The following is a 56,998-nucleotide window of genomic DNA, read 5'->3' as shown; positions in this document are numbered from 1 at the left end:
GGGAGACCTGGCCGGGGAACTGATTGTAAAAGCGGAGGAGCTGGGGCTGGCGGGCAATCTCCTCAATAGCTATATAATTCATCTTGTCAGCTTCGATAATAATGTTTTCAGCAGGACGGCGGAGAAAACCGGAGGCAAAGTCGGAGCAAGCCTGCTGAAGGCTGCTGCTTACGATATAACGATCCTTAAAAAAGTGTTTAGGCAGAGTCAGCAGTGCGGTTTTGACAGCATTGTGCTGAGTTATAACCCTACTTATCAAAAACGGGACAATAATATTGCTGAGGTGCAGGACTGGCTGCTGGACAGTACCGACCGGTATTCGGCTGAGCAGGTCGCCGCGCTGCTCTGTGAGCATTATGCCCGGTATGGTTACAGCGAAATGGCCGGCTGCCGAGCGTTTAGGTGGGATAAGCAAAAAGGTCTGGTGGGGGTCAGGCACATCGACCCGATACGACTGGAAGATATTGTGGGCTATGAGCGCCAGAAAAAGACCTTGCTCCGTAACACCGAGGCTTTTCTTGCCGGTAAACCTGCCCACAACGTGCTACTGGTCGGCGCCAGGGGAACGGGGAAGTCCTCGTCGGTGAAGGCGCTGGCCAATCGCTACTATGAAGATGGGCTCAGGCTTATCGAGGTAACGAAAAATGACCTTCAGGACTTGCCGGCGGTTATGAACGCTGCCCGCCAGTGGGGCAAAAAGTTTATTTTGTTTATTGACGATTTGTCGTTTGAGGAGTCGGAATTAGGCTATAAACAGCTAAAATCGGTGATGGACGGCGGGCTGGAAACACGGCCGGATAACGTTTTGATTTATGCTACGTCAAACCGCAGACGCTTAATCCGGGAGTCGTGGCAGGACCGCGCCGGGGATGAGGTCCACCATCAAGATACCATTCACGAAAAAATTTCCCTCGCGGATCGGTTTGGCATTACGCTGACCTATCCCTCGCCGAACCAGGACGAGTATCTTAAGATAGTAGAAGACATCGCCCGCAAAAACAACATTGACTTACCGTCCGTTGAGCTCCGGGCGCAGGCGCTGCGCTGGGAAATGGCCCATTCGGGCCGTTCCGGCCGGATTGCCAGGCAGTTCGTTGATGATCTTATCAGTAAAATATCCTGTGGTTGATAGCGCTGTAGCACGGCGAAGGGCTTAACCCAAGCGGGGAGAAAAAACTGCGGATAATGCAGCTGGCAAAGGAAATAGTAAAAGGGCGGGATTGTCCCGCCCTTTTGCGTTATAGGGTTTGCTTGAACATTCGTAAGCATTGATAAGCATAGTATACTTTGCCAAGACAGGCGCGGCCGGGAGAATTAGGATTTGAAGCGGTAAATAATGTAAATTGGGCAGGATTTTCGGCCAAGAAAAGGAAGAGATATTTAATGGCAGTAAACAGCGGCTAACGGAGGGATGTTGTGATAACGACGGCAATTATGCAGGAATATCATCGGCGGAGATGGCTGATTTGGCTGCCGCTCGCCCTGGCTTTTCTTACCCCTTACTTTCACCGAACGGTGATGGGCGTGGTGACGGACAACCTGATGCGCGATTTTGCAATCGAACGGGCGTCAGAGATGGGCAATTTAGCCTCCATTTACTTTTATACATATGCCGTCATGCAGCTGCCGGCAGGAATATTAACCGATCGTTTCGGGCCAAGACTCATCGTAACGGCCGCCTTAGTCACTGCTTCCTTGGGAGCGTTTTTTTTCAGCTGGTCCGGCAGTATTGCCGGGTTATACGCCGGACGCTTTTTCGCTAGTTTAGGCGTAAGTCTGATCTATGTCAGCATCGTGAAAATTCATGCTGAATGGTTCCGACTGCGGGAATTCGGCACAATGACCGGACTAATTGTCGTCGCCGGCAGCGCCGGGTTTTTGTTATCCGCTACACCGCTGGCGTATGTGGTCGATGCTTTCGGCTGGCGGACAGCCTTCGTTTTAATTGGATGTTATTCCATGCTAATGGCGGGATTTTGCTGGCTCATGGTGAGGGATCGCCCGGTTGATGTCGGTTTGCCTTCGCTTGCCGAGATTGAGGGCATTGAGCGTGATGCCGGCAGTCAACAGGTCAATGGGAGAAGCGGCATTGGAAGGGCTTTGAAAACTGTGCTTGGCAATCCGCATACGTGGTGGCCGGTTTTGGCGGCCGTGGCAATCTACGGCGTGTATATGGCCTTTATGGGCATATGGGCCGTTCCTTACTTCATGCAAGTTTACGGTATGCCGCGTACGGAAGCTGCTAATTACATCATGGCGATGGCGTTAGGCACTATGGTGGGCGGGCCATTGTTGGGAGTTATTTCCGACCGGTTAGGACTGCGGCGGGGGCCGTATATTTGGAATACCGTGTTTTTCTTGGCGGTATGGCTGGTGTTGACGGTCTGGAATGGCGGGAAACCCCCGGTATGGGCGCTCTATCCGCTTTGTTTCGGTATCGGACTCGGGGTATCCGGAGTCAACATGGCGGTGGCCTGCACCAAAGAAGTCAATCCGCCGGAACTGACGGGCATCGCGGCCGGGGTAGGCAACTCCGGCGGTTTCGTAGGCGCCGCGCTCATGCAGCCCGCTTTTGGCTGGGTTCTGGATCGGCAATGGCAGGGCGCTATGGAGCACGGGGTTAGGATCTATTCGCAGCAAGCCTTTCAGGTAGCGTTTGGTGGCTGTGCATTGGTGCTTGTGCTTGGCTTGTTATGTACGCTGATGATTAAAGAAACGGGCTGCCGCAATATTTCCCGGGAGCTTGCGCGGACGGTGGTAGGGTAAAAAAATATTATGCGGTAATGCCAGACGGTAGCGCTGGGCGTGATTTACTGGCGCCAAGAATTTTCCGAAAAGATGGCCAATTTCCTGCAGGTGTATTTTGCCCCATAAAGTAATATATCTAAATAACCGGTATTTCTATATCAAATATTTTTGCCGTAAAATTACCCACCATTACGAAGTGGTGGTGCTGGGTGAGGAGATGGTTGAGTAATGAAAGTCGCACTGCTGCAAATGGATATCGTCCTGGGCGATGTCCAGGCTAACCGCCAAAAGGCGCTGGCCATGCTGGAGCAAGGCGCCAAGGCTGGCGCCAAGTTGTTCGTGCTGCCCGAGCTATGGACAACGGGCTATGTGCTTGACCAATTACTGGAGATTGGCGAGCCTGATGGCGGGCCTACCGTCACAATGCTGCAGAAGTTTGCCAAAGACAACGGCGTCGAAATTGTCGGCGGTTCAATCGCCGAAATCCGCGACGGCAAGGTGTATAACACCATCTATGTTATTGACAGCGCCGGTGAAGTGATCGGCAAATACAGTAAAATTCACCTGGTGCCGATGATGAATGAGGAAAAATATTTGGCTCCTGGCGATAAACAAGGCTTATTTGACCTCAGCTTTGGCAAGGCCGGCGGCATCGTTTGCTATGACCTCCGGTTCACCGAACTGACGCGCGCGCTCGCGCTAAAAGGGGCGCAGGTGCTGTTCGTACCGGCCGAATGGCCGGCGGTCCGCGGCCGGCACTGGCTTATCCTGAGCCAGGCCCGGGCCATTGAAAACCAGATGTTTGTCGTTGCCGTCAACCGGGTGGGCCAAGACCATAGCAACACCTTCTTCGGCCATTCCCTGGTTGTGAGTCCCTGGGGCGAAGTTCTGGCCGAGGGGTCCGAAACCGAAGAACAGGTTATTATTGCCGATATTGATCTTGGGATCGTGCCGGAAATTCGCCGGAAAGTACCGGTATTCGCCGACCGGCGCCCGCAGTATTATTAACCAAATCAGTGCTAGATTAAATTTCTTAATAAGGGTTCTGCAAAAGTTTGGAACTATGGTAATTTGGTATAAGCCATTTTAAAATCTCCGCTTTAACTGCGGATTTTGAAAATGGCTCTTTTTTTGAAACGCAATCCCTTTTTACACAATTGATACATTTTCATATTTCCGACCCCAGATAAATCAAGGATAAGACTATTAGTCAGCTGCTCGCGGTGCTGATTCGGATAGCCTGCAGGATGTTTAGCCATTAGGAGGGGAAGGACATGGCTTATCGCTATGACATACTCTTAAAAAACGGCACGGTTGTTGACTATGCCACCGACCGCGAAGAGGTCGCGGACGTTGCCATTAAGGACGGTAAAATCGCGGAGATTGCGCCGGATATTGCTCCCACTCTGGCCCAGGAAGTAATCGAACTACGCGGCTACCATGTCGTACCCGGCATTGTCGACCTGCATACGCACATATCGGCTTGGATTGGCGGCAAATTTGGCCACAAGATGCTGGCCAAGGCGGGGGTTACGACCACCTTGGACATGGCCGGACCGGTCGACAGTGTCCTCGATTTGGCCCGCGACTACGGGGTGGGCCTGAATGTCGCCACGATTGAGTATGTGCGGCCTGAGTACACCGTAAAGGACACCAATCCCGGCACGGCTGAACTGCAGGACTTGCTGGACAGGTCACTAAAAAAGGGGGCTATTGGCCTTAAACTGCTCGGCGGTCACTACCCACTAACGCCTGACGCTACGGCCCGGGCCATCGAAGTAGCCAATCAAAATAAGGCTTACATTGCCTTCCACTGCGGCACCTTAAATAAAGGTTCTAACATTGAAGGCTTTCTCGAAGCGATCGAACTGGCGCAAGGCCAGGCGCTGCATATTGCTCATATTAACAGCTACACGCGGGGGGTGATCCGCCCCTGGATGCAGGAAGCAGAAGAAGCCATTGCCGCCCTGATTGCTAACCCCAACATCCGCTGTGAGTCGTACCTTTCGCCCCTTAACGGTACCAGCGCCAGGTGCGCGCAAGGAGCGCCGGAAAGCCTGCAAACCCGGAAATGTCTTGAAGCCGGCGGGTTTGCGCCGACCGAACAAGGCTTGGAGGAGGCCATTTTGGCCGGCTGGGCCCAAATCAACATGGAAGCGGGTGGCGAAGTGGTGCTCGCTACCGGCCCGGAAGCGGCAGCGTACTGGCGACAAAAAGAAACCGATACCACTGTCAGCTTCAATGTCAACCCGCCTGAGCCGCGGCTGCGGCTGGCCACGGCTAAGCGCCCTGACGGCCGTTTTGTCGTCGACGCCATCAGCACCGATGGCGGCGGCATCCCCCGCAATGTTATTGTCGAAATGGGGCTGTCCCTTGTCAAACTACAGGCGTTGACGCTGAAAGAGTTTGTCCAGAAAACCAGCTATAACCCGGCCCGTATTCTTGGCCTCATGAACAAAGGACATTTCCGGCCTGGCGCCGACGCCGACATTACCGTGCTTGACCTGACTAGACAGCAGGCCTTTATGACAATAGTAAACGGTAAGGTTATTATGGTGAACGGCTATGTCTGCGGGCAAGGCAGCACGGTTATCACCACTGCCGCCGGCGCGGACTATGTACAAGCAAAAGGGCTGCAGCCTCGGGTAGTAGACTTGGCGCAAAGCGCTTTTTACCAAATTTGAAACAATGACATCCAGTTTTTACAGCTGCCCTCTACCCCGGGCAGCTTTTTATTGCCGCTAACCGGCCGCAAATTTTGGCGGCAATGGTAGGCGGTTTTGGCAAGGCGTTTAACTTTTGCCGCTTTTGTCAAAAGATTAGAAAGGAGTGCCTTTTAAATATGTCGAATGATTTAAATAAAATGGCAACTACAAGGTGACGGCCCTGAACCGCCAGAAGCGGAGGCTGCTTTTTGCATTTCACACGGAGGTGCTGCAATGATAGCCAATGAAATTAAAGAAAAACTGCGCGCCATTGTTGGCGCCGAAAACGTGCTCGATTCCAACATCGACCGTTTTGGCTACTCTTATGATTCGTCTTTTGTTCCGCTCGTGCCCGCCAATAACCCTGACGTTGTCGTCCGTCCCCTTACGACGGAGGAAGTGTCGCAAGTAATGGCGCTGGCCAACGAGCATGGCATCCCGGTAACGCCGCGGGGAGCGGCCAGTGGCCGCACCGGAGGCAGTATTCCCCTGGCCGGCGGTATTTCTTTATGCCTTGACCGGATGACCAAGATTTTGGAATTCGATGAGAAGAACATGATGATCACCGTCGAACCAGGGGTGCGGACGGTTGACCTGTACAATTTCTGTGCGGCCAAAGGCTTATTCTATCCGCCTGACCCGGCAAGCTGGAAGTTTTCCACCATCGGCGGCAATGTCGCCGAAAACGCCGGCGGCATGCGGGCCGTCAAGTATGGTGTTACCAGCAACTATGTGATGGGCCTGGAAGTGGTGCTGGCCGACGGCACGGTTATTCAAACCGGCGGCAAGGCCATTAAGAATGTAACCGGCTATAACCTTACCCAATTGTTCACCGGCTCGGAAGGCACGCTGGGCATCATCACCAAGGTGTTGCTCCGGCTTATCCCCATGCCCAAGGCGCGTAACACGCTGCAGCTTATGTTCTACTCCCTTGACGACGCCTGCGCCACTATTCATAAGATGCTGCAGTCCGGCGTTGTGCCGGCGGCGGCCGAACTGATGGACAAAATGAGTATTCAGGCGGTGGCCCGCCATCGCAAGCTCGATATCGATCAGGCCGTCGAGGCCTGCGTTATTATCGAAATCGACGGCGATAATAAGGAAGAACTTGATAAGCAAGCCGAACAGATCGCGACGATTGCCCGCGGCTTTAACGTTGCGGAAGTGCGCATCGCGCAATCGAAGCAGGAAGAGGAAGACATCTGGGCAATCCGCCGCGGCCTTAGTTCGGCGGTAGGGGCCATGGCGCCCAACCGGCTGGGTGAGGACATTTCGGTGCCGCGCAACGAATTTCCCGAAATGGTCCGTCGCATCCGCAAAATCTCCGAAAAATACAACCTGCCTATCGCCGTTTATGGCCATGCCGGCGACGGCAACCTGCACCCGTCGGTCTTGTGCGACCTGTCTAATCCCGAAGAAGCCGAACGGGTGCACAAGGCGGTTGACGAGATCTTTGCCGAGGCCCTGGCCGTTGGCGGCACGCTGTCCGGCGAACACGGCATTGGCATTACTAAACGGCCGTATACGATAAGTGCCCTGGGTGAAGGGGGTATCAGGGTGCACAAAGCGATTAAACAGGCGCTCGACCCGAAAGGCATTTTAAATCCCGGGAAAATATGGTAAATATTTGCTAGAAGGAGCTTATCATGAGCAATACCGATAAACGCGACCTTTTGCAAAAGGTGAGCAGCATCGTCAGCCAGTGCGACCGCTGCGGCACCTGCCTGACCGTATGTCCGCTGTTTGGCGTAAAAGATATTGAAGCGTCCAGCGCCCGCGGCAAAAATAACATCGCCCGCGCGCTGGTGCAGGGCGGGTTTGAGCCCACGCCTGACGTGCTGGAAGCGATGAATTTTTGCTTGCTCTGCCGGACGTGCGTCGACAACTGTCCGAGCAAGGTCAAAACCGATGAGGCGATGATGGCCGTCCGGCAGTACTTTGCCGACAAGTCCGGCGCCGGTATAAAGTATAAGGCGCTCGGCACGATGCTGAAACACCGGACGCTGGTCAAAATGTCGGCCGGGGCCCTGGGCGTGCTGCGCAAAGTGGGGTTAAACCGTTTCGTGCCTTTCGGTATGGCACCAAGTGGGTTGACCCGCGAGCAGTATCTTGCCAATTTTGCCGGCCCGGCCGCCCTCGGCGGCCCGGCGCCCCATCGGAGCGTAAGTCTCCCGGCGAATGCTAAAGTGGCCTATTTCTATGGCTGTGGCATGCGGATGATGTTTCCCGAGGCGGCCAGGGAGACGGTGGCGATTTTACGCACGCTGTCCGAGCCGAAATTGGTGGACAATGTGTGCTGCGGCTTGCCGCACCTGGCCCACGGCTTGCGCGGCGATTTTCTGGAACTGGCGAAAGAAAACATCCGCCTGTTTGAAGACGTTGATGTGGTGGTTAGCGACTGCGCCAGCTGCAGCGGCATGCTCAAACACGTTGCTTCCTATTTTGCCGACGACCCGGAGTGGAAAGACCGGGCGGCCGCGTTCAGCCGCAAGATTATGGGCCTCAGCGAATATCTGGTAAAGGTGGGCTATCAGCCCAGGCAACGCAGCATTGTGAAGATTACCTTCCACGAGCCGTGCCATCTCGGCCGCGGCCAGGGGATCAAAAAGCAGCCGCGACAGCTGCTCACTGCGGCAGCGGATTACGTCGAAATGCCTGGCGCCGATACCTGCTGTGGCGGCGCCGGTTCGTTCCATATTGATTATCCTGACATTGCGGAGGCGATTCTTGACAAGAAAAGAGCCAATATCGAGCAGACGGGCGCCCAAATCGTCGTTACCGAATGTCCTGTCTGCCTGGTGCAACTGAATAAGGCGGCCGCGAAAAGCGCGGGCAAGTTCCGGGCGATGCACATCAGCCAGGTGCTTTAACTAAAGAGGCGGCAGCTTATTGGGCTTGCCGCCTCTGTTACTCCCTGAATTTTTCCTGCCTTTGCTATTGCACTTTTGGCTGTTTATGATACAATCAGGAAAGCGAATAATCGAGAGGCAGGTGCAGACTAATGCAAAAAATATTCAAATTGTCACAACCGGCCGTGGAGGCACTGGCCGCCAAATATGGCACCCCGCTGTTGGTGTTGTCCCGCGACCAAATCCGTTATAATTACAATTTCCTGGCAGAACACCTGCCTGGCGTGCATATCTATTATGCCATGAAGGCCAATCCGGACTCGCGCATTATTGACGAGCTCGCCGGTCTCGGCGCGTGTTTTGACGTGGCTTCGGACGGCGAAATCCTGGCCCTGGCCCAGATGGGCATCGCGCCCGAGCGCATTGTCTACGCCAATCCGGTGAAAACCGCGTCCGGGTTGGCGGCGGCGCGGCAAACCGGTGTGCGCAAATTTACTTTTGACAGCGAAAGCGAGATTTATAAGATGGCCAAGGCGGTCCCGGGCGGCACGGTGCTGCTTCGGGTGCGGGTCGATAATCCCAACGCCCTGGTCGACTTGAATAAAAAATTTGGCGCCCACCCCGACGAAGCGCTCCGTCTCTTGACGATTGCCCGCGAGCAGGGGCTGGACGTGGCCGGTCTCTGTTTTCATGTGGGCAGCCAGTCGACCGACGCCGGCGCCTATGTGGACGCCCTGGCGGCCTGCCGCCGGATTTTCGACGCTGCGGCCCAAAAAGGGTTTAATCTGCGTATTCTGGATATCGGCGGCGGGTTTCCCATCCCGGCGATTGGCATGAAGGTGGATGCGGCAGCTATGATGAGCCAGATCCGCACGGCCTTGGCCCAGTACTTCCCCAATACCGAAATATGGGCCGAGCCGGGCCGTTTTATCTGCGGTACGGCTGTCAACCTTATTACCCGCGTCATCGGCGTGCAGCAGCGTAACGGCCAGCAGTGGTATTTCCTGGATGAAGGCCTGTACGGTACTTTCTCCGGCATTATCTTCGACCACTGGGACTTTGAATTGGAGACCTTTAAGTGCGGGCCGAAAATCGCGGCGACCTTCGCCGGGCCGAGCTGTGACTCGCTGGACGTCCTGTTCCGTGATAAACTGACGCCGCCGCTGGCGATGGACGACCTTATCTTAGTGCCGGCCTGCGGCTCCTACACTTCCGCTTCGGCGACGGTTTTCAACGGATTTGCTAAAGCGCCGATTATTGTGTGGGAAGAGATTAAGGCGGAAATTAGCAAACTGGCAAATGCCAGCTGAAATAAAAAGCTATAAATGACAAAGGCCGCCCGTCGGGCGGCCTTTATGCCTCATTGTCAGAAAGTATAAGCTTTTACCGCAAAGGGCACGCGCGAAGTTACGCGAAGAATTTTTCTTTTTTGGCGCGACATGCGTCGCGCCCGGTATACCCTTAGCGTCCTTAGCGTCCTTTGTGGTTTTTAATAGGCGCAGTGCGCTTTTTCATGCAAAGCCTAAACAAAACGCCAACCGCAATGGTTGGCGTTAAAATTTTGGATGGTCGGGGTGACAGGATTTGAACCTACGACCTTTCGGTCCCGAACCGAACGCTCTACCAAACTGAGCTACACCCCGAAAGTTTATGGTCGGAGCGACTGGACTTGAACCAGCGGCCTCCACCACCCCAAGATGGCGCTCTACCAAACTGAGCTACGCCCCGACGCTGGTGGGGTTAAACGGACTCGAACCGCTGACCTCTTCGATGTCAACGAAGCGCTCTAACCAACTGAGCTATAACCCCAGACAGCTTTAAATTATAGCAGACTGCGTGCTGTTTCGTCAATGGTAAATCATGTAAATTTCGCGCGCAGGGCCTGGACTTTTGCCTTGATATCCACCGCGCCGACAATTTCCGTTACTAAGGCGACGGTGCGGCCGCCATGGCGGATGACTTCGGCGAGATTATGCTCCTTAATCCCGCCGATGGCCACAAAGGGCAGGGAAATGTTTTGGGCGACATAAGAAAGGTATTCCAGCCCAACCGGAGCACTGACATCCTTTTTGGTTTGAGTCGCATAGATGGGGCCGACCCCGATATAATCAACAACACCCGCTTTTTCGGCGGCCTGGGCCTCGGCCGGGTTGTGGGTTGACAGGCCGATAAGCATCTCTTTGCCCACCAGCTCGCGAACCTTGGCCGGCGGCAGGTCGTCTTGACCGATATGCACGCCGTCAGCCTCGACCAACATAGCCAAATCAATGTGATCGTTAACAATAAACAGTACGCCGGCGGCGCGGGTGAGCTCGCGAATTTTACAGCACTCCTCATACATAAGGCGCGCCTTCTTGTCTTTTTCCCGGTACTGAATTACCTTAATGCCGGCCGCGATCATGAGCTGGGCTACCTCGACATTGCTGCGTCCCAGCGAGTGCTCTTCCGAAGTTATGCCGTAGATGTCGGCGCGGTGCAAAATGGCTAAGGCCGTTTGTCTATCCACACTAGTTGCCCCCTTTTTTTATTGGTCCTAAAACCCAGTTAAGAATTACGTCGGCTTGTTTGGCCGCGGCAATATTTACACAAGGTGCCACCGGCGGGCAGTCAGGCCCGCTCGCGGTTGTCAGATCGCCTACTAAGTAAAAATTATCTTTAATTTTGTGGACGCGAATGCGGTCGCTATCGCCCCAGCCGGCCAGCCCGGATGCGGCGACCAAGAGTTTCCCGGACGCGATATAATGCTCGACAATCATTTTCTTGAATTCCGCCCGGTCGACGGCCTCGACGACAACGTCGCAGTCCCCGAACAGTCCGTTAATATTATTTTCATCTATTTTTGTCTGGACGATATCTATTTCGACATCAGGGTTAATCTGGCGCAAGTTTTCCCGTAGCATTGGCGCCTTCGGCTTGGCAACCTGGTGGAGAAAATAAAACTGCCGGTTGAGGTTGCTGTAGTCAATACAGTCAAAATCGACAATTTTGAACTTCTTAAAACCAGACCGCACCAGCAGTTGAGCGCAGTTTGACCCCAGGCCGCCGGCGCCGGCAATACCGATTTTGACAGACTGGATTTTGGCCAGCATATTGGCCGTAAAATAACGCAGTAATCCTTGCTCAAAAGTATTCATGCCGCTCTTGCTCCTGTTCCGGCAGACGCAGCGTTACAGCGCCTGCCAATCTTTATATATTGGCTGATAACCCTGGGCATACAGCATTGCTGCCACTTCCGCCACCGTGCGTTCATCGGAAATTTGGAATTGCCCGACGGCCTCATGGTCGGAGCGGCCGCCGACCGCCGTGCAGGAGCCGGCGGACATTTTGGTCACGCCCAGCCTTACCATCGCGTCCCGCAAGCGCCCATTCTCTCTGGTTGACAGGGTAATCCCGCTGCGCGGCATAAATAACCGGAAGGCCAAAACATACTGTACCAGATTCTGGTCGCTCACCATAACCGGGGGCGCAAAGCCGCCAAAGTGCGGCCGCATCCGGGGCGGCGAAATGCTTACTTCTACGTCGGGAAACCGGCGCTGCAGGTAATCGGCATGCAGGCCGGTGAAGAATGCTTCTTGCCGCCAGTCGTTAAGGCCGAGCAAAGCGCCGATGTTTACCGTCCGCAGCCCCGCCTGGCAGGCCCGCTCCGGCGCTTCCAGCCGAAACCGGTAATTGCGTTTTGGGCCGGCGGGGTGCATTTCGGCATAAACCTCTTCGTTGTACACTTCCTGGTAAATCGTCAGGCCGTCCACACCGGCGCCGATTAATTCGGCGTATTCTTCCTGGGTCAGCGGGTAGATTTCAATGCTGATGGAAGTAAAGTATTTTTTCAGTATGTTAACACAGTCTTTAATGTAGGAAACCGGTGAATGCTGCCGGGATTCGCCTGTAAGAATGAGAATATGTTTTAAGCCGGTAGCGGCAATAAGCTGGGCTTCCCGTTCAACTTCCGTCAAAGTGAGTTTTTTCCGCTCCAGTTTATTGTTCAGCCGGAAGCCGCAATAAACGCACTGGTTAACGCAATAGTTAGCCAAATACAAAGGCGTATAAAGAAGCATTGTCCGGCCGAAATGCTGAACGGTTAAGCGGTGAGCCTTTTGGGCCATTTCTTCTAAATAGGGCTCTGCCGGCGGTGACAGCAAGGCCAAAAAATCGAACGCGTTGAGCCGGTCTTGCCTCAGGATGTGCCGCACGTCACTAGCGGTAACTTGCGAAAAATAGGCCGCAAAGTCGAAGCTTCGATAGTCTTTAATAACGTCGTAAAAAGTGCCCATTTTACCGACCTCGTTTCATAGGTTATTCGCGGAGGAAGCCGGTCAAAGGCGACGAGGCGCTGGCATACTGCTGGACAGCGCCCGGGCCGGCCAAATAGGCGGTGCGTCCGGCGGCGACAGCCAGACCAAAAGCCTTCGCCATGGCTACCGGGTCGGCCGCGGTTGCAATAGCGGTATTCACCAAGACCGCCGCCGCGCCTATCTCCATTGCCTCGGCTGCTTCCGACGGCCGGCCGATGCCGGCGTCGACAATGATCGGCAAAGGTATTTCTTCGATTAAAATCCGGATCAACTCTTTTGTCTTTAACCCACGGTTGCTGCCGATCGGCGCCCCCAGCGGCATTACGGCCGCCGCCCCGGCTGCGGCCAGCCTTTTTGCCACAATTAAGTCAGGGCTCATATAGGGCAGTACGACAAAGCCTTCGGCCGCTAAAATTTCGGTTGCCTTAATTGTCTCGTAGTTATCAGGTAGTAAATAACGGTTATCGGATATTACTTCAATCTTGACCCAGTTGCCGCAGCCGGCGGCTCTTGCCAGGCGGGCAATCCGCACGGCTTCCTCGGCGGTTCTGGCGCCGGAAGTGTTGGGCATTAAAATGCAGTTCTGCGGAATATAGTTGATAATGTTCTCGTCGCGGCTGTCTGGGTCGACGCGCCTTAGCGCCACGGTCACCACTTGCGCTCCTGAAGCCGCGACGGCTTCGGGGATCAATTTGTTGGACGCGAACTTACCGGTGCCTAAAAAGAGGCGGCTGGTAAGTTCTTTGTCGCCAATTTTCAATACATCTGCCATTGGTTTAGCCTCCCCCTACAAAGGTGACGATTTCCAAGCGGTCATTTTCTTTTAATACGGTTGCTGGCCAGCGGTCTCTGGGGATAATGGCCAAATTAAGTTCGGTAATAATAGTTGCCGGATTTAGCGCCTTGCGGGCCACCAGCCCGGCCAGCGTCATGCCTTCCGGTAATTCGACCGGGTTGCCGTTTATCAGGACTTTCAAACCGTTTCCCCCCTTATTCTAAATATAAAAAGCGCACCCGGTTAGGTTAGGTGCGCTTAAAATACCTTCCTACGCGGGCATTACCCCGATCAGGTCAAGAGGTCTGGTGCTCGCTAGCCCACTCTCAGCCCATAACATGAGCTCCCTCGTTACACTATTCATTTTATTGCAGCTGCTGCCAATTAATTCCTGCTACCATTTTATACCTAAAACGGCGAATTGTCAAAACAAATTGAAAATCGGAAAGTGGACGAGTGGAAAGTGGAGAGGGGAAAGGGGACAGGGGACAGGGGGAGAGAACCGCGAACGTCTTATTTTTCTTTTCTGCAAAAGGGAAATACTAGCCATTAAGCGAATTTGTGAGCCGTGGAGAATTTTGCGCTGGAGGGTAATTAATGGAAAAACAGTATGATATTGGCCTTATCGGCTTGGCCGTTATGGGGGAAAATCTGGTCCTTAATATGGCTGGCAAAGGCTTTGCCGTAGCTGTGTATAACCGGACGGTCAGCAAAGTGGACGATTTTGTGGCCGGTCGCGGCAAAGGCCTCGCCATTGGCGGCGCCCATTCGGTGGCCGAGCTGGTCGCCATGCTCAAGCGCCCGCGGAAAGTCATGCTCATGGTCAAAGCCGGCAAGCCGGTGGATGATATGATCGGTGAACTGCTGCCTTATCTAGAGCCGGGCGATATTATCATTGACGGCGGCAACTCCTACTTTGAAGATACGCGGCGCCGCTGGCGCGAACTAGCCGTCAAGGGCATCCGCTTTATCGGCATGGGGGTATCCGGCGGCGAAGAAGGGGCGCTGAAAGGGCCCAGCCTGATGCCGGGCGGCGACCGGGACGCGTACCAGGAAGTAGCCCCGATCTTTACCCGCATCGCGGCCCAGGTGGCCGACGGGCCATGTTGTGCGTATGTCGGCCCTGACGGCGCCGGTCACTATGTCAAGATGGTGCACAACGGCATCGAATATGGCGATATGCAGCTTATCAGCGAGGCCTATTATATTATGAAGAACGCCCTCGGCCTGTCGGCCGACGAGCTGCACCGTGTTTTTGCCAAGTGGAACGAGGGTGACCTTGATTCCTACCTGATTGAAATTACCCGTGATATTTTCACAAAATATGACGATGCTACCGGCCTGCCGCTGGTGGAAGTCATTCTCGATAAGGCCGGGCAGAAGGGAACCGGTAAATGGACGTCACAGAGCGCCCTCGATCTCGGTGTACCCACCCCGACTATCACCGAGGCCGTTTTTGCTCGCTGCATGTCAGCGTATAAAGACGAGCGGGTGGCGGCCGCCAAGGTTCTTACCGGGCCGGACGGCCGTTATACCGGCGACCGGTACGAATTTATCCAGGCCATTCATGACGCGCTGTACGCCTCCAAAATCTGTTCCTATGCCCAGGGTTTTGCCCTTCTCAAGGCGGCCAGCGCCGAATATCAGTGGGATTTGGATTTTGGCGAAGTGGCCCTGTTATGGCGGGGCGGATGCATTATCCGGGCCCGGTTCCTGGACCGGATCAAGGAGGCGTACCAGCGCGACCCGCAGCTTCCCAATCTGCTCATCGATCCCTTTTTCCGGTCGGTTCTCGACAAAGCGCAGGCCAACTGGCGGCTGGTGGTCAAAACCTGCAAGGAGCTGGGCATCCCCACGCCGGCCTTCAGCGCCTCCCTCGACTACTATGACAGCTATCGCCGCGCCGTGCTGCCGGCCAACCTCATCCAAGCCCAGCGTGACTATTTCGGCGCCCACACTTATGAGCGCACCGACAGGCCCGGCGTTTTCCACACGGAATGGCTTGAAAGCAAATAGTTGCGCAGCACGCGCGGAAAGAATAGGCATGAGACCGTAAGGTTTTATGCCTATTTTTTGTGGGAAAGTGGCGTGTTATCCTAAATAAGTCAATTTTTTAAATAAGTCAAGCCTGCCCCCCAAGTGTAAAAAGTAACATATTTGCAGCCAAATTTTACGCTGACAGGCTGAAGGAAAATAATAGAATAACGCGAATAACCCATAACGGTACTCTATATCTTAAAAATTGGAGGTGTAGGTTAACTTAATTAAGTCTTTTAAATAATTAATACTAAGGAGGGGTTAACATTGAAACGGTTCCGTAACAAATGGCTGCTGCTGGCGCTGGTTCTGGTCTTTTTGGTGACGGCGGCCGGCTGCGGTGGCGGCAACCAGCCCAAACAAGGGCAGGGCGGACAAAAGTTCGCCGGTGTGACGATCCGCTTCCTCGCGTCCAACCATCCGTATCCCGAGGCTATTAAATCGCTAATTCCCGAGTTTGAGAAGCAGACCGGCATCAAGGTCAATATGGAAAGCTACTTTGAAGACCAGCTTACCCAGAAGCTTACGGTTGAGCTGACTTCCGGCTCATCGACGGTGGACGTCTTCATGACCCGTCCGCTCCAAGAGGGCCGCCTGTTTAGCAAGAATAACTGGTATCAACCCCTTAACAGCTACATAAACGATGCCAATAAGACGCCGGCTAGCTGGAATTGGGGCGACTTCCCCAAATCCACCGTTGACGCCGTGACGTTCAACAATAATATTAATGCCATCCCGCTTGTTACCGAGTGGGAAATGCTCTTCTACCGCAAAGACCTCTTTGAGCAGGCTGGCCTGAAACCGCCGACCACTCTCGAGGAACTCGAAGCGGCCGCCAAGAAGCTGCATAACCCATCGGCCGAAATGTACGGCATCGTGTCCCGCGGTCAGCGTGGCGCCGCCGTTACCCAGTTCTCCAGCTACCTGTACGAATATGGCGGCGACTTTATCAAAAACGGCAAGGCGGTCATCGATTCGCCGGAAGCCGTTAAGGCCCTGCAGTACTATGGCCGCATTCTCCATGACTATGGCCCGCCCGGCGTGACCAATATGTCCTGGCCCCAGGCCCAAGCCCTGTTTGCCAGCGGCAAGGTGGCCATGTGGACCGATGCCAGCACGCTGCTGTCCGGCCTGTTAGACCCCAACAAGTCCAAAGTTGCCGATAAAGTTGGCCTGGCGCCCTTCCCGGCCGGCCCGGCTGGCTTTAAGCCTTACAACGTAGTACCATGGGCCGTTGCTATTTCCGCCCAGTCCAAGAACAAGGACGCGGCCTGGGAATTTGTTAAGTGGCTGTCCAGCCCTGAAGTCATGAAGAAGGCCCAACTGGCCGGCAACACAACTTCCCGTGCTTCCATCTGGAATGATCAGGAAGTACTTGCCAAGCTCCATCCCGGCCTGGCCGACATCGCCAAGAAAACCTCGCCTGTCGCCGTACCGTATGACCGCCCGCTGATGACGGCTGTCGGCGAAGCCCGCGACGCGATCGGCGACGTCATTGTCAAAGCCATCGAGACCGGCGGTGCCGGCGACATTGCCGCCGCAGCCAAGGAGGCAGCGGCGAAAGTCGATGCCCTGCTGCAAAAAGCCGGCGAAAATAAATAAGCGCGGTACCCTTTCCGTAGGTGCGGCCCGAGGGCCGCACCTACGCTGTAAAATAAATGGCTTGCCCCGTTAGGAGGACTTCGGTTTGAACGACTTTATTGAACGCAATATCCGTTGGCTTTTTCCGCTGCCAGCACTCATTTTTATTGTATTAATGATGGCCTTCCCGGTTGTTTACACCATCTGGATCAGTCTTACCGACCTCTCGATGGCGCAAGGCGGGCAAGGCAATTTCGTTGGTCTGAAAAACTATGCGGAAATGCTTAAAGACCCCCGCTTTTTTAATGCGATTAAGCTGACGGTCTACTTCACCGCTCTGGCCGTTGGCGTGGAAACCGTCCTGGGTGTAGCCATCGCGCTGATTCTTAACCGCGAGTTTGTCGGAAAAAATTTGGTCAAAACCCTACTACTTTTGCCCATGGTGGCAACGCCGGTAGCCATCGGCTTAGCCTGGACGCTCTTTTATGAGCCGACCATCGGCCTTGGCAACTATGCCCTTAAGCTGCTTGGCCTGCCGCCCTCCAAGTGGTTGGCATCGCCGACGGCGGTTATTCCGTCCCTGGCGCTCGTCGACATTTGGGAATGGACGCCGATGGTGGCGCTGATCGTCCTGGCCGGCCTGGCCGCACTGCCGAACGATCCTTATGAAGCCGCGCTCGTGGACGGAGCCACGCCGTTTCAGGTCTTCCGCTATGTGACGCTGCCGCTCCTTACCCCGACCATTCTGGTCGCGGTGGTGCTGCGGAGCATTGACGCCTTTAAAACGTTCGACATCATCTATACCATGACGGCCGGCGGTCCCGGCTTTGCTTCGGAAACGCTTAACATCTACGCTTATAACCTGGGCTTCGGCTACTTCCGGTTTGGCGCCGCCTCGTCGGTGCTGGTTGCCCTGCTCGCCCTTGTGCTCGGTTTCAGCATTCTTACCCTGTGGTTCCGCAAGTCATGGGAGCAATAGACGGCAACAGTCCTGGATACTAGGAGTGAGACAATGGGAACAAACAAATTGGTGCATAAGCTGTTATGGTATCTCCTGGTACTGCTGGTGGTGGTACCGTTCTTTTTCCCGCTCTTTTGGATCGTTTCCGCCTCGTTTAAAACGCAGGCCCAGATCGTGTCCATGCCCCCGGTATGGCTGTTTACCCCGACGCTTGAAAACTATCAACGTGTCTTTGTCGAGCAGCAGTTCGGCCGCTATCTGTTTAACAGCGCCGTCATCGCTGTGGGCTCAACGTTGTTATCGCTGATAATCGGCCTGCCTGCGGCCTACACCATTTCCCGCTATAAGCAGCGCACCCTGGGGATCGTCATCCTCGTTGCCCGCCTGATGCCCGGCATTTCCTACCTTATCCCCTGGTTCATGCTATTTTCCAAACTGCGCATGGTGGACACCTATACGGCCGTCATCGCCAGCCACATGCTGGTAGGGCTGCCGCTGATCGTCTGGATTATGGTAAACTATTTCGACGGCCTGCCGCGCGAATTGGAGGAAGCGGCCCGCGTCGACGGCTGCACGCTGCAGAACGCCTTTTTCCGCATAGTGCTGCCCCTATCGGGACCGGGCGTCCTGACGGCCAGTACGCTGTCTTTCATTTTTTCCTGGAATAATTTCATGTTTTCCCTGGTACTGAGCGCTGACCGGACCAAACCGCTGCCGATCGCGATCTACAACTTCGTCTCCTATGCCGAAGTCAGCTGGGGGCCGGTCATGGCGGCCGCCGTGGTTATTATCACCCCGGCCATCATTCTCACGATGATTTTCCAGCGCTATGTTATCAAAGGTCTGACCATGGGCGCTGTTAAAGGTTAATTGCCAAAAGAAGGAGTAAAATAATGGGAAGAGTAGTTTGTGAACATGTCGTAAAAAAGTTCGGCGAGATCTACGCCGTTCACGATTTTAACATCGATATTGCCGATAACGAATTTATCGTCATCGTCGGTCCCTCGGGCTGTGGCAAGTCAACGACGCTGCGTATGGTAGCCGGCCTTGAGCAGCAGACGTCAGGCAATATCTATATCGGTGGCGTGCTGGTCAACGACAAGGAGCCCCGTGACCGCAACATCGCCATGGTGTTCCAGAATTACGCCCTGTATCCCCACATGAACGTGTATGAGAACATGGCCTTTGCCCTCAAACTGCGCAATGTGCCGAAAGCGGAAATCGACCGGCGGGTCAAGGAGGCGGCGGAAATCCTTAGCATCGGTCAGTATTTGCACCGCAAGCCACGCGAACTGTCAGGGGGCCAGCGGCAGCGCGTTGCCCTTGGACGAGCGATTGTGCGCGAGCCCGCCGTCTTCCTCATGGACGAGCCGCTGTCCAACCTGGATGCCAAGCTGCGCGTCCAGATGCGGACCGAGATCGCCAAACTGCACAACCGGCTGAAAACTACCACCATCTATGTTACGCACGACCAGGTCGAGGCTATGACGATGGCCGACCGCATTGTGGTTATGCGGGACGGCGTAATCCAGCAGATCGCCGACCCGCAGACTATTTACGACAGTCCGGCGAACAAGTTCGTCGCCGGCTTCATCGGCACACCGCCCATGAACTTTTTGACCTGCCGGCTCGAACGCGCCGACGGCTTAAAACTGATCGCCCAGGGCCTGCAAGTAGCCTTGCCGGCGGCGATGGCCGACAAACTGGCCGGCGTTGTGGGCAGGGAAGTTACGCTTGGCGTGCGGCCGGAGCATATGCGGCCGGCGACCGGCAGCGGCCATGCCCAGGCAACGGTGGAAGTGGTTGAACCGATGGGCTCGGAGAACTACCTGAATGTGCGGGTAGGCAGTCAGGGCATGGTGGTGCGGGTCAAACCTGACTTTAAACCGGTGCCTGGTGAGGCCGTCGCGTTTGAGTTTGACCTCGGCAAAATTCATCTTTTCGACCACGACAGCGGCATTACGATTATTTAGCGACCATATAATAATGTAGAGATAACATGGCCAAACAGGACTGTCCGACAACCCTAGCCAACGGGCTTTGTCAGCAGTCCTGTTTTTGCTAATATTCGCCAGGATTAGCAATACTTCTTGATAGCGGTGAAGAGGAGGGGAGCACATGAGAAGCAAACGCAAACAGGCGGCGGCCCGGGTCGGGCTGCCGCCGGGGACGCTTATCGGCGGCGATGACCGTTCGGCCCAGGCGCGGCTGTGGATGACCGCTTATGACGAGACCGGCGTAAATGAACGGGAGCTTAGTGCCGTGGGCGACCTTTTTCCCCTACAGCCGGAGCCGGCCGTAACCTGGCTTGACGTGCGCGGCGCCGGCGCGGCGGTGGTGGAGGAAATCGGTTGCCGGTTTGCCATTCATCCGCTGGTGCTGGAGGATATCCTAAATACCGACCATCGCTCCAAACTCGAGGACTATGACCAGTATCTGTTTATCGTGCTTAAAACGGTGGTGCTAAGCGGTGCGGGCGCTGCGGCCGGCGAGACCTTTGGCGTCGGGCAGGTCAGCATCATTCTCGGCAAGGGCTATGTAATTACTTTTCAGGAAAGTGACGATGACAGCTTTCGCCCGGTGCGGGAGCGTATCAAAAACGGCAAAGGCCGCATCCGCAAGGCCGGCGCCGACTATCTTGCTTATGCTTTGATTGATACGGTAGTCGACCATTATTTTGTGCTGCTCGAAGAACTGGACGAACGCATCGAGGCGCTGGAGGCAGCGCTTGACCGTGAACCTGGCCCTAAGGTGCTTGAGGATATTCATAAGCTGAAAAATGAGCTGCTGCATTTGCGCCGCAGCCTGTGGCCGCTGCGGGAGGTAATTGGCGCCATTGATCGCGGCGATTCGGGGCTGTTTCAGGACAGTACCCTTGTCTATATGCGCGACGTGTACGACCATACGGTCCAGGTGCTGGAAACAATCGAAACCTATCGCGACATCCTGTCAGGCATGCTGGATATCTATCTTTCTATTACAAATAACCGTCTGAGCGAAATCATGAAATTCCTCACCCTCATTTCTACCGTCTTTATTCCGCTGACCTTCATCGCCGGCGTTTACGGCATGAACTTTGAATACATGCCGGAACTTAAGTGGCGGTGGGGCTATCCGGCGGTGCTCGGCCTGATGGCGCTGGTCGGGGGCTGGCTCGTCGTGTACTTCCGCCGGAAAAAGTGGCTTTGACCGTCCGGTGTTAGGTCCGCAGTCCTATAAAATAGAGACCGACGCGGCGGATAGTTTAAGGCGGCGGTCCGATGAGCGCTTTGGGAGCTTTCGGCTATAATGAAAATGAAAATAGCAAGGACGGTGGTTTTATCATGGCAGGCAAAAGGAAGACGGCCGGGAGGGGTAGGCATGAAATTGTCCGCTAAGGGAGTGCTGGTAATTGCCCTGGTGCTTAGTCTGGCAACAGCGGGCCTTATCTATAAATATCTGCAGGAAGCGACGCAGAAGGCGCCGAAGGACGGGGTAGCCGTCGTAGTGGCGAAAGTTGACATTCCGCCTAAGACCAAAATTACGGCGGAAATGGTTAGTGAGACGAAAGTTCCGGCCGAATATGTCCAGCCCGGGGCAGTCCACGAGCTGACAGCGGCTGTGGGCGCCATTGCCCGTGACCGGATCCTGGCCGGCGAGCAAATCGCCGAACGGCGGCTGGTCATTCAAGGCAAGTCGGCCGGGTTTACCGGCATCATCCCGCCGGACAAACGGGCGGTCACCATTGCCGTCACCGAAGTGACCGGGGTGGCGGGTTTTGTCAAACCCGGTGACTATGTCGATGTTGTGGCCACCTTCGACCAGAATACGGTAGGCGACAATGTTAGCCAAATCATTCTCCAGAACGTCCTGGTGCTGGCTGCCAACCGTGATGCGGAAGCAGGGGCGGCGGACGGGGCCAAAGATAAAAAGGATGCCGTCAAGACGGCGACGGTGACGCTCGCCGTTACGCCAGACGAAGTAGCCCAGTTGGCATTGGCCGAAGACAAGGGGAAGGTGCGCCTGGCCTTGCGTCCCTACATGCCCTCCGCCCAAGTTACGCTTGTTAACGCGGTAACACCGAAAGATATTGTCGGCGCCCATACCTCGCCGGTACAGAACGTACAGTCTGGTGAAACGGCGCCAACGCCGGCCCGGCCGGCGCCACCCGCCGGCCAGCAGCCGGATGATGGTGGCAAGGGGATTCAGCTTATTCGCGGTACCAAGGTGGAAACAATCCCCATCCAGTAAACTAGCGGCTAAAGCGAGGTTAAATATATGGGCAAGAGCAGGTTTTGCGCAGTATTACTAATAAGCATTTGCATAATGCTGACGGCGGCGACCGCCCTGGCTAACGCCGCCCTGACCGTAGCGGTCAACCAGTCGCGGGTTCTTGGTTTCAACGGCGTGCAGCGGGTGGCGGTGGCTAACCCGGAAATCGCCGACGTGCTGGTCGTGTCGGGGACGGAAGTGCTGGTGGTTGGCAAGGCCCCCGGTGTTACGACGCTGCATGTCTGGACCGCGTATGGTCGCACCACCTATGAGGTTGAAGTAGGCGCCGCGGACGCGAAATTAGCGGGGGAAATCAGAAGCATCCTCGGCTATGACGGCATCCGGGTCAGCAAGGTCAACCGGACCGTCATCCTCGAAGGGACTGTCGACAACCAGTATCAAAAGGCCCGGGCGGAAAAACTGGCCGCCGCTTATGGCGACAAAGTAGTGAATCTCCTTGAAGTATTGCGGCCGGTGCAGGTCAAAATCGAGGCGAAAGTTCTTGAAATTAATCGGCAGAAGCTCAAAGAGCTGGGCATCAAATGGGGAAATAGCCCGGGCACGCCCGGAACTTTTGCCTTCGGCCAGTCGGCGCTGAACTCCAAGGTCGGGGATGTCTTCGGCGATCTTGGCGGGTATGCGGACATCAATGCCCAACTGTCGGCCCTGGTAAAAAACGGGGCGGTAAAAGTCCTTTCTCAGCCAAACGTGGTTACGCTGAGCGGCGATAAGGCCAGTATTATGATCGGCGGGCAGATTCCCGTACCCGTGGCCCAGGATAATAACAAAATCACCATTGAGTGGAAAGACTATGGCATCAAGCTGGATATCGCGCCCGAGGTCAATGGCGACGGCCTCATTCAGAGCAGGGTTAAGGCGGAAGTGAGCAGCCTCGACTATAACTCGGCAAGCAGTATAAAATTAGGGGCCGGTATGGAAATTCCGCCGGTGCGGCTGCGCAAGGCCGAAACGGCTATTGCCCTGTCGTCCGGTCAGACCATGGCGATCGGCGGCCTGATCGCTACCGAGACGAGCAAGGATGTTGTTAAAGTGCCGATGCTGGGCGACCTGCCGGTACTTGGCCAGCTGTTCCGCAGCACATCGTTCCGACGGGGCGAAACCGAACTGTTGGTACTGATCACGCCTTTGCTTGTCAATCCGGCCGAGTACCTGCCGGCGACAACCCGGGAGATGGCCGAGTTTGCCCAAGAAAACCCGCGGGGAGGAAAGTGAGATGGCCGAAAAAATCCGCGTCCTTATTGCCGACGATAGCGCGGCGACGCGCGAAAATATCCGTAAACTGATGGAATTTCATCCCGAGATTACGGTAGCCGGCCTCGCCGCCGATGCCGCCGAGGCGATCGCTAAGGCCAGGGAACTGCGGCCCGACATTATTCTCATGGATATTAACATGCCGGGCATGGACGGCATTGCCGCCACCGAGATAATCACCACCGAGGCGCTGCCGGCCAGCATCATTATCATGAGCGTTCAGGGCGAGCAGGAGTATCTGCGGCGGGCGATGATCGCCGGGGCCAAAGACTACCTGATCAAGCCGTTTACCGGCGATGAGCTGGTTCAGGCCGTGAAGCGGGTCTATAACAATGAACAAAGGCGGCGCAGCGTTCTTAAGTTTGAACCCAAACCGGTAGAACCGGGCAAAATCATCACCGTTTTCAGCACCAAAGGGGGCATCGGCAAAACGACCATTGCCACCAACCTTGCCGTCGCTTTGGCCGCGCGCACAGGGGCCAAAGTGGGTATCGTCGACGCCGACCTCCAGTTTGGCGATGTGGCGTTATTTCTTAACATCTTGCCCCAGGCCACGATCGCCGACCTGGTGCGGGACGGCGATGAGCCGGACGCGAAGGTGCTTGACAGTTATCTTGCGTCCTACAGCGAGCAGGTTAAAGTGCTGGCGGCGCCGCTGCGGCCTGAGCAGGCGGAAACGGTGACCGCCGGCCATCTTGCCGCCATTTTGAAGACCATGAAAACCTGCTTCAAATACATTATTGTCGATACGGCGCCGTCGTTCAGCGACGCCATGCTGGCGGTGCTCGACGCTTCCGACTTGGTGCTCGTAGTGTCGGCCATGGATTTGCCCACCGTCAAAAACGTCAAATTGTGCCTGGAGATTATGGAGTCGCTCGGCTATACGGACGACAAATTCAAGCTGGTGCTTAACCGTGCCAACGCCGAATGCGGCATGGACGTCCGGGAAGTGGAGGAAAGCCTGCGCCATGCCTTTGTGGCCACCCTGCCAAGCGACGGCAAAACCGTGGTCGCTTCCGTCAACCGCGGCGTGCCATTTGTTGTCTCCCATCCCGAGGCGGCCGTGTCCCAGAGTATTTTTCACTTGGCCCGCACCATTGCCAGCGGTGACTGGAAGGCCGAACCAGAGCCGCGCGGCGTTGTTCACAAAATTAAGCGTCTCTTCGGCTAACGGAGGGAATTTATGCTAACGCTGATTGTCGCGGCTGCCTTTATTACGGTGTTCGTCGCGGTCGTCGGGCTGTATCATTTCGGCACGGTCGCCCGCCGCGAAGTAAAAATGCGCATTAGCCGCTATGTGGCAAAGCCGCCGGCGCCGGCGTCACTCCGGCCGGAACAAGCGGTGGCCCCGGCCATGGGGGTTTGGCGCAGCCTGGTGCGCCAGCTTAGCAGGCATTTTGAATCTTTTCAGTGGTCGCGGCGGCTGGAGCACCGGCTCATGCAGGCCGGGTTGCCGCTCCGCGGTTCCGAGTTTTTGGTCATTTGCGCCGGCTCGGCGCTCATGGGAATGCTGACGCTGGTTGCCCTTGCCCGCGGCCGGTTGATGTTTGCGGTTATTGGCGCCATTATCGGCTATTTCGTGCCGCTTCTTGTGCTGCGCGTTAAAGTGGAGCGGCGGACGAAAGCGTTTAATGACCAGCTGGGCGACGCCCTAATTCTTATCGCCAACTCGCTGCGCACCGGCTACAGCTTTCTGCAGTCGATTGAGATGGTGTCGCGGGAAATGCCGCCACCCATTGCCGCCGAATTTGCCCGGGTCCTGCGGGAAATGAACCTGGGCGTTACGACCGAGGAGGCCCTGAATAACCTGGCCAAACGGGTTGATAGCGACGACATCGACCTGGTGGTGACGGCGGTGCTTATCCAGCGGCAGGTGGGCGGCAACTTGGCGGAAGTTCTGGATAATATTGCCAATACCATTCGCAGTCGGATCAAAATCAAGGGGGAAATCAAAACTTTAACCGCGCAGGGGCGGATTTCCGGCGTCATTATCGGGCTGTTACCCTTTGCGCTTGGTCTGATCATTTACGCCCTTAATCCCGGCTATATGCAGGTATTGTTTACCCACCCGCTGGGCCGGGCCTTGGTGGCCGGCGCGGTCGTAAGCCAAATTATCGGCGTGCTGTTAATCCGTCGGATAGTCAATATTGATGTCTGAAGGGGCCGGTCGGCTCCTTTTGTACTATATCAGGAAGTATAAGTTTATAACCGCAAAGATAATCATGCCAACAGTTAGCACCACAAAGAATGAAAAGTAAGTTTATGAACTAATCTCGCGCGACAACTGTCGCGCGCGTAGCCCTTTGCGTTCTTCGCGGCCTTTGCGGTTTTACGCTTTTCAGGGTAGTTCGCAAAGAGCGCGAAGGTGCGCAAAGGATTTTTCTTTTTTGGCGCGACATGCGTCGCGCCCGGTATACCCTTTGCGGCCTTAGCGTCCTTCGCGGTTTTGTTAAAAAGGCGCGCTGGCGCTTTTGTTCTTTTGACGGCAGGGAAACGGTTGCCGTCGCCGAATTGTCATTAAAAAAATGTCTAAAGGTGGCGCGCTATGCAGCAACAACTTGATGTCAAACTGCTGGATAAAATCGTGAAACAGACTATTGCCGCCGTGGAGAAAGGCAAGGCTCAAATTTTCGATATCTATGAGGCGGCCCGAGTTGAGATGGAACATGTGAAAAAAGACATTGAGCGCGTTAAACAAGCTACGGCCGATATTATTTTTAAGGTTGACGAATTGGAGCGCCGCGAGCGGCGGGCTAGGTTGCGGCTGATGGAAGTGAGCCGCAATTTCACCATTTATTCGGAAGCCGATGTCAAGGCCGCCTATGACGAAGCCAGCCAGCTGCAGGTCGAACTGGCCGTCGCCCGGGAGCAGGAGGCAGCCTTGCGGCGGCAGCGCGACGAGCTTGAACTGCGCCTGCGCAACCTGAAAAATACCGTGGAGCGGGCCGAGAGTTTAGTGGCGCAGGTCGGAGCGGCGCTTGGTTTTCTCGGCAGCCAGATGGAAAATGTGCTGACCCACCTGGGGACGCTACAGCAGCGCCAGGCATTCGGCGTTAAGATCATCAAGGCCCAGGAAGAGGAGCGCCGCCGCGTGGCGCGGGAAATTCACGACGGGCCGGCCCAGGCCATGGCCAACGTCGTTTTTCGCGCCGAGGTGTGTGAACGGCTCATCGATACCGATATCGCGCGAGCCAAGGCCGAACTGCGGGAGCTGCGGGAACAAGTAAGGCTGTGCCTGAAGGAGACGCGCAAAATAATCTTTGACCTCCGGCCGATGACGCTGGACGACCTGGGCCTGGTTCCGACCCTGCGCCGGGTGCTGGACACGCTTAAAGAACGGACGGGACTAATTGCCGAACTTAAGGTACTGGGCGAGGAGAAGCGCCTGGACAGCCATATTGAAATCGGCGTTTTCCGCGTCATTCAGGAAGCGCTGACCAATGTGGAGAAACATGCCAAGGCCACTGCCGTATGGGTGCGGATTGATTTTCGTCCCGGGGTGGTATCGGTCGTGGTGGAAGACGACGGCCGGGGTTTTGACGGTCTGGAAAACGTGGGCAGCGAGTCGTTTGGCCTGATGGGCATGCGTGAGCGGGTCAGCATCCTGGGCGGCGAACTGAAAATTGCTTCGGAAAAAGGAAAAGGAACAAAGGTTTTCCTCAAAGTACCGCTACGATAAAAAACATATTGGCCGCTTCACCACTTTCTACTTTCCGATTGCCACTTACCGTGAGTATTTCTGGGACTTTTTGCCCTGCCGGCTAACTTATGCAAATAAGACCGGATGCCCAGCGCGAATAAGACCTGCGGTCGATGGAAAAGGCAATTCACAATGTTACAATATAGTCAAAACAGACAGCCGCAATCAAACTAGCGCATAAATTTAGGAGGTAGGGAAAATGTTAATGTGGTGGGAAATGGTAAAGACCTATTTACGGTGTCAAAGAGGCCAGGGCATGGTAGAGTACGGCCTGATCCTCGCCCTGATCGCCGTGGTGGTCATCGGCGCACTGATGACGATGGGCGGAAACCTGGACAGCATGTTAAATAATGTCGCCGGCAAGCTAAGCGGCACCACCGGCCAGTAACCGTGATTTACGCCCCCTGGGCTACCAGGGGGCTTTTATTGTGCGCTTTCGGCGTGGTTTATTTTGCCAAGGTGGGACTTAAGTCTCGGTTTGGCCGCTGGGACTGTTCGCCTGCAATAGTTAAGACCGGAGCACGATGTGCGGCCTGAGCGGGCAGTGTTACAATAAAATTGGCTTTCCGCTTATGGCGGCGCTTTTTGGCGAAGCGAGGTGACGACTATGCTTGGCATTGCCCGGATGCTGAAAAACCACCGCGGCCAGACGCTGGTCGAGCTGGCGCTGGTGCTGCCGGTAGTGGTGCTGCTGCTGGCGGGGATGATGGAGTTTGGCCGGGTCTTTCATGAATATTTAGTTGTGACGGCGGCAGCACGGGAAGGAGCCCGGATAGCGGCCGTAGGCGGCAGTGATGCGGCTGTCGCCGCCGCCGTGCGTAATGCTGCCCAGTCCGTTGACCGGGGGCAGCTTGCGATTGCCATTGAACCCAGTGAGGCCGGCCGGATACACGGCGAGCCCATTACCGTCGTGGTCAGCAATCCTGTCCAATTAGTTACGCCGCTCATCAGTGCTTTTTTCCCGCAAAACCCTTATATAGTGCAGGGAAGGGCGGTCATGCGGTATGAGTAAGTTTTGCGTCAAATTGGCCGGGAAACTGCTGCGCAGCCAGCGGGGGGCCGTGGCGGTGCTCACGGCGCTCGCGTTTACGGCCATGCTTGGTTTTGCCGCCATTGTCGTGGATGTGGGCCTCTTGTACTTTAACCGGGTCGAGCTGGCCAACCTGGCCGATGCCGCTGCCTTGGCCGGCGTGCAGGACCTGCCGGACGACGCGGCTGCCGCCCGCGCCAGCGCCCTTGATTATGCCGCGCGCAATGGGCGGAGTGGCGACGCCGTTACGGTTGAAATCATCGACAATCACAGCGTGGCGGTGCAGGCCACCCGGCCGGTGGAACTCTTTTTCGCCCGCGTGTTCGGCCTTAACAGTTCGACCGTACAAGCGGCGGCCAAGGCCGCGGTCCGTCCGCTTAGCGCCGCAACCGGGGTAGTCCCGTTTGGCGTAGTCTGGAACGATTTTGTGTTCGGCCAAACTTACGAGCTAAAAGAAGGCGGCGGCAGCGGTACGTCCGGCAACTACGGCGCCCTGGCGTTACGGGCCAGAGGCGGCAGCACTTACTGCGACAATGTTAAATATGGCTATAATTCCACGCTGCGGGTAGGCGATTGGGTGGAAACCGAGACCGGCAATATGTCCGGTCCAACCAGTGAAGGTGTCAATTACCGGATTGGTCTTGATCCCCATGCTACCTTTGCTACGGTCCAAAAAGGTTCGCCGCGCATTGTTATTCTGCCGGTGCTGGCATCGCTCGACGTAAACGGCCGCGGCGAGGTGCAAATCGTTGGCTTTGCCGCCTTTTTCCTCGAGGGAGTGCATGGTTCGGGCAAAGACAACTACGTCACCGGCAAATTTATGAAAATGTATATGCCCGGCGAGGCGGCAGATTCAGCCGGGGATTATGGGCTGCGCAATATTGCTCTGGTACAATAGAAGGTGATAATATGTCGCTCTTAAAACGGCTGGAAGCGCAAAAACAAAGTGAACAGCCAGGCAAAGGGGCGGAAAAGGCAAAGACTTTCTTGCCGGTGAAAAGCGACCCCTATCAGAATCTAAAGGTGCGGATCCATAAACGGATTATTGACGAGATGAGCCTGGAGGAAAGCAAGGCGCTTACCGACCAGGAAGTAGACCGCACGATGCTGGAGGAAGCGGTGACGCGGATCGCCACCGCCGTTATGGACGAAGAAGCGGTGCCGGTGCCGCGGAGTGACCGGGGCCGCATTATTACCGAGGTGGTCGACGAAGTATTAGGCTACGGGCCAATCGACCCGCTCCTCAAAGATGACACCATTTCCGAAATTATGGTCAACGGGCCCAACCAGGTTTATGTTGAGCGCAAGGGCAAGCTGGTGCTCACTGACGTGCGGTTTCGCGATGACGCCCATGTCATGCATGTTATCGAAAAAATCGTGGCGCCGCTGGGGCGGCGGATTGATGAAAGCTCCCCGATGGTCGACGCCCGCCTGCCCGACGGCTCGCGGGTCAATGCCATCATTCCGCCGCTGGCCCTCAAGGGCCCGTGTCTCACCATCCGCAAGTTCGCCAAAGACCCGCTCACTATCCAGGACCTAATTAACTTCGGGACCCTGACCGAAGAAATGGCCAATTTTCTCAAGGCCTGTGTCGAAGGTAAGCTCAATATTGTCGTGTCCGGCGGGACGGGATCGGGCAAAACGACAACCTTGAACTGTTTGTCTTCCTTCATCCCGGCCGATGAGCGCATCATCACCATCGAGGACGCCGCCGAGCTGCAGCTTAGGCAGGAGCATGTGGTAACTCTGGAAACGCGCCCGCCCAATATTGAGGGCAAAGGAGCCATAACCATGCGCGACCTGGTGCGCAACAGCCTGCGGATGCGGCCGGACCGCATCGTTGTCGGCGAGGTGCGCAGCGGCGAGGCCCTTGATATGCTCCAGGCCATGAATACCGGCCATGACGGTTCGCTAACGACCGGCCATGCCAACAGTCCCCGCGACATGCTCAGCCGCTTGGAGACGATGGTGCTGATGGCCGGCATGGACCTGCCGGTACGGGCCATCAGGGAGCAAATTTCTTCGGCGATTGACCTTATTGTCCAACAGGCCCGCCTGCGGGACGGCAGCCGGAAAATCACCCATCTGACCGAAGTGCAGGGAATGGAGGGGGATGTCATCACCCTGCAGGATATTTTCGTTTTTGAGCAGACCGGCAAAGACGAAAGCGGAAGGATCATCGGCCGCTACCGGCCAACGGGTATTCGTCCCAAGTTCCTGGAAAAGCTGGCGGCCAACGGCATTACGGTACCCAACGAAATATTTTGGCCCAAATGATTGGGTAGGTGAAAAGCCATGCTGATGTTAATCGCGGTTCTGTCGTTTATCACGGTGTTTCTCCTGGTCTATCTGCTGCTGGCTGTCTCTGCTTTGGCCCAGGGGAATATTGCCATGCGGCTTAAAGCGCTTGATACAATGACGGCGGGGCGCAGCGACATCGACCGGGAGCTGGCGCGGCCGTTTAAAGAGCGGGTGCTATCGCCGCTCAGGAGCGACGTTGCCGCGGCCCTGTCTAAGTTTACGCCCCGGGCGCTGCGGCAGGCAGTTGAAGAGAAAATGACGGCGGCGGGCGGTTTTGGCAGTTTAACTTCTGACGAATTTCTCCTGCTCGCCGGCTTCTTCGCTTTGGCGGCGCCGGCGGTCGCCGTCACGCTCGCCGCGCTGGCCGGCGCGGCGGCCCATAAAATCATCGGGCTGTCCCTCATCGCCTTTGCCATCGCTATGCTGCTCCCCTTTTTCCTGCTTAACCGGAAAATTGCCCTGCGCAAGCGCCGTATCCAAAAAGACCTGCCTGATGTGCTTGATCTTCTTACCGTCAGTGTGGAGGCCGGACTGGGGTTTGACGGCGCGCTGGCCAAACTGTCGGAAAAAATGAAGGGGGCCCTGGTCGATGAGTTCACCCGGGTGTTGCAGGAAATGCGAATGGGCGTGCCCCGCCGCGAAGCGCTCCATGCACTGGCCCTGCGCTGCGACGTGCCTGATTTGTCGCTGTTTACCACCTCCCTAATTCAGGCTGACCAGCTAGGCGTAAGCATAGGTCAGGTCCTGCGGGTCCAGTCGGCCAGTATGCGCGAAAAACGGCGGCAGCGCACCCGGGAGCTGGCCATGAAGGCGCCGGTCAAAATGCTGCTGCCGCTGGTATTTTTCATCTTTCCGGCGATCTTCGTCGTCGTGCTGGGGCCGGCTGTCATCCAGATTTTTCTCACCTTTTCCCAGCGGTAGGTGGAACCCATGCTTAAGAATGTTACCCGCGGAACGGTCGTCGCCACGCGTGTTCGCGTGGCTGACACCTTCTGGCGGCGGCTCAAGGGCCTTTTGGGCACAACGGCGCTGCCGATTGATGCGGCGCTTATCCTTCGTCCCTGCAATAGCGTCCATACCATTGGTATGCGCTATGCCATCGACGTTCTCTTTCTTGATAAAACATACCGCGTTGTGAAGATCGTTGGCAGGCTCGGACCAAACCGCTTGGCCGCGGCAGCCGGGGCCGTGATGGCCGTGGAACTGCCGGCCGGTACGGCAGCCAAAACGAATACGGCGGTGGGCGATTACCTGGAGCTATATTGATGCCACGCCGGCTAGCCCGTTAGTCTGACAGCACACTTTATCACCACTACCTGCGAAAGCATCGCGCGTAAGAGCGGCGATGCTTTTTAATGCTATTTATGGGTAAGTCAGGCAGTTAAAAAATAAGCCGACCATGAGGAATTTTTTATTAAATTGAATTGACAAAAAATGATAAGCGGGAATATCATTATATATTGGAATATATTATAATTTTATAAAACAATTAAACAATAAGCGGGTTGTGGCTGAGACAAGGGCGCCCACCGCAAGGCAGGGCTTGACGAAAGCCTGAGGAAAAATCGCGCCCTGATAAACAAGACCCCCATACGAGGCTAGACCGTTCGGGATAGCTGGCGTTACCTAGCGCCTTGATAAAACGGAGGTGTAACGATATGAATAAGGAAGAAAAATGCTGTTGCGGCCCAGTAGTAAGTGCCGGCTGTTGTTCGGATCCCAGTTCAAGTTGCTGTGGATCGCGTCCTGACTCCCAAAAGTCCATAGTAATCGACTTTCTCTACATTGACCTAAGCGTCTGCGAGCGGTGCCAAGGAACGGGCGCCACTTTGGATGAGGCTATTGAGGATGTAAAGAAAATCCTAGAGGCAGCAGGATATGATATCAAGGTCAACTATATTCATGTTCAAACGGAAGAACAGGCTGCGGAACTCGGTTTTATAAGTTCCCCAACGATTCGAATTAACGGCCAGGATATCCAGCTGGACGTTAAAGAAACTCTATGCGAGTCGTGCGGAGAATTGTGCGGAGAAGATGTTAATTGCCGGATCTGGATTTATGAAGGGAAGGAGTATACAGTTCCGCCGAAGCCGATGATTGTGAATGCGATACTGAGACATATATATGGAAATAATGCCGCGCAGGACAGCCAGAAGAAGGGTAAAGTGGAAGTTCCAGCAAATTTGAAAAAGTTTTTTTCTAAAGTAAAACGGTAAATATGGCGCCACTGTGAAATTACGGGGGATTACGCGAACAAGTGACCTAGAAAACCTTTTTGATTTCCGTCATTTGATTGAAGAGGGGAATTAACTCTTGTTTTGCGCGTCAGTCAACGTGACTGGCTGGGCAAAGGGGTACGGCGGTTGTCCCTGTAGGGTAGCGGCGCTGGCAAAGGATATGGCAAGGGCAAACACCAGCAGGCCAGCAAGAGTTGTGAGCAAGGCTTTTTTATAAAATGATTATATAATGAGCAAGTGTATTTCACGCACGTATATGATGTAAACTAGTTGTACAGCGGTTTAATTTGTAGTAATATATAAACGTATTTAAAAATATAAATATGTATTAGGAATGTAGTAGTGACCTGATAATAATAATTACGCAATTACAACCAGGATAAGGAGATGACTGGATGCAATCGAAAAAAGTGTTGTTCCTTTGTACCCATAACTCGGCCCGGTCCCAAATGGCAGAGGGGTTATTGCGGGCCATGTACGGTGACCGGTATGAAGCCTTTAGCGCTGGCACCGAACCGGGTAGACTGAACCCTTATGTAGTGAGGGCGATGGCGGAAATTGGGATCGATATTTCCGGCCATAGGTCGAAAAGCCTTAATGAATTTTTACAGGATGAGTTCGATTATGTGGTGACCGTCTGCGACAGCGCCAAGGAAGGGTGCCCTTATTTTCCGGGCGGAAAACGGCGACTGCATGAGAGTTTTCCCGACCCGTCGGGTTTTACCGGCACCGATGAAGAGATCATGAACGGTGTACGGACGGTCAGAGACCAAATTCAGCGGTGGATTGCCGTAACGTTTGGCGCTGATAACCAATGATCGGTTTAGCGGCAGTCTGCAAAGCCCTTGGCGATGATACACGGTTGGAGATCGTCAATATGTTGGCGAAACGATCGCTTTCATTCCCCCCGATCTTTGTTATATTGGGGTAGTGGCGAGTGGGAATAAATAGGAAACAAATAATTAATGCACAGGAGGCGGCTTTTATGTTGCAAGCATTTGCCGACTTGGTAGTCTATCGCTGGTTGGGTCTGGCACCCGGTACGATGCTTGGCGAAGCGCTCAACTTCTTCGTTTATGACAGTTTGAAGATTTTTTTCATGCTGTCGGTCATTATTTTTGGTGTGTCGGTCTTGCGTTCGTATTTTCCTCCGGAACGCACCAAGCGTATTTTAAGCCACAAGCGGGAATTTTACGGGAACATTGTGGCGGCGCTTTTGGGGATCGTCACACCGTTTTGCTCGTGTTCAGCGGTGCCGGTGTTTATTGGCTTCATCGAATCTGGCGTACCGCTCGGCATAACGTTTTCTTTCCTGATCTCATCGCCGATGGTCAATGAAGTGGCGTTGGTGATGCTCTGGGGATTGTTAGGCTGGAAAATTGCCACTATCTACATTGCCAGTGGCGTTACCATCGCCATTGTGGCTGGTTATCTGATTGGTAAAGCCAAACTGGAACATCTGGTCGAAGAATATGTCTATCAAATGAAGGTAGGCAACGTTGAAATTGTCGAGCCGTCGTTTGGCGATCGTTTACGTTACGCCCGTGATTATACGCGCGAAATATTGAAAAAAGTATGGCTGTATGTAATTATCGCCATTGGCATCGGTGGCTTTATTCATGGCTACGCGCCGGAAAATTTTTTAGTGCAGTATGCCGGCAAGAATAATATCTGGGCCGTGCCATTGGCGGTCTTAATCGGTGTGCCTTTGTATTCCAACGCGGCTGGCATTATCCCCATTGTCACCGCGCTTATTCAGAAAGGCATGAGCCTGGGAACGGCGCTGGCGTTTATGATGGCGGTGACGGCGTTGAGCTTTCCCGAGATGATTATTTTGCGCAATGTGTTGAAGCCCAAGCTGATTGCTATTTTTGTTTCTATTCTGGCGGTGTCGATTATCTTTACCGGTTATCTTTTTAATATTATAATTTAAGCATATTGTTAAATGTGGTTGCTGGGGGTGTAAGCCTTATTTTATTAAAGGGCTATTCACTCGCTGTAGGTTTAGGAGGTATGCATCATGGCAGAAGATATTGTGATTAAATTGACGGCGGAACTGTTTAAAACCTTGGGGCATCCGGTGCGGGTCAAAATTTTGCAGATGCTTGCCGCTGGGGAGCGGTGCGTGTGTGAAATGATTGACGAAATTGATATTGAGCAGTCTAACTTTTCCCAGCATCTCGGTATTCTAAAAAAACAGGGGCTACTTGATTCGCGCAAGGACGGTCAGCGCGTTATCTATTGGCTGGCCTATCCTTCGGTAATTCAATTGCTTGATGCTGCCGAACAAACATTGAGTGAGCAGATCGGCCACAGTCAGAGTCTGTTAAAGTTTTTGAAATAAAACTCGCAGGGCATAGCTAGATAAGGGAGCAAAGCCATGGGAAATTTAATATCGAATAGCTTTAGCAACGAGCAGTAAAAAAATGTAATACATTTATTGAATAAAAGCGGAGGTAATAAACATGAGAATCGAAATTTTAGGTATGGGCTGTCAGAAGTGCAACGCTTTGTACAACGTCGCTAAACAGGCGGCCGAAGAATTGGGCATTAACTTTGAACTTATTAAAGTGGAAGATTTCAAAGAAATTATGAAGTACGGTGTCATGACCACCCCGGCGCTGGTGGTCGACGGCAAAGTCAAAGTCGCCGGCAAAGTGCCTGGCAAAGATGAAATCAAAGCAATGCTACAGTAAGCAGATAGCGTGTAAAAAAGCCGGATTATCAAGCGATAGTCCGGTTTTTTGTGTGTGCCGCTTGCTTGTTGTGCCGGCCGCCAGGCTATGCTACAATTATAATTATGCAAGGCTGCCAAAATCTCCTAGGGTTTGGCCGCCTGGCAGCGAATGTGCTTTGAAAGTGCGCAATCCGGGACATACTACATTGAAGGGATTTTTACCCAGTATACCGCAACCAAGGAGGCACACGCCGTGCATTTTAAGCAGACCGATACGCCGCTGCTTCAGGCGATGCAGCATTATGTCGAAGACGGGGCTATCCCGTTTCATACACCGGGACATAAAATGGGCAAAGGCATGCACCCGCGCCTGCGTCAATTTGTGAGCGCCGAGACACTGGCGCTCGACCTCGCCCTTATGGCCGAGCTTGATGACCTGCATGAGCCCCATGGCTGCATCAAAGCGGCGCAGGACCTGGCGGCCGAGCTTTACGGCGCCGACCATAGCTTTTTTGTCGTTAATGGTACAACCGGCGGCATTTACGCCATGATCCTGACCATTGCCGGCCCCAAAGAAAAGATCATTGTGCCGCGCAATGCGCACCGCTCTATCATCGGCGGCATTATCCTCAGTGGGGCCACGCCGGTGTTTATGCAGCCCGAGGTAGACTATGAGCTGGGGCTGGCCATGGGGGTCACGCCCGAGACGGTGGAAAAGGCGGTCGAGCAGCACCCTGACGCCAAGGGGGTGCTGATTATCAACCCCACCTATTACGGGGTAGCCACTGACCTTAAACGGATTGTCGATATCGTTCACGCCCGCAATATGGCCGTCATTGTCGACGAAGCCCACGGGCCTCATCTCAAATTCAGCAGCCGGCTGCCGCTGCAGGCTTTGGACGCGGGAGCGGACATCTGCGCCCAGAGTACCCATAAGATTATCGGGGCGATGACCCAGTGCTCCATGGTTCACTGCCGCGAGGGACGCATCAGTGTGCCGCGCCTTAAGGCCATGCTGCAGCTTGTTCAGTCGACCAGCCCCAACTACATTCTGATGGCTTCGCTCGACGTGGCCCGCATGCAAATGGCTACCGAGGGCCGCCAGCTGATTGAACGGGCGATCGACCTGGCCGAATGGGTGCGGGCGGAGATTAACAAAATTCCCGGCCTGTATTGCTTTGGCGCCGAAAAAGTCGGCAACCCTGGCGTTTATGCCTTCGATCCCACCAAGGTAACGGTGACCGTCAAGGGGCTGGGCCTGAAGGGCGCCGAAGCCGAGCGCATCCTGCGCCACAAGTACAAGGTGCAGGTCGAGCTGTCCGATATGTACAATATCCTGTTCCTCATTACCCTCGGCGATTCCGAACGGGAGGCGCAGGCCCTGGTGGACGCGCTGCGCGACCTGGCCGAAAACCATGTGGGCAAACGCGATTTTACCGCCGTTGACGACGTATACAGCACCACTACCTATCCTGAGCCGCCGGTGCAGGCCCTGTCGCCGCGCCGTGCCCTTTTCGGCAATACGCGCATCGTGCCGTTTCGGGAAGCGGCCGGGCGCATTTGCGCCGAAATCGTCACCTTTTATCCGCCGGGTATTCCCTTGCTTTGCCCCGGGGAAATCATTTCCGAAGACATTATTCAGTATTGCCTGCGGCTGCAGGAAGCGGGGCTGCATATTTCCGGCCCGGAGGATTATACCCTCAATACCATAAAAGTGGTGGAATAGATGCCAGGATTGTTTATAACTTTTGAAGGCGCCGACGGGGCGGGCAAAACCACTCAGCTCGCTTTACTCGCCGACTACCTTAGGGCGCAGGGCTGGCCGGTGCGCTGCACCCGCGAACCGGGGGGCACGCCGCTCGGCGATGCCATCCGCGCCCTGCTGCTGGATCCGGCTAACGCGCGAATGGCGGCCCGGACCGAAGCGCTGCTCTATATGGCGGCCCGCGCCCAGCATGTGGCCGAGGTTATCGCTCCGGCGCTGGCGCGCGGCGAAATTGTCCTGTCCGACCGGTATGCCGATTCGACCATCGTCTATCAGGGGGTGGCCCGGCAGTTGCCAGAGCATGAGCTTGCGGCCATCAACACCTTCGCCACCGGCGGCCTTGAGCCCGACCTTACCATTCTGCTCGACTGCCGGCAGGAGGTGCTATACGGGCGGATGGCCGGCCGCGGGGCGAAAGACCGGATCGAGCTGGAAGCGGCCCGCTTTCACGAGCAGGTACGGCAAGGATTTCTCCGGCTTGCCGCCGCGTCCGACCGGTTTTGCGTTATCGAAGCCGACGGTTCGGTGCAGGCGGTGCATGCCAAGGTTATCGCCGCGGTGCAACAATTCCTGGACAGGAGGGGGAGCCGGTGAAGATTAATAAGATGGGCTCCGCTAGTCCGCCCTTAAAGCCCGAGCGCGAAGGCGGCGTCAAAGCGGAAGAAAGCGGCGGCGCCTTTGCCCTCAACTTGGCCAGAAGTCAGGATCAACACAGCCGGCAGCGCTTAAATGAGCTTCTTGACGCGATTGGCGAACAGGGCAAACGGCTGTCGGCCACGCCTACGTATGCCGAGCTAAAGACCTACCGGGAGCTGGTGCGGGAGTTTCTCAGCGAGGCCGTCGGCCGGATGTATGCCCTCCAGTCCCAGCTGGGCTGGGACCGCCAAGGGCGGCAAAAAATTTATACCACCATCCGGCAGATTGACGAACACCTTGCCGCCCTGGCCGAGGACGTGCGGGGCGGCCAGGAGCGCCAGCTGGCCATCCTGGGCCGTTTGGACGCCATCCGGGGCCTGCTGGTTGATTTGTATATGTAGGGAAAATGGAAAGTGGAAAACGGAAAGTAGAAAGTGGAAAGTGGAGGGGAAACCGCGGAGACAATCATGCCATAAATTAGCACCAAAATGGCATAAATGTCACCACAAAAACATGAAAACATTGGAGTCTAACCACGGAGGATACAGAGCGCGTGATATCCATCACGCAAAGAATATAATGTAAATCAATTCCTCCGTGTCCTCTGTGGTTAAAAACTCACTGTGGATAGAAACTCTGCGGTTAGAAATTTAACTATGTTTTGGGACGAGATTGTCGGTCATGCCGAAACGATAAAGATGCTGCAGGGTATGCTGCGCAGCGGGCGGCTACCGCATGCCCTGCTGTTTGCCGGGCCGGAAGGCGTGGGCAAGACGCTGGTGGCCAAAGCGCTGGCGGCGTCGCTGTTGTGTCAGGGCGCTGTTCGGCCCTGCGGGGGCTGTCCGGCTTGCCGGCAGACAGCGGAATTTGCCCACCCGGCGCTAAAGGTGATAGTTCCCGCCGGCAATACGATAAAAATTGACCAGATCCGGGAGCTCCAGCATGAAGCGGCACTGGCCGGAGGCGACGGGTGGCGGCTGTGCGTCATAGAGCAGGCTGAGCGTATGACCGCGCAGGCGGCCAACAGTCTGCTTAAGCTGCTCGAGGAACCGCCGCCGCGGTTAATCTTTATTTTGCTGACCGCGTCGCCCCACGCTCTCATTGACACCATCCGCTCACGCTGCCAGGTTCTCCGCTTTGCGCCGCTGCCGCCGGAGGTCCTGACGGCAGCGCTGACCCGGCGGGGCTATGGCGAAGAAGCGGCCCGTGTCGCCGCCCGGCTGAGCGGCGGCCGGATGGGGACGGCACTGGCGCTGCTCACCCCCGGCGGAATGGCCCTGCGCGACCAGGCGGCAGCCATGCTGGCGAAACTGCCGGCGGCGGACATGGAGACGGTCTGGTCGGCGGCGGCAACGCTGGACAAGCTGGCTCCGGCCGATTTTACCGCCTTCTTACACTATCTGACCTGTCTGTTGCGCGACCTTCTACTGCTGGCCGAAGGTCACCGGCCAGACCTCTTATTTAACCTCGATCTAACTCATGAGCTTGCCGGACTGGCCCGGGCATGGACACCGCCGGCGCTCTTTGCGGCGCTGGCCGCCGTCCGGGATGCGGGACGGGCGGTGCAGGGTAATGCCAATATTCGCCTAACCTGCGAGGCGTTATTTATTCATCTTGTTGATTTGGCAAAGGAGGGTAGCGATGCTATACACGGTAGTCGGCGTGCGCTTTAAAAAAGCGGGCAAGATCTATTACTTCGACCCCGGCGAACTCGAGTTGGCCCGGGGTGATCATGTTATTGTCGAAACGGCCCGGGGACTGGAATACGGCGAAGTGGTTATCGGACCGCGGCAGGTGCCGGAGGAGAAGATTGTTCTGCCGCTAAAACCCGTGCAGCGCAAAGCCACGGAGCAGGACGCCGAAAAGGTAAAAGAAAACCGGCTTAAAGAAAAAGAAGCGTTTAAGATATGCGAACAAAAAATCCAGGCCCATGGCCTGCCCATGAACCTGGTCGACGTGGAATACACCTTTGATGTTAATAAAATCATCTTTTATTTTACCGCCGACGGGCGGATCGACTTTCGCGAACTGGTAAAAGATTTGGCGGCTGTTTTCCGCACGCGCATCGAACTGCGGCAAATCGGGGTGCGTGACGAAGCCAAAATGTGCGGCGGCATCGGCTGCTGCGGCCGCCCGCTCTGCTGCGCCACCTTCCTGGGCGATTTTGAGCCTGTCTCGATCCGCATGGCCAAAGACCAGAACCTGTCGCTCAACCCCACCAAAATTTCCGGTATTTGCGGCCGGCTAATGTGCTGCCTTAAATTTGAAAACGACTGTTATGAAAACTGCAAACGGACGGCGGCGCCCACCGTCGGCCGGGAAGTGGTGACGGTAGAAGGTGAAGGCAAGGTGGTCGCAGTCAACCCCGGGAAAAAGACGGCGACCGTTCTTTTGGCTGACGATAGTGGCCGTACCCTGGAAATCCCATGGGGAGAACTGGTGGAAAAAGAGTAGATGGATAAGGTGCCGCTTTATCCGGGCGAACGGGTCGACGACCTAATTATAAATAATCTGCGGGTTATCCAGCATCCTGATGCGTTTTGCTTCTCCATAGATTCAATCGTGCTCGCCCATTTCGCAACCGTCCGGACCGGCGCGACGGCCGTCGACCTGGGTGCAGGCACAGGGGTCATCGGCCTTTTACTGGTGGCCCGGGGCGCCGGCCGGGTGGTCGGCGTGGAAATTGACAGTGCAGCCGCCGAACGGGCGCAGCGCAGCGTACAGCTAAACGGGCTGACCAAGCAGATGGCGGTAGTTGCCGCTGATCTGCGCCGCCTTAAAGGCGTGCTGCCGGCAGGGGCCTGGGACTTGGTCGTAGCCAACCCCCCCTACCGACCGGTGGGCGATGGCCGGATTAGTCCACGGGAACAGGTGGCTGCCGCCCGGCATGAGCTAACGGCCAGCCTTGCGGACGTAGTCGCCGCCGCCCGGTATCTTGTCAAATACCGGGGGCGCTTTGCCATGGTTCATCTGCCCGAGCGCTTAACCGAAATAATAAATGCCTTAAGCGGCGCCGGTCTGGAACCTAAGCGCCTGCGGTTTGTGCATCCTTTCGTGGACAAAAGCCCCGCTTTGGTGCTCGTCGAGGCGGTGCGGGGCGCCCGGCCCGGGCTGGAAGTGATGCCGCCTTTGATCGTTTACGGACCGGACGGCCGCTACAGTCCGCAAATACTGGAGTACTACGTTAGGTCAGGCGGTGAGAATCTTGACTAAGACAGGCACGCTGTATCTTTGCGCAACGCCGATCGGCAACCTGGAGGACATTACCTACCGCGTGGTGCGGCTACTGCGCGAAGTATCCCTCATTGCCGCCGAGGATACCCGCCACACGCGCAAACTGCTCGCCCATTTCGATATTCATACCCCGCTCACTGCATACCATGAGCACAACAAGCAGGCCAAGGGGCCGGAACTAATCGGGCGACTTCTGGCCGGCGAGGACATCGCCCTGGTTAGTGACGCCGGTATGCCCGGAATATCCGACCCCGGGGCCGACCTGGTGCGGCTGGCGCTGGCGGCCGGCGTGACCGTCGTGCCCGTGCCGGGGCCCAATGCCGCGCTCACGGCCCTGGTCGCTTCCGGCCTGGATACCACGACGTTTACCTTTGTCGGGTTTTTGCCGAAAACGAACAAAAAGCGGCGCGAATGGTTGGCTGCTTTGGCGTCTTTGCCGCATACCCTGATATTCTACGAAGCCCCCCATCGCTTAATCGCTACGCTGAATGAGCTGAGGGAATTTTTGGGCGACCGTCCGGCCGTGGCCGGGCGGGAGCTAACCAAGAAGTTCGAGGAATTCGTTCGCGGCACGCTCACGAGCCTCCTGGCGCATTATCAAAGCCATGAGCCACGCGGCGAATTTACCCTCATTGTCGCCGGCGCCGGGGAAAGCGCGCCGGCCGCACCGCAGGCGGCGCCGGCAGAAGTGCCGCTGGCTGACGCCGTGGCCGCTCTGGTTGCGGCCGGCAGGCCCAAAAAGGAGGCCATTCGGGCGGTCGCGGCCGAACGCGGCTTGTCCCGGCGCGAGGTCTACCAGGCGGTAGTGGCGGCTGAGGGCAAATAAAAAAAGCGCAAGCGCGCTTTTAGTTTAAATTAACCACAAAGACCGCAAAGGACACTAAGGGCATACCGGGCGCGGCGTTGTCGCGCCAGCAAAAAATCCTTTGCGTAACTTTGCGTCCTTCGTGGTTATAAAATTTATTTTAAATCTCTAAATCGCTTTTTGGACCATTGCTTCCAGGCACTCGCGGCACACGTTCTTGCCCTTGAAATTGGTTACTTCGTCAGCGTTGCCGCAGAATACGCAGGCCGGTTCATATTTCCGCAGGATGATGCGGTCATTGTCAACATATATCTCGAGAGCGTCTTTTTCTTCGATATCCAGTGTGCGGCGCAGCTCGATGGGGATAACCACGCGGCCAAGTTCATCCACTTTACGAACGATTCCTGTCGATTTCATTAGATCTATCTCCTTCCATTTCAACAATATTCGACAAAACCTGTCTGACTAAATAATACCAAATATTACAATGCTTGTCAACCTAATTTTTTCCAAATTTCATTGTTTTTTCCAAAATAGGTGACATATTACTGTAGGCAACAGGTGTTTTTGTCGAAGAAACACGTAATGTATCATAAAGACGGGTTGACTGTCGTTATCCGATATGGTTATAATTGGTAAAAACTGTCGATGAAGTCGCCCGTGGATGATAAAGCAAAGGTTTTTCAGCAAGGAGGAGGCCTAACATGTCCCGCAAGTCTTTTTACATTACCACCCCGATTTACTATCCCAGCGACCGGCTGCATATCGGTCACGCCTACTGCACCACGATTGCCGACGCCATCGCCCGCTACAAGCGGCTCGCCGGCTATGACGTGTTCTTCCTGACCGGTTCGGACGAGCACGGCCAAAAGATTGAGCGCAAAGCCAAGGAGCATGGCGTGACGCCTATTGAGTATGTGGACAAAATCGTCGCGTCGTTTAAACATCTGTGGGAGAAGCTCAATATTTCCAACGACGACTTTATCCGTACCACCGAGACGCGGCACAAGGAAGTAGTACAGAGCATTTTCCAGAAGATTTACGACCAGGGAGACATTTACAAAGCGACCTATGAAGGCCAATATTGTACGCCCTGTGAAACGTTCTGGCTGGAGCGGCAGCTGGTAGACGGCAAATGTCCCGACTGCGGCCGCCCGGTGGAACTGGTGCAGGAGGAAAGCTATTTCTTCCGCCTGTCCAAGTACCAGGACCGCCTGCTCCAATATATCGAGGAGAACCCTGATTTCATTCAGCCTGCGTCACGGCGCAACGAGATGATCAACTTTATTAAGAGCGGCCTGGAAGACCTTTGCGTTTCGCGGACCACTTTCGACTGGGGCATCCCGGTGCCGTTCGATACCAAACATGTGGTGTATGTGTGGTTTGACGCGCTGGTCAATTACATTACCGCCGCGGGCTACCTGCACGACCGCGAAAAGTTTAACAAATACTGGCCGGCCGACGTGCATCTGGTAGGTAAAGAGATCGTCCGTTTCCACACCATTATCTGGCCGATCATTCTCATGGCCCTGGGCATTGAGCTGCCGAAGATGGTGTACGGCCACGGCTGGCTGGTCGTCGAAGGCGACAAGATGTCCAAGTCCAAGGGCAACGTCATCGATCCGCTGGCCCTGATTGACGAGTTTGGCGCCGACGCCATCCGTTATTTCCTCCTCAAAGAGATTACCCTTGGCATGGATGGCAACTTTTCCCGCGAAGCGCTAATAAACCGGATTAACGCCGATTTGGCGAATGACCTCGGCAATCTGCTCCACCGCACCCTTAGCATGATTGGCCGTTTTAACGGCGGCGCTATTGAGGGTCCGGGCGCAACCGAGCCCATCGACCTGGAGCTGGTGGCGTTGGCGCAAAATACGGCCGCCGCTTACGAAAAGTACATGGAACATATGGAGATTAACGCCGCCCTCAAGGAGGTATGGGGCCTTATCGGCCGCGCCAACAAATACATTGATGAGACGGCGCCATGGGCGCTGGCCAAGGATGCGGCCAAGAAGAGCCGGTTGAACACCGTTTTGTATAATCTCGCCGAGGTGCTCAGGATCGTCAGCATCCTTATCTCGCCGTTCATGCCGGCAACGGCGCCGAAGATCTGGTCGCAGCTCGGCATCGAGGAAAACTTGGGTGACATGCGGCTGGACGATGCGCAGCGGTGGGGCCGGTTGAAAGCCGGCACGCGGGTTAATAAGCCCGAGCCGATTTTCCCGCGCATTGAAGTAAAGGCTGACGAAGAACCGGAAACGGCAGCCACCCGGCGCCCGCCCGTGGCAGCGGCCCCGATGCCGGCGCCGGCCGAGCAGGCAAACGAAATCACCATTGACGAATTTGCCAAGATGGACCTCAGGGTGGCGAAGGTGCTGGCCTGTGAGAAAGTGCCGAAAGCCGACAAACTGCTCAAGCTGACGGTTGACCTCGGCACCGAACAGCGCACCATTGTTTCCGGCATCGCCCTGCACTATAAGCCGGAAGACCTGGTAGGCAAAAATGTCGTACTGGTAGCTAACCTCAAACCGGCCAAAATCCGCGGCATCGAGTCGCGCGGCATGGTACTGGCCGCCTCAAACGGCGACAAGCTGGTCCTGGTGGACGCGCCCGACATGCCGCCCGGCAGCAAGGTGAAATAGCATGCTGTTTGACTCCCATGCCCATGTTGACGACAAACGGTTTGACGCCGACCGGGCCGAGGTAATCGCCCGGTTGGCGGCCGGCGGCGTATCCGGCTTTCTCAACGTCGGGGCCGACATGGCCTCGTCGGCACGCTCGCTTGGGTTGGCCGAGCGGTACGACAATATCTATGCCGCCGTGGGCGTCCACCCCCATGACGCCAAAGACGTGCGGGAAAGCGACTATGACCAGCTTGCCGCCTGGGCGGCTCACCCCAAGGTGGTCGCCATCGGCGAAACCGGCCTTGACTATTATTACAACCTGTCGCCGCGCCAGGTGCAGCAGGAGGTCTTTATCCGCCACCTGGACCTGGCGCGGCAGCTAGACTTGCCCTTTATTATCCACGACCGCGATGCCCACGGTGATGTGCTGGCTATCGTCAAAAAAGAAGCGAAAGGGTTGCGCGGCGTTTTTCACTGCTTCTCCGGGAGCTTGGAAATGGCCCGTGAAGTGATTAAACTGGGCTTCTATATCTCGCTGGCCGGCCCGGTGACCTATCCCAATGCCGCGAAACTTAAAGAGGTCGCCACCAGCGTACCCCTTGAGCGGCTGCTCATCGAAACCGACTCGCCCTACCTTACGCCCCAGCCGCACCGCGGCCGTCGCAACGAGCCGGCCCATGTGCGGTATGTGGCGGAAACGATTGCCGCCTTACGCGGCCTGAGTTTGGAGCAGGTGGCCGCGGCGACGGCGGCCAACGCGCGCGAACTGTTTCGCCTGCCGTAAAAAAACCCGGCGCCCAAAGTTTTGGGCCGCCGGGTTTTTTACTATATCCTTGCACCCTACCCTACCCTGAAAAGCGTAAAACCGCAAAGGCCGCGAAGAACGCAAAGGGCTACGTGCGCGACAGTTGTCGCGCGAGATTAGTTCAAAAACTTACTTTTCATCGCTTGTGGTGCCGATTTATCGGCATGAATACCTTGGCGGTTTCATTAAAAGGCGCGGCTGCGCTTTTTTATTTTACGAATTAAACCAAATAAGTTTTTTCAAGCGTCTTGACCAACAGGGTTAGCGTCTCATTGACGGGAGTGGGGATGCCCAGCCGCTGGCCGGCGGCGACGATGGCGCCGTTGATGGCGTCGATTTCCGTGCGGCGGCGGTGGGTTACGTCTTGCAGCATGGACGAGCGGTTGTCGCGCGTTGCCTGAGCGACGGCCGCCACCTGGTCGAAATAATCCGCAGCCGGGAGCGAAATGCCGGATGCCCGGGCGACCGCTTCCGCTTCGGCTACGGCCAGACGGACGAGCTCGCGCGTTTCGGCGTTGGCCATAACCTGGCCGTTGGGGATGCCGGTAAGGGCCGTAATGGCGTTGATACCAACATTGATGATCAGTTTCCCCCAGACGAGAGCGTTTGCATTATTGTCCACGACGGTGGGGATTCCGGCGCGCGTGAAAATGGTGGCAATGTCGTGCAGGCGCGGCGTAGCGCCGCCGCTAAAGCTGCCGATATGGGTCGGGCCGTGGCCGCCGCATTTTATGCGGCCGGGGCCGAGCAGGGTTGCCCCCATGGCCGTGGTGCCCACGGCCACGCGCTCGGCGCCGAGGACTTTCGCCAACGTCTCGGCATTGCCCAAACCGTTTTGCAGGGTCAGCACGGTCGTAGCCGGACCGAGCAGGCCGGCGGCGGTGCGGGCGGCGGCCTGCGTAGCATAGGCCTTGACAAAGATAATAACGAGGTCGGCCTGGCCAACAGCGTCCGCCTGGGTCGTGGCGTTAAGGCGAATGCTAGTTTCAGCGGCAGTGTCAACAAGCGTTAGCCCGTGCGCCCGGATAGCCGCCACATGCTCCTCCCAGACATCAAGCAGCCATACTTCCTCGCCGGCCTGGGCCAGACGGCCGCCGAACAGCGAGCCCATGGCGCCGGCGCCAATAATGACAATTTTCACGGTAATCCCTCCCGGAAACGGGTGCGTTCCTGATTGGTTTAACCATCTAAATTCGCGTCGGCCAGCCTGTTTTCCTACCTTAGAAATAGCAAACGGAAAAGTGGCAAGGGATAGAGCCATTAACTTTTCATGAACCGCCGTATACCAAACGGCTATACGGTGGAGGGAGAGATATAAAGATGTTGTCGGTATAAGCAAAACCTGATACTGGCGGCGTTAGCGCCCTGTGGCCATACCTTATTAACCTTACCTCCCGGAGGCGGAGAAAATGGTTATTACAGATGCGTTAAGCGGTCGAATGCCTGCAAATGCGCGAATATTCACAAATGTTATAAAGGGACTGTTATGGGGCTGGGGATAATAAGACTTTTCAATTTCATCTTCGGTCACTGGAGGCGTTACAATTAAAGGGAATTCTCCAAATTACTTTTGGCTGGCAACCGATTAGAATAAAGGCTTGGGTACATTATGTCGAAACCAGGGGAGGAATAATATGTTGACAGAGTATGGCGGTATCGGACTATTGATGATAGTGGCCCTGCTTTTTCCGTTTATTCCTTTGTTTGTTTCCTCGCTGCTGCAGACCAAGAAGCCTACGGCGGAAAAACTTAGCACTTATGAGTGCGGCATGGACACCATCGGCCGGACCTGGGTTCAATTCAAAAGTAGTTACTTTCTGTACGCGCTGGTTTTTGTCGTTTTTGACATCGAAACGGTATTTTTATATCCATGGGCGGTAAAGTACCAGCTGCTGGGCACCTATGCCTTTGTCGAAATGTTCATCTTCATTGCCATCTTGGTTATCGGCCTTTGGTATGCCTGGAAGAAAGGGGCATTGGAATGGAAGTAAAGCATGGCTTTTCCGGTGATGATCGGCAAGAATTGCTAGCGAAGAATATCATACTGACTACTGTCGAAACCGTCCTGAACTGGGCGCGGGGCAACTCCTTATGGCCGCTTACCTCCGGTCTGGCCTGCTGCGCCATCGAGATGATGTGCGCGGCTAGCGGCCGCTTTGACCTGGCTCGTTTTGGCTATGAAGTGTTCCGGCCGTCGCCGCGCCAGGCCGACCTTTTGATTGCGGCCGGGACGCTGACCTGGAAGATGGCTCCGGTGCTCAAGCGCCTGTATGAGCAAATGCCTGAACCAAAGTATGTAATTGCCATGGGCAGTTGTGCCAATACGGGTGGACCCTTTGCCGACTCGTATGCGGTCGTTCCCGGCGTTGATTACGTTATTCCCGTGGATGTCTACATTCCTGGCTGTCCGCCCCGGCCGGAGGCACTAATCCACGGTATTCTGCAGCTTAAACAGAAAATCCGGAACCCGGGCGTGGTGAGGGCGATTGCGCATGAACGTTAAAATGCCGGTATTGGAATGTTTAAATGAAATCGCTGCTAGCGGCGGTGGGGTGGAGATAGCGGCCGCCGGTGTCGAGCCTGTTCTGCTCGTGATGGCTGGTAGCCTGAAGACTATCTTAAAGCGGTTGAAAGAGGACGAGCGGTGCCGCTTTGACTTTTTAAGCAGTCTTACGGCAGTGGAGTATCCCGCTTATTTCGAGGTTGTCTACCACCTCTACTCTCTGCCGCTGGGGCACCGTGCGACCGTAAAGACGCGGGTGGCCAAGGACGACCCGCAGGTGCCGTCGGTCGCCGACTTGTGGCCGACCGCTATTTTCCAGGAGCGCGAGGCCTATGACCTGTTGGGCGTCGTTTTCACCGGGCATCCTGGTCTAACCCGCATTTTGTTGCCCGAAGGCTTTGACGGTCACCCGCTCCGCAAGGATTATAAGTTGCCGCCGCGGCTGGGAATGAGGTGATATGCCGGTGACGAGAACGGAAGTTTATACCCTGAACATGGGCCCCCAGCACCCTAGTACGCACGGCGTGCTCCGCGTCGTTCTCGAATTGGACGGCGAGACGGTAGTGAGAGCCACGCCAGAATTCGGCTACCTGCACCGGGGCATCGAAAAACTGGCGGAAAAGCTGACGTATCAGCAAATTACTCCTTACACCGACCGACTGGATTATCTATCCGCCATGGGCAATAATCTGGGCTACTGCCAGGCAGTGGAGAAACTGATGGGCTTGACCGTGCCCGAGCGGGCCGAGTATTTGCGCATCATTATGGTCGAACTCAATCGCATTGCCAGTCACCTGATTTTTCTTGGTTCCATCGCTATTGACCTGGGTGGCAGTACCGGCCTTATGTACGCTTTCCGCGACCGCGAACGCATTTTGGACCTGTTTGATTTAGCTTGCGGTGCGCGGCTGACTTACAACTATATCCGCATTGGCGGCGTCATGGCCGATGTGCCGCCTGAATTTCCTGATGCCGTCCGCTGTTTTCTCGACGATTTCCCCGCGATGCTGGAAGAATACCATGGCCTTATCACCGGCAACGAAATTTTTTATTACCGGCTCAAAGATACGGCGATCATCAGCGGCGAGCGAGCGCTGGCCCTGGGCCTGACCGGGCCGGTGCTGCGGGCGTCGGGCGTGGATTACGACCTGCGCAAGGCTGAACCGTACGGCATTTATGACCGCTTTGACTTTCGGGTGCCGCTGGGCAGCAAGGGTGACAACTGGGACCGCTACCTGGTGCGCATGGAGGAAATGGCGGAAAGCGCCCGTATTGTCCGTCAAGCCCTTGACCAGCTGCCAGCAGGCCCGGTCATGGCGCAAGTGCCCAAAGTCATCAAACCCCCTGCCGGGGAGGTTTATCATCGCATCGAAAATCCCCGGGGTGAACTGGGCTATTATATCGTGAGCGATGGCAGTACGAAACCATACCGCTTCCACGTCCGGCGGCCGTCGTTTATCAACCTTGCCGTCGTGGACGAACTGTGTCGGGGCGGTAAGGTGGCTGACGTAGTGGCCGTGCTGGCCACGCTTGACCCGGTCATGGGCGAAGTAGACTGCTAAAGGGTGGAAAAGGAGCAAGCGTATGGATGAAAAGAGCGGACTCATAATCTTGGCCGCAAGGCTACGCGATTTTTTGGGGCGGTACATGGAAGGCGGCGCGATTGATGTGGCCATGATGTTTGTCGGTATCGGCGCCATCTTAGGCGTCATTCTCACCGCGGCTATCGTTCTTGTTTATGCCGAGCGCAAGGTGAGCGCCTTTATGCAGATGCGGGTCGGACCAAACCGGGTTGGACCATGGGGGCTGCTGCAGACGGTTGCCGATATGCTTAAACTGCTGGCGAAAGAGGATATCAGGCCCCATGGCGTAGAACGGCGGATTTGGGCGCTTGCCCCGGTGCTATTGTTCGTCCCGGCAGCGGCGGCCTATGCCGTTTTACCGTTTGACGACGGCGCGATTTTTGCTGATCTCAATATCGGCATTTTCTATTTCATCGCCGTTTCGTCCCAGGCAACCATTCCCTTTCTAATGGCCGGCTGGGCTTCAAACAACAAATATGCCCTGATCGGCGGCATGCGCACCGTCGCCCAGATGATCAGCTATGAAATACCGTTGGTGTTTTCGCTGTTAGGTGTTGTCATGCTGGTAGGGTCGATGCGCATGGGCGACATTGTCGCGGCCCAGCGTGACCTTTGGTTCATTTGTCTGCAGCCGGTTGCGTTTCTTGTCTATGTTATCGCCGCTACGGCCGAAACGAACCGGACTCCCTTCGACCTGGTGGAGGCCGAGTCAGAAATCATTGCCGGCCCCTTTACCGAGTATAGCGGTATGCGCTGGTCGTTCTTCTTTCTGGCTGAATATGCCAACTTAGTGGCTGTTTCCGCGATTGCCGTCACCCTGTTTTTGGGCGGTTGGAACGGCCCCTGGCTGCCGGGGTGGCTTTGGTTCATCCTGAAAACGGCTGTTATGATTTTTATATTCATGTGGTTTCGCTGGACATTCCCGCGCATCCGCGTGGATCAGCTTATGTCGTTTGGCTGGAAAGTGCTGCTGCCGATCGCCCTCGCCAATATTGTCGTCACCGGCATCGGCATCTATGTCTACAAAATGATTGGTTAGGGGGGGAGCCATGTTTGGCAAAGGCTTACTGACCGGCATGCTCATTACCTTAAAACGGTTTTTTGGGCGCCCTAATACTGTTCAATATCCTGACGAGAGGCTGCCAATGACGGCGCGGTTTCGCGGTGGCGCTCTGACTTTAGATATTAATAGCTGCATTGCCTGCGGCCTGTGCGCCATGGCCTGCCCTAATCAGGCTATCGGCCTGGCGACGACGGTGGATGAAAGCAAGAAGAAAAGACTCACCAGCTATATTCATTACACTGGACTGTGTTTGTACTGCAATCTTTGTCTGGAGGCCTGTCCGGTCAAGGCGCTAACTTGGGATCAAAACTATGAGGCGGCTTGCTATTTACGCCAAAATCTCGATGTTGATTGTCTGGCCGTCGCCCGTCGGCGACTGGCGCTGTCGGCTGCCGCCGAATCTGCTTTGACCGAAGGGAGGATTGTCAGTGGATAAACTGGTTTATACCGCTGCCTTTTATGTGTTAACGGCCCTGACGCTTGCCGCCGCTGCCGGCGTTGTCTTTAAGCGTAACTTGGTCCACAGTGCTTTGCTGCTGGCCCTTACCTTTATCGGGGTGGCCGGTCTGTATGTTTTGCTCCAGGCCGATTTTCTCGCTGCCGTTCAGGTGCTGGTGTACAATGGGGCGGTGGCCGTCATTGTTGTTATCGGGGTCATGGTTACGCAGCGCGGCGACATGAAAAGTAGCAACCCCAGCAACAGTCTGGGATGGAAGGCGGCGGCCGTTACCGCTATTTTCACCGGGATGATCGTTGCCGCCATTGCCGCGACGCCGTGGCAGCTGGCGGCAGCGCCGCCGTCGGCCGCAACAGCCCCGGCGATTGCCGAAATCCTGCTGCGCGATTTTGCCGTGGCCTTCGAGACGGCGGCAGTGCTGCTGCTAGTGGCCATGATGGGCGCCATTATTTTGGCCAAAGGGGTGGATAAGACATGACGATAGGTCTGGCGCATTTCCTGGTTGTTGGCGCTGCCCTGTTCGGCCTGGGTCTGTATGGCCTGTTTACCAAGCGCAACACGGTGGCGATCCTTATGTGCATCGAACTGATGCTGAATGCCGTCAATCTCAATATGCTTGCTTTCTCCCGCTTCGTTACCCCTGAGACCTTTGTCGGTCAGATTTTCGCCATCTTCAACATCACCGTGGCGGCTGCTGAGGTGGCGGTGGGCTTGGCGCTCATTTTCAGCATTTATCGCGACCGCGCTTCGGTTTATGCTGACGACCTTGACTGGATGAAATGGTAAAGGTAGGTGCGACCTCCATGTTCAGCGATTTCGCCTTGCATCACGCCTGGCTTATCCCCTTGCTGCCGGCGGCCGCTTTCGTCCTCATCGCCTTTGTGCTGCGCGGGGTGCCGCTGGCGGCGGCGTTCGCGGCCATTGGCGCCAGTGCCGTTAGTTTTAGCCTCGCCGTGGGGGTGGGGGCTGCTGTCATTACCGGTCCTATTACGGTAGAAACCCCTTTTATTCAGCGTATAACCTGGTTTACCATGCCCGGTCTGCATGTGGACATGGGCGTGTATATCGACCCCACGGCAGCGATGATGCTGCTGGTGGTGACGCTGGTGTCGCTGCTGGTGCAGATTTACTCGGTAGGATACATGCATGGCGACCCCGGGTTTACCCGCTTTTTTGCGTATTTGTCGCTGTTTGCCGCCGCAATGCTCGGGTTGGTGGTTGCCGTCAACTTTGTTCAACTGTTCGTATTCTGGGAACTGGTGGGCTTGTGCTCTTATCTGCTTATTGGCTATTACTTCTATAAGCTGTCGGCCCGGGAAGCGGCAAAAAAAGCGTTTATCACTACTCGCGTTGGCGATTTTGGCCTGTTGCTCGGCATACTTTTTCTCCAGGTGCTGTTCGGTACGTTGGACTTTTATGAACTGAGCGGCAAAATTCCCGCTTATGTCGCCCAGCATGGCACTGGACTGTTGACCATGGTGGCCATCCTGGTTTTTATCGGCCCGGTCGGCAAGTCGGGCCAGTTTCCGCTCCATGTGTGGCTGCCGGATGCCATGGAAGGCCCGACGCCTGTTTCGGCCCTTATTCATGCCGCTACCATGGTGGTGGCCGGCGTGTATCTGGTGGCCCGCGCCTACGGCTTGTTCAGCGCCCTGCCGGCGGCGATGACGGTGGTGGCCTGGGTAGGGGGCTTTACCGCCTTGTTTGCCGCCGCCATTGCCGTTACGCAGCGGGAACTCAAACGGATTCTGGCTTATTCCACGGTCAGCCAGCTTGGCTATATGATGCTGGCACTCGGCGTCGGCAGCCTGACGGCATCAATGTTTCACCTCATGACCCATGCCTTCTTTAAAGCGCTCATGTTTTTGGCGGCTGGCTCGGTTTTGCACGCCTTGCATGACAAAGCCGATATTTTTCGCATGGGCGGCCTCCGGCAGAAAATGCCGGTCACTTTTGCCGCCATGGCTGTCGGCGTGCTGGCTATCGCCGGTATTCCCCCCTTCGCCGGCTTTTTTTCGAAAGACGAAATTCTCTTAGCCGCCGCCCAGGTGAGCTGGCCCCTTTATGCGGTGGCAACGGTTACGGCGTTTTTGACCGCCTTTTATATGGCCCGCATGTTTTTTGTCGTTTTCTTCGGGCAGCCTAATCCGGACGACCATCCCCATGAATGCGGCCCGGCTATGCTGATTGCGCTGGTAGTGCTCGGCATTTTTTCCGTGATTGGTGGTTGGGTGCCGTATGCTTATCACTTTGGCGAATGGGTACGCTTTGGCCCGGCTCATCATGCCGCGATTAACTGGATAATCGCCGGGGTGTCCACGGCGCTGTCGGTGGCGGCCATGGCTTTGGCCTGGCTGATTTACGGCGTTCGCGCCGTGCCGGCGACGGTTCTCAAACAGCGGTTCGCATGGCTGTATAATCTTAGTTACCGCAAATTTTACATCGATGAGCTGTATTTATGGTTGTGTCGCACTTTTGTTGACGGGGCGGGGCGACTGCTCTACTGGGTGGATGTATATGTGGTGGACGGCGTGGTTAACGGTGTCGCAGCCATGACGCGCGGTCTTGGCGGTAGACTGCGCTTCGCCCAGACTGGTCAGGTACAGCACTATGCGCTGGTCCTGTTTAGCGCCACCGTGCTGCTGGCGGCCATTTTCGTGCTAGCGGACGGTGGCTCAGCCGTCGCTACCTGGACGGGAGGTGCCCTGAAATGACCGGTTTTCCCATTCTAACTACTATTTTGCTCGCGCCCATTCTTGGTGCTTTGGCACTTGCCTTGCTACCCAAAGGCGCGGAGAAAACGATTAAAATAGTTGCGGCCTGCGCTATGGGCGTGTCCCTGAGCCTGTCAATCTATTGTTATTTTGCTTATGATCTTGCTGTTGGCGGGATGCAATTTACGGAAAATGTGCCTTGGCTCAACGATCTTGGCGTTACTTACGCCATGGGGGTGGACGGCATCTCGTTGCCGCTCATGCTCTTAACGACACTCATTGGCTTTTCCGCCGTCTTCGCTTCCTGGAGTGTGGATCACCGGCCTAAGGAGTTTTTCATTCTACTGCTGATCCTCACCGCCGGGGTCATCGGTACGTTTATCACCCGCGATCTCTTCATTTTCTTGCTTTTTTATGAACTGGTCGTCATCCCCATTTACATCATGGTAATCGTCTGGGGTTCGAGCAAGCGGGTGACGAAGGAGTATGCCGGTATGAAGCTGACGCTGTACTTGCTCATTGGGTCGGCCTTCATGCTGGTTGGTGTGGTCGCTTTGTATCTTACGGCGTACCCGGCCGGCCTGCGCACGTTCAGCATGGAGGCCTTAGCCCGGGCCCATGAACTGGGCAACTTGCCCGAAGATTTTCAGATTTTTGCCTTTTTCCTACTCCTGCTTGGCTTTGGGTCGCTCCTTTCGATGTGGCCGCTGCACAGCTGGTCGCCTGATGGTTATGCCGGCGCGCCTACCGCGGTATCGATGATCCATGCCGGCGTTCTGAAAAAAATCGGCGGTTACGGCCTCATCCGCCTGGGCCTGTTGGTACTGCCCCTGGGGGCTAAATTCTGGGCGCCGCTCATCGCGCTATTGGGAGTGGCCAACGTGGTGTATGCCGCCTTCATTGCCTTGGCCCAGAAGGATATGAAATATGTTGTCGGTTATTCGTCGGTTTCCCATATGGGGTTTGTCCTTATTGGCTTTGCCGCCCTCAATGTCATTGGTCTTAACGGGGCGGTGGCCAATATGTTCGCCCACGGCGTCATGAGCGCCTTGTTCTTTGCCATGATCGGTTATGTCTACGAAAAAACCCATACCCGCCATATTCCTGATTTGGGCGGCCTGGCTCACCAGCTGCCGCGGGTAGCCACCGGTTTTATGCTGGCAGGCATGGCTTCACTCGGCCTACCGGGACTAATCGGTTTCGTTCCCGAGTTTACCATTTTCGTTGGCGCCTTCCGCCAATATCCGCTGCCAACGCTGCTAGCTATCACCGGGATCATCCTTACCGCCCTGTACACTCTGCGCGTACTGGCCAATGTCTTGTTTGGGCCACGCCTGGTGCAGTACGACAACTGTCGCGACGTCCGCGGCCCGGCCTTGGTGCCGCTGCTGGCGCTGGGCTCGGTGCTGGTGGTTTTCGGACTATTCCCTGGTCTACTCATCAGGATGGTTAATAGCGGCGTCGAACCGCTGTTGCCACTCTTAGCCAAACTCCAGGACGCGCCGGCCTTGATTGGAGGGATTTTCCGATGAACCTCGCCATCCTCACCACCGAGATTGTTACCGTCTGCTTGGCCGCCTTTCTTGTTTTGCTGGATCTTGTCATTCCCGAGGACGAACCGCGCCGCGGATTGGGTTATCTGGCTGTTTTGGGACTGCTTGGTATTTTTGGCCATACCTTCACCCAGTACGGCGTAAACGCCAGTTTGTATAACGGCCTCTTTGTCGTCGATAACTTTGCCGTCTTTTTTAAGCAGATTTTCCTGTTGGCGGCCATTTTGACCATCCTTTTTTCCTTCGAGTATGTGGACTGTCTGCCATGCTACCGAGGCGAATTTTTCGCGCTTATCGTTTTTGCCGTCCTGGGCATGATGGTCATGGTTTCGGCCAGCGACTTGCTAACATTGTTTGTCGGTATGGAACTTATGACCATTACTTTCTTTATTTTGGTGGGATACCACTTGGGCAACGGCAAGGGCAGCGAAGCGGGGATGAAATATCTTATTCTTGGTGCGGCATCGACCGCGGTGTTGCTGTACGGCGTCAGCCTGGTCTACGGTTTCACCGGGTCGGTCGTCTTAACTGACATCGCCAGTCGTGTCGCCAGCACGCCGGCGGTCCTGTTGGGAGCCATTCTCATTTTTGCCGGCTTTGCGTTCAAAATTGCCGCCGTGCCGTTTCACGTATGGTCGCCTGATATTTATGAAGGGGCGCCGGTGCCAATTACGGCCTTACTGGCCATGGCTTCCAAGGCGGCGGGGTTTGCCGTGTTGCTGCGCGTCTTCCTGATCGCTTTTCCCGCCTTTCAGGCAAACTGGCTGACTGCCGTAGGCATACTGGCTGCTGCCAGCATGATCATCGGCAATCTTATCGCCATCCCACAGCGCAATATCAAGCGGTTGCTTGCTTACTCTTCGGTCGCCCAGGCCGGGTATATGCTGGCCGGGATGGTGGCCGCCGATACCGCCGGGGTCAAGGGAATTTTGTTCTATGCCATGCTCTATGTCTTTGCCAATGTAGGCGCTTTCGCCGTTGTGACTGCAGTTTACAACCATACTGGGTCCGATGATTTGACTGCCTATGAAGGGTTGGCGCAGAAATCGCCGCTCTTGGCGGCAATTATGACGGTGGCGCTCTTATCGATGGCCGGTATTCCGCCGCTTGCCGGGTTTGTCGGCAAGTTGTACCTCTTCGCCGCTGTCGTGGAAAAGGGTTACTTGTGGCTTGCTTTTATCGGCTTTATCATGTCGATGGTTTCCGTATACTACTACTTGCTAGTGACCAAGGCCATGTACATGAAAGCACCGGCTGACCGGGCGCCGCTAATCCTCAGCGAGCCGCTGCGCTGGGCCGCTCTGGCAAGTTTTATCGCCACGCTGTTTTTCGGAGTTTATCCCGGCCCGCTGTCGGCGATGGCCGCTGCCGCGGCGAAGTCATTGTTTTAGTAACAGTAAAAGGGGAAAGGCAATGCCCGGGGGCGTCTCTTAAGAGTGTAGACAAAACCCGCTTACAAGCCAAACGGCAAGTAAGCGGGTTTTTTTCGTACGCCCGGCATGGGTACTAACTTGAATTGGTGGTGAAAGTCCACTGCAGGCGGGGCCGCGCCAGCCTGCTAGCCAAAGGCAAGGGCGCCCACCGCGAGGTGGGGTACCAAGTGCGGCTGGTACTTCTCTTCAGTCCCCATTAAGTGGGGAATGCGGGTGCAACTACAATACTGTAATCGCTGGTGCTGGCCGGGACTGTGGAACTTTCAGTCCCCATTAAGTGGGGAAGGCGGGTGCAACCAATTATACGCCGTCTTTAGTAAAGACGAAATACTAACCCTTTCAGTCTCCATTAAGCGGGGAAGGCGGGTGTAACCCGACGGAGAAGAAGGCGATTAACATGGCCGAAC

56 protein-coding genes, 3 tRNA genes and 1 riboswitch (1 of these 60 running past the window's edge) are annotated in these 56,998 nt (G+C 55.6%); of the genes, 49 read left to right on the top strand and 10 right to left on the bottom strand.

Annotation, left to right across the window (positions count from 1 at the left end):
* The 7 genes from BLQ99_RS00945 to BLQ99_RS00915 all read left to right on the top strand — a co-directional run.
* On the top strand, positions 1-1,129 hold the 3' portion of the coding sequence (locus BLQ99_RS00945; RefSeq protein WP_093687225.1) for an ATP-binding protein. It extends 113 nt beyond the left edge of the window; only the last 1,129 of its 1,242 coding nucleotides appear in the window; its start codon lies beyond the left edge, outside the window; its stop codon occupies positions 1,127-1,129.
* A 287-nt stretch (positions 1,130-1,416) separates the two neighbouring features.
* On the top strand, positions 1,417-2,766 hold the full coding sequence (locus BLQ99_RS00940) for an MFS transporter (protein ID WP_245690200.1): 1,350 nt from the start codon (positions 1,417-1,419) through the stop codon (positions 2,764-2,766).
* 210 nt (positions 2,767-2,976) lie between these two features.
* Positions 2,977-3,756 (top strand): carbon-nitrogen family hydrolase, encoded by a 780-nt coding sequence (locus BLQ99_RS00935; protein WP_093687223.1) that lies wholly within the window; start codon positions 2,977-2,979, stop codon positions 3,754-3,756.
* A 266-nt stretch (positions 3,757-4,022) separates the two neighbouring features.
* On the top strand, positions 4,023-5,432 hold the full coding sequence (locus BLQ99_RS00930) for a dihydroorotase (RefSeq protein WP_093687221.1): 1,410 nt from the start codon (positions 4,023-4,025) through the stop codon (positions 5,430-5,432).
* 255 nt (positions 5,433-5,687) lie between these two features.
* Positions 5,688-7,076: an FAD-binding oxidoreductase gene (locus BLQ99_RS00925; protein ID WP_093687219.1), complete on the top strand. Its 1,389-nt coding sequence runs from the start codon at positions 5,688-5,690 to the stop codon at positions 7,074-7,076.
* Positions 7,077-7,099: 23 nt separating this feature from the next.
* Complete coding sequence (locus BLQ99_RS00920) at positions 7,100-8,323, top strand: (Fe-S)-binding protein (RefSeq protein ID WP_093687217.1); 1,224 nt, start codon at positions 7,100-7,102, stop codon at positions 8,321-8,323.
* Positions 8,324-8,454: 131 nt separating this feature from the next.
* On the top strand, positions 8,455-9,612 hold the full coding sequence (locus BLQ99_RS00915; protein WP_093687215.1) for a type III PLP-dependent enzyme: 1,158 nt from the start codon (positions 8,455-8,457) through the stop codon (positions 9,610-9,612).
* A gap of 256 nt (positions 9,613-9,868) precedes the next feature.
* On the opposite strand, the gene BLQ99_RS00910 is transcribed toward BLQ99_RS00915, so the two are convergent.
* The 8 genes from BLQ99_RS00910 to thiS all read right to left on the bottom strand — a co-directional run bounded on the left by BLQ99_RS00910 (position 9,869) and on the right by thiS (position 13,571).
* Positions 9,869-9,945 (bottom strand) — tRNA-Pro (locus BLQ99_RS00910).
* Between the two features lie 8 nt (positions 9,946-9,953).
* A tRNA-Pro gene (locus tag BLQ99_RS00905) sits at positions 9,954-10,030 on the bottom strand.
* A gap of 4 nt (positions 10,031-10,034) precedes the next feature.
* Positions 10,035-10,111, bottom strand: a tRNA-Val gene (locus BLQ99_RS00900).
* Positions 10,112-10,160: 49 nt separating this feature from the next.
* A complete protein-coding gene (gene thiE, locus BLQ99_RS00895; protein ID WP_093687213.1) occupies positions 10,161-10,808 on the bottom strand; it encodes a thiamine phosphate synthase in 648 nt (215 codons plus the stop codon).
* 1 nt (position 10,809) lies between these two features.
* Positions 10,810-11,436 (bottom strand): sulfur carrier protein ThiS adenylyltransferase ThiF, encoded by a 627-nt coding sequence (gene thiF, locus BLQ99_RS00890; protein ID WP_093687211.1) that lies wholly within the window; start codon positions 11,434-11,436, stop codon positions 10,810-10,812.
* Positions 11,437-11,469: 33 nt separating this feature from the next.
* The gene (gene thiH, locus BLQ99_RS00885; RefSeq protein WP_093687209.1) at positions 11,470-12,573 is read right to left on the bottom strand and encodes a 2-iminoacetate synthase ThiH; all 1,104 of its coding nucleotides are present in this window, start codon (positions 12,571-12,573) and stop codon (positions 11,470-11,472) included.
* 22 nt (positions 12,574-12,595) lie between these two features.
* The gene (locus BLQ99_RS00880) at positions 12,596-13,366 is read right to left on the bottom strand and encodes a thiazole synthase (protein WP_093687207.1); all 771 of its coding nucleotides are present in this window, start codon (positions 13,364-13,366) and stop codon (positions 12,596-12,598) included.
* Between the two features lie 4 nt (positions 13,367-13,370).
* Positions 13,371-13,571 (bottom strand): sulfur carrier protein ThiS, encoded by a 201-nt coding sequence (gene thiS / locus BLQ99_RS00875; protein WP_093687205.1) that lies wholly within the window; start codon positions 13,569-13,571, stop codon positions 13,371-13,373.
* A gap of 49 nt (positions 13,572-13,620) precedes the next feature.
* Positions 13,621-13,729: riboswitch (TPP riboswitch) on the bottom strand.
* A 237-nt stretch (positions 13,730-13,966) separates the two neighbouring features.
* On the opposite strand from thiS, the gene gnd reads away from it, so the two are divergent.
* The 29 genes from gnd to rsmI all read left to right on the top strand — a co-directional run bounded on the left by gnd (position 13,967) and on the right by rsmI (position 41,877).
* Positions 13,967-15,385: a decarboxylating NADP(+)-dependent phosphogluconate dehydrogenase gene (gene gnd, locus BLQ99_RS00870; protein ID WP_093687203.1), complete on the top strand. Its 1,419-nt coding sequence runs from the start codon at positions 13,967-13,969 to the stop codon at positions 15,383-15,385.
* 288 nt (positions 15,386-15,673) lie between these two features.
* The gene (locus BLQ99_RS00865) at positions 15,674-17,008 is read left to right on the top strand and encodes an ABC transporter substrate-binding protein (protein ID WP_216093610.1); all 1,335 of its coding nucleotides are present in this window, start codon (positions 15,674-15,676) and stop codon (positions 17,006-17,008) included.
* Positions 17,009-17,093: 85 nt separating this feature from the next.
* Positions 17,094-17,966 (top strand): carbohydrate ABC transporter permease, encoded by an 873-nt coding sequence (locus BLQ99_RS00860; protein WP_216093609.1) that lies wholly within the window; start codon positions 17,094-17,096, stop codon positions 17,964-17,966.
* Positions 17,967-17,999: 33 nt separating this feature from the next.
* Positions 18,000-18,818 (top strand): carbohydrate ABC transporter permease, encoded by an 819-nt coding sequence (locus tag BLQ99_RS00855; protein ID WP_093687201.1) that lies wholly within the window; start codon positions 18,000-18,002, stop codon positions 18,816-18,818.
* Between the two features lie 23 nt (positions 18,819-18,841).
* The gene (locus BLQ99_RS00850) at positions 18,842-19,921 is read left to right on the top strand and encodes an ABC transporter ATP-binding protein (protein WP_093687199.1); all 1,080 of its coding nucleotides are present in this window, start codon (positions 18,842-18,844) and stop codon (positions 19,919-19,921) included.
* 145 nt (positions 19,922-20,066) lie between these two features.
* Complete coding sequence (corA, locus tag BLQ99_RS00845; RefSeq protein ID WP_093687197.1) at positions 20,067-21,137, top strand: magnesium/cobalt transporter CorA; 1,071 nt, start codon at positions 20,067-20,069, stop codon at positions 21,135-21,137.
* Positions 21,138-21,308: 171 nt separating this feature from the next.
* Positions 21,309-22,178 (top strand): Flp pilus assembly protein CpaB, encoded by an 870-nt coding sequence (gene cpaB / locus BLQ99_RS00840; protein WP_171904555.1) that lies wholly within the window; start codon positions 21,309-21,311, stop codon positions 22,176-22,178.
* 27 nt (positions 22,179-22,205) lie between these two features.
* Positions 22,206-23,432 carry a type II and III secretion system protein family protein gene (locus BLQ99_RS00835; protein WP_093687193.1) on the top strand — a complete coding sequence of 409 codons (1,227 nt, stop codon included), beginning with the start codon at positions 22,206-22,208 and terminating at the stop codon, positions 23,430-23,432.
* A gap of 1 nt (position 23,433) precedes the next feature.
* Positions 23,434-24,642 (top strand): CpaE/TadZ family protein, encoded by a 1,209-nt coding sequence (locus tag BLQ99_RS00830; protein ID WP_093687191.1) that lies wholly within the window; start codon positions 23,434-23,436, stop codon positions 24,640-24,642.
* Between the two features lie 12 nt (positions 24,643-24,654).
* Complete coding sequence (locus BLQ99_RS00825; protein ID WP_093687189.1) at positions 24,655-25,629, top strand: type II secretion system F family protein; 975 nt, start codon at positions 24,655-24,657, stop codon at positions 25,627-25,629.
* 387 nt (positions 25,630-26,016) lie between these two features.
* Positions 26,017-27,150: a sensor histidine kinase gene (locus tag BLQ99_RS00820; protein WP_093687187.1), complete on the top strand. Its 1,134-nt coding sequence runs from the start codon at positions 26,017-26,019 to the stop codon at positions 27,148-27,150.
* Positions 27,151-27,370: 220 nt separating this feature from the next.
* A complete protein-coding gene (locus tag BLQ99_RS00815; RefSeq protein ID WP_093687185.1) occupies positions 27,371-27,559 on the top strand; it encodes a Flp family type IVb pilin in 189 nt (62 codons plus the stop codon).
* Between the two features lie 219 nt (positions 27,560-27,778).
* Positions 27,779-28,183: a TadE/TadG family type IV pilus assembly protein gene (locus tag BLQ99_RS00810; protein WP_093687183.1), complete on the top strand. Its 405-nt coding sequence runs from the start codon at positions 27,779-27,781 to the stop codon at positions 28,181-28,183.
* Positions 28,176-29,099 carry a pilus assembly protein TadG-related protein gene (locus BLQ99_RS00805; protein WP_093687181.1) on the top strand — a complete coding sequence of 308 codons (924 nt, stop codon included), beginning with the start codon at positions 28,176-28,178 and terminating at the stop codon, positions 29,097-29,099. Before BLQ99_RS00810 ends, BLQ99_RS00805 begins: the two co-directional genes overlap by 8 nt.
* Positions 29,100-29,110: 11 nt before the next feature.
* On the top strand, positions 29,111-30,478 hold the full coding sequence (locus BLQ99_RS00800; protein WP_093687179.1) for a TadA family conjugal transfer-associated ATPase: 1,368 nt from the start codon (positions 29,111-29,113) through the stop codon (positions 30,476-30,478).
* Positions 30,479-30,496: 18 nt separating this feature from the next.
* Entirely contained in the window at positions 30,497-31,423 is a 927-nt protein-coding gene (locus tag BLQ99_RS00795) for a type II secretion system F family protein (RefSeq protein WP_093687177.1), read from the top strand.
* A gap of 9 nt (positions 31,424-31,432) precedes the next feature.
* Positions 31,433-31,768 carry a DUF192 domain-containing protein gene (locus tag BLQ99_RS00790; protein WP_093687175.1) on the top strand — a complete coding sequence of 112 codons (336 nt, stop codon included), beginning with the start codon at positions 31,433-31,435 and terminating at the stop codon, positions 31,766-31,768.
* A 392-nt stretch (positions 31,769-32,160) separates the two neighbouring features.
* On the top strand, positions 32,161-32,718 hold the full coding sequence (locus tag BLQ99_RS00785) for a DUF2703 domain-containing protein (protein WP_093687173.1): 558 nt from the start codon (positions 32,161-32,163) through the stop codon (positions 32,716-32,718).
* Positions 32,719-33,134: 416 nt separating this feature from the next.
* The gene (locus BLQ99_RS00780; RefSeq protein ID WP_093687171.1) at positions 33,135-33,557 is read left to right on the top strand and encodes an arsenate reductase ArsC; all 423 of its coding nucleotides are present in this window, start codon (positions 33,135-33,137) and stop codon (positions 33,555-33,557) included.
* A 167-nt stretch (positions 33,558-33,724) separates the two neighbouring features.
* The gene (locus tag BLQ99_RS00775) at positions 33,725-34,672 is read left to right on the top strand and encodes a permease (RefSeq protein ID WP_093687169.1); all 948 of its coding nucleotides are present in this window, start codon (positions 33,725-33,727) and stop codon (positions 34,670-34,672) included.
* A gap of 87 nt (positions 34,673-34,759) precedes the next feature.
* Positions 34,760-35,083, top strand: a complete 324-nt coding sequence (locus tag BLQ99_RS00770) for an ArsR/SmtB family transcription factor (protein ID WP_093687167.1) — start codon at positions 34,760-34,762, stop codon at positions 35,081-35,083.
* A gap of 121 nt (positions 35,084-35,204) precedes the next feature.
* Complete coding sequence (locus BLQ99_RS00765) at positions 35,205-35,435, top strand: thioredoxin family protein (protein WP_093687165.1); 231 nt, start codon at positions 35,205-35,207, stop codon at positions 35,433-35,435.
* A gap of 234 nt (positions 35,436-35,669) precedes the next feature.
* The gene (locus BLQ99_RS00760) at positions 35,670-37,142 is read left to right on the top strand and encodes an aminotransferase class I/II-fold pyridoxal phosphate-dependent enzyme (protein ID WP_093687163.1); all 1,473 of its coding nucleotides are present in this window, start codon (positions 35,670-35,672) and stop codon (positions 37,140-37,142) included.
* Positions 37,143-37,775, top strand: a complete 633-nt coding sequence (tmk, locus tag BLQ99_RS00755; RefSeq protein WP_093687161.1) for a dTMP kinase — start codon at positions 37,143-37,145, stop codon at positions 37,773-37,775.
* Complete coding sequence (locus BLQ99_RS00750) at positions 37,772-38,218, top strand: YaaR family protein (protein ID WP_093687159.1); 447 nt, start codon at positions 37,772-37,774, stop codon at positions 38,216-38,218. Before tmk ends, BLQ99_RS00750 begins: the two co-directional genes overlap by 4 nt.
* Positions 38,219-38,473: 255 nt before the next feature.
* On the top strand, positions 38,474-39,490 hold the full coding sequence (gene holB / locus BLQ99_RS00745) for a DNA polymerase III subunit delta' (protein ID WP_093687157.1): 1,017 nt from the start codon (positions 38,474-38,476) through the stop codon (positions 39,488-39,490).
* On the top strand, positions 39,459-40,271 hold the full coding sequence (locus tag BLQ99_RS00740) for a PSP1 domain-containing protein (RefSeq protein ID WP_093687155.1): 813 nt from the start codon (positions 39,459-39,461) through the stop codon (positions 40,269-40,271). The genes holB and BLQ99_RS00740 overlap by 32 nt, the downstream gene beginning before the upstream one ends.
* Positions 40,272-41,030 carry a tRNA1(Val) (adenine(37)-N6)-methyltransferase gene (locus BLQ99_RS00735; RefSeq protein WP_093687153.1) on the top strand — a complete coding sequence of 253 codons (759 nt, stop codon included), beginning with the start codon at positions 40,272-40,274 and terminating at the stop codon, positions 41,028-41,030.
* Positions 41,023-41,877, top strand: a complete 855-nt coding sequence (rsmI, locus tag BLQ99_RS00730) for a 16S rRNA (cytidine(1402)-2'-O)-methyltransferase (RefSeq protein WP_245690199.1) — start codon at positions 41,023-41,025, stop codon at positions 41,875-41,877. Before BLQ99_RS00735 ends, rsmI begins: the two co-directional genes overlap by 8 nt.
* A gap of 147 nt (positions 41,878-42,024) precedes the next feature.
* Here the strand turns inward: rsmI and BLQ99_RS00725 are convergent, their stop codons facing one another.
* On the bottom strand, positions 42,025-42,273 hold the full coding sequence (locus BLQ99_RS00725) for an AbrB/MazE/SpoVT family DNA-binding domain-containing protein (RefSeq protein ID WP_093687149.1): 249 nt from the start codon (positions 42,271-42,273) through the stop codon (positions 42,025-42,027).
* Between the two features lie 287 nt (positions 42,274-42,560).
* On the opposite strand from BLQ99_RS00725, the gene metG reads away from it, so the two are divergent.
* On the top strand, positions 42,561-44,498 hold the full coding sequence (gene metG / locus BLQ99_RS00720; RefSeq protein WP_093687147.1) for a methionine--tRNA ligase: 1,938 nt from the start codon (positions 42,561-42,563) through the stop codon (positions 44,496-44,498).
* A gap of 1 nt (position 44,499) precedes the next feature.
* Positions 44,500-45,264 (top strand): TatD family hydrolase, encoded by a 765-nt coding sequence (locus tag BLQ99_RS00715; RefSeq protein WP_093687145.1) that lies wholly within the window; start codon positions 44,500-44,502, stop codon positions 45,262-45,264.
* A 241-nt stretch (positions 45,265-45,505) separates the two neighbouring features.
* Here BLQ99_RS00715 and BLQ99_RS00710 read toward each other — a convergent pair whose 3' ends face one another.
* Entirely contained in the window at positions 45,506-46,426 is a 921-nt protein-coding gene (locus tag BLQ99_RS00710) for a ketopantoate reductase family protein (protein ID WP_093687143.1), read from the bottom strand.
* A gap of 493 nt (positions 46,427-46,919) precedes the next feature.
* On the opposite strand from BLQ99_RS00710, the gene BLQ99_RS00705 reads away from it, so the two are divergent.
* From BLQ99_RS00705 to BLQ99_RS00655, 11 genes are read left to right on the top strand one after another with little or no spacing between them, the layout of a single operon-like run.
* Positions 46,920-47,276, top strand: a complete 357-nt coding sequence (locus BLQ99_RS00705; protein WP_093687141.1) for an NADH-quinone oxidoreductase subunit A — start codon at positions 46,920-46,922, stop codon at positions 47,274-47,276.
* Positions 47,267-47,788, top strand: a complete 522-nt coding sequence (locus BLQ99_RS00700; protein WP_093687139.1) for an NADH-quinone oxidoreductase subunit B — start codon at positions 47,267-47,269, stop codon at positions 47,786-47,788. The genes BLQ99_RS00705 and BLQ99_RS00700 overlap by 10 nt, the downstream gene beginning before the upstream one ends.
* Positions 47,778-48,245, top strand: a complete 468-nt coding sequence (locus BLQ99_RS00695; protein ID WP_093687137.1) for an NADH-quinone oxidoreductase subunit C — start codon at positions 47,778-47,780, stop codon at positions 48,243-48,245. The genes BLQ99_RS00700 and BLQ99_RS00695 overlap by 11 nt, the downstream gene beginning before the upstream one ends.
* A gap of 7 nt (positions 48,246-48,252) precedes the next feature.
* Positions 48,253-49,350 carry an NADH-quinone oxidoreductase subunit D gene (locus BLQ99_RS00690; protein ID WP_093687341.1) on the top strand — a complete coding sequence of 366 codons (1,098 nt, stop codon included), beginning with the start codon at positions 48,253-48,255 and terminating at the stop codon, positions 49,348-49,350.
* Between the two features lie 22 nt (positions 49,351-49,372).
* The gene (nuoH, locus tag BLQ99_RS00685) at positions 49,373-50,410 is read left to right on the top strand and encodes an NADH-quinone oxidoreductase subunit NuoH (protein WP_093687135.1); all 1,038 of its coding nucleotides are present in this window, start codon (positions 49,373-49,375) and stop codon (positions 50,408-50,410) included.
* Positions 50,411-50,420: 10 nt separating this feature from the next.
* Positions 50,421-50,870: a NuoI/complex I 23 kDa subunit family protein gene (locus tag BLQ99_RS00680; RefSeq protein WP_093687133.1), complete on the top strand. Its 450-nt coding sequence runs from the start codon at positions 50,421-50,423 to the stop codon at positions 50,868-50,870.
* On the top strand, positions 50,863-51,369 hold the full coding sequence (locus BLQ99_RS00675; RefSeq protein WP_093687131.1) for an NADH-quinone oxidoreductase subunit J family protein: 507 nt from the start codon (positions 50,863-50,865) through the stop codon (positions 51,367-51,369). The genes BLQ99_RS00680 and BLQ99_RS00675 overlap by 8 nt, the downstream gene beginning before the upstream one ends.
* Positions 51,366-51,677, top strand: coding sequence for an NADH-quinone oxidoreductase subunit NuoK (gene nuoK, locus BLQ99_RS00670; RefSeq protein ID WP_093687129.1), 312 nt, complete (start codon positions 51,366-51,368; stop codon positions 51,675-51,677). Before BLQ99_RS00675 ends, nuoK begins: the two co-directional genes overlap by 4 nt.
* Before the next feature lie 17 nt (positions 51,678-51,694).
* Positions 51,695-53,605, top strand: a complete 1,911-nt coding sequence (gene nuoL, locus BLQ99_RS00665) for an NADH-quinone oxidoreductase subunit L (RefSeq protein WP_093687127.1) — start codon at positions 51,695-51,697, stop codon at positions 53,603-53,605.
* Positions 53,602-55,137, top strand: a complete 1,536-nt coding sequence (locus BLQ99_RS00660; RefSeq protein WP_093687125.1) for a complex I subunit 4 family protein — start codon at positions 53,602-53,604, stop codon at positions 55,135-55,137. The genes nuoL and BLQ99_RS00660 overlap by 4 nt, the downstream gene beginning before the upstream one ends.
* Positions 55,134-56,549, top strand: a complete 1,416-nt coding sequence (locus BLQ99_RS00655; RefSeq protein WP_093687123.1) for an NADH-quinone oxidoreductase subunit N — start codon at positions 55,134-55,136, stop codon at positions 56,547-56,549. The genes BLQ99_RS00660 and BLQ99_RS00655 overlap by 4 nt, the downstream gene beginning before the upstream one ends.
* Positions 56,550-56,998: the final 449 nt, after the last annotated feature.

Origin of the sequence: Sporolituus thermophilus DSM 23256 (assembly GCF_900102435.1) — a bacterium.
GTDB lineage: Bacteria > Bacillota > Negativicutes > Sporomusales > Thermosinaceae > Thermosinus > Thermosinus thermophilus.
The sequence above is the reverse complement of the archived record's forward strand: the minus strand, read 5'-3'. Positions and strand labels throughout refer to the sequence as shown.

Excerpts from the sequence above, each read along its gene's own strand:
- BLQ99_RS00935 (WP_093687223.1), top strand. The coding sequence starts at position 2,977 with ATGAAAGTCGCACTGCTGCAAATGGATATCGTCCTGGGCGATGTCCAG.
- BLQ99_RS00930 (WP_093687221.1), top strand. The coding sequence starts at position 4,023 with ATGGCTTATCGCTATGACATACTCTTAAAAAACGGCACGGTTGTTGAC.
- BLQ99_RS00925 (WP_093687219.1), top strand. The coding sequence starts at position 5,688 with ATGATAGCCAATGAAATTAAAGAAAAACTGCGCGCCATTGTTGGCGCC.
- BLQ99_RS00920 (WP_093687217.1), top strand. The coding sequence starts at position 7,100 with ATGAGCAATACCGATAAACGCGACCTTTTGCAAAAGGTGAGCAGCATC.
- BLQ99_RS00915 (WP_093687215.1), top strand. The coding sequence starts at position 8,455 with ATGCAAAAAATATTCAAATTGTCACAACCGGCCGTGGAGGCACTGGCC.
- thiF (WP_093687211.1), bottom strand. The coding sequence starts at position 11,436 with ATGAATACTTTTGAGCAAGGATTACTGCGTTATTTTACGGCCAATATG.
- thiH (WP_093687209.1), bottom strand. The coding sequence starts at position 12,573 with ATGGGCACTTTTTACGACGTTATTAAAGACTATCGAAGCTTCGACTTT.
- BLQ99_RS00880 (WP_093687207.1), bottom strand. The coding sequence starts at position 13,366 with ATGGCAGATGTATTGAAAATTGGCGACAAAGAACTTACCAGCCGCCTC.
- gnd (WP_093687203.1), top strand. The coding sequence starts at position 13,967 with ATGGAAAAACAGTATGATATTGGCCTTATCGGCTTGGCCGTTATGGGG.
- BLQ99_RS00855 (WP_093687201.1), top strand. The coding sequence starts at position 18,000 with ATGGGAACAAACAAATTGGTGCATAAGCTGTTATGGTATCTCCTGGTA.
- BLQ99_RS00850 (WP_093687199.1), top strand. The coding sequence starts at position 18,842 with ATGGGAAGAGTAGTTTGTGAACATGTCGTAAAAAAGTTCGGCGAGATC.
- corA (WP_093687197.1), top strand. The coding sequence starts at position 20,067 with ATGAGAAGCAAACGCAAACAGGCGGCGGCCCGGGTCGGGCTGCCGCCG.
- cpaB (WP_171904555.1), top strand. The coding sequence starts at position 21,309 with ATGAAATTGTCCGCTAAGGGAGTGCTGGTAATTGCCCTGGTGCTTAGT.
- BLQ99_RS00835 (WP_093687193.1), top strand. The coding sequence starts at position 22,206 with ATGGGCAAGAGCAGGTTTTGCGCAGTATTACTAATAAGCATTTGCATA.
- BLQ99_RS00830 (WP_093687191.1), top strand. The coding sequence starts at position 23,434 with ATGGCCGAAAAAATCCGCGTCCTTATTGCCGACGATAGCGCGGCGACG.
- BLQ99_RS00825 (WP_093687189.1), top strand. The coding sequence starts at position 24,655 with ATGCTAACGCTGATTGTCGCGGCTGCCTTTATTACGGTGTTCGTCGCG.
- BLQ99_RS00820 (WP_093687187.1), top strand. The coding sequence starts at position 26,017 with ATGCAGCAACAACTTGATGTCAAACTGCTGGATAAAATCGTGAAACAG.
- BLQ99_RS00815 (WP_093687185.1), top strand. The coding sequence starts at position 27,371 with ATGTTAATGTGGTGGGAAATGGTAAAGACCTATTTACGGTGTCAAAGA.
- BLQ99_RS00810 (WP_093687183.1), top strand. The coding sequence starts at position 27,779 with ATGCTTGGCATTGCCCGGATGCTGAAAAACCACCGCGGCCAGACGCTG.
- BLQ99_RS00805 (WP_093687181.1), top strand. The coding sequence starts at position 28,176 with ATGAGTAAGTTTTGCGTCAAATTGGCCGGGAAACTGCTGCGCAGCCAG.
- BLQ99_RS00800 (WP_093687179.1), top strand. The coding sequence starts at position 29,111 with ATGTCGCTCTTAAAACGGCTGGAAGCGCAAAAACAAAGTGAACAGCCA.
- BLQ99_RS00795 (WP_093687177.1), top strand. The coding sequence starts at position 30,497 with ATGCTGATGTTAATCGCGGTTCTGTCGTTTATCACGGTGTTTCTCCTG.
- BLQ99_RS00790 (WP_093687175.1), top strand. The coding sequence starts at position 31,433 with ATGCTTAAGAATGTTACCCGCGGAACGGTCGTCGCCACGCGTGTTCGC.
- BLQ99_RS00785 (WP_093687173.1), top strand. The coding sequence starts at position 32,161 with ATGAATAAGGAAGAAAAATGCTGTTGCGGCCCAGTAGTAAGTGCCGGC.
- BLQ99_RS00780 (WP_093687171.1), top strand. The coding sequence starts at position 33,135 with ATGCAATCGAAAAAAGTGTTGTTCCTTTGTACCCATAACTCGGCCCGG.
- BLQ99_RS00775 (WP_093687169.1), top strand. The coding sequence starts at position 33,725 with ATGTTGCAAGCATTTGCCGACTTGGTAGTCTATCGCTGGTTGGGTCTG.
- BLQ99_RS00770 (WP_093687167.1), top strand. The coding sequence starts at position 34,760 with ATGGCAGAAGATATTGTGATTAAATTGACGGCGGAACTGTTTAAAACC.
- BLQ99_RS00765 (WP_093687165.1), top strand. The coding sequence starts at position 35,205 with ATGAGAATCGAAATTTTAGGTATGGGCTGTCAGAAGTGCAACGCTTTG.
- tmk (WP_093687161.1), top strand. The coding sequence starts at position 37,143 with ATGCCAGGATTGTTTATAACTTTTGAAGGCGCCGACGGGGCGGGCAAA.
- holB (WP_093687157.1), top strand. The coding sequence starts at position 38,474 with ATGTTTTGGGACGAGATTGTCGGTCATGCCGAAACGATAAAGATGCTG.
- BLQ99_RS00740 (WP_093687155.1), top strand. The coding sequence starts at position 39,459 with ATGCTATACACGGTAGTCGGCGTGCGCTTTAAAAAAGCGGGCAAGATC.
- BLQ99_RS00735 (WP_093687153.1), top strand. The coding sequence starts at position 40,272 with ATGGATAAGGTGCCGCTTTATCCGGGCGAACGGGTCGACGACCTAATT.
- BLQ99_RS00725 (WP_093687149.1), bottom strand. The coding sequence starts at position 42,273 with ATGAAATCGACAGGAATCGTTCGTAAAGTGGATGAACTTGGCCGCGTG.
- metG (WP_093687147.1), top strand. The coding sequence starts at position 42,561 with ATGTCCCGCAAGTCTTTTTACATTACCACCCCGATTTACTATCCCAGC.
- BLQ99_RS00715 (WP_093687145.1), top strand. The coding sequence starts at position 44,500 with ATGCTGTTTGACTCCCATGCCCATGTTGACGACAAACGGTTTGACGCC.
- BLQ99_RS00705 (WP_093687141.1), top strand. The coding sequence starts at position 46,920 with ATGTTGACAGAGTATGGCGGTATCGGACTATTGATGATAGTGGCCCTG.
- BLQ99_RS00700 (WP_093687139.1), top strand. The coding sequence starts at position 47,267 with ATGGAAGTAAAGCATGGCTTTTCCGGTGATGATCGGCAAGAATTGCTA.
- BLQ99_RS00695 (WP_093687137.1), top strand. The coding sequence starts at position 47,778 with ATGAACGTTAAAATGCCGGTATTGGAATGTTTAAATGAAATCGCTGCT.
- nuoH (WP_093687135.1), top strand. The coding sequence starts at position 49,373 with ATGGATGAAAAGAGCGGACTCATAATCTTGGCCGCAAGGCTACGCGAT.
- BLQ99_RS00680 (WP_093687133.1), top strand. The coding sequence starts at position 50,421 with ATGTTTGGCAAAGGCTTACTGACCGGCATGCTCATTACCTTAAAACGG.
- nuoK (WP_093687129.1), top strand. The coding sequence starts at position 51,366 with ATGACGATAGGTCTGGCGCATTTCCTGGTTGTTGGCGCTGCCCTGTTC.
- nuoL (WP_093687127.1), top strand. The coding sequence starts at position 51,695 with ATGTTCAGCGATTTCGCCTTGCATCACGCCTGGCTTATCCCCTTGCTG.
- BLQ99_RS00660 (WP_093687125.1), top strand. The coding sequence starts at position 53,602 with ATGACCGGTTTTCCCATTCTAACTACTATTTTGCTCGCGCCCATTCTT.
- BLQ99_RS00655 (WP_093687123.1), top strand. The coding sequence starts at position 55,134 with ATGAACCTCGCCATCCTCACCACCGAGATTGTTACCGTCTGCTTGGCC.